Source organism: Shewanella inventionis (assembly GCF_014641855.1).
Lineage (GTDB): Bacteria > Pseudomonadota > Gammaproteobacteria > Enterobacterales > Shewanellaceae > Shewanella > Shewanella inventionis.
In genome coordinates this window covers 57672-105052 of sequence record NZ_BMII01000021.1, presented here as the reverse complement: position 1 = coordinate 105052, position 47381 = coordinate 57672, and the positions used below count along the sequence as shown (strand labels likewise).

Genomic DNA, 47381 nt, shown 5'->3' with positions numbered 1-47381 from the left:
TTGCTGCTCGATTAATGAAGACCAATACTGGTGTTTTTCTTGTGATGACATAGTGCCTCCTTAAATTGGTGAGGTACTATGACAACTATTTTTATGATTGAGTATGTGGGGTTTATTTACCGCTTACGCTGACTGAATGAATAATTGTTCTGATCCGACGTTATGCAGGTATCAAACTTTAATCGATTGAATAAAGGACTGGACATAATGTAGTTTAAGCTAAGCTCTTATTATTTTAAGGAACTGCTAATGTCATTTCTCAGCCGGTTATCCCAATGGTTACCATTCGGTGACGTGCCAGAAATGGATGCTAAAAGTGTTTTTCAGCATCTTGAAGATAATAATATTCAAATAGTCGATGTGCGCACTGCGTTGGAGTGGGATAAATCTCATATCAAAGGGGCGATTAACCTTCCAATTACTCATTATTTTGCAGATTCAGTTAAGCAACTGCAGCTAAATAAAGATCATCTCACCATTGTCATTTGTCTCTCTGCCCACCGAAGTATTCCAGCCGTTAGAAAACTAAAGCTGTCTGGATTTAAAGAGGTGTATCAACTCAAAGGTGGCATGTTGAGTTGGTGGAAAGCGAAACTGCCGACATTATCAACCTCAAATAAATAGAAAAAGGTTCATTATTATGACGTTACTCTTTTTGCATGGTTCTGGTTGTACGCATGTTGTTTGGCAGCTCCAGCAACAGTTTTTTGAACATAGCATTGCGGTTGATTACCCCGGTCATCCAGATGGGCAAGCATTGGCAAGTGCTGATGAATTAGTGCAATGGTTAGCAGACTACATTACCCAGCATCAGTTGTTCGACGTGGTGTTAGTTGGGCATTCTCTTGGCAGTGCAGTAGCATTACAGTTCGCTATCTCAGCAAAGGCAAAGATACGATTAAAGGCGTTAGTGCTCATTGGCGCGGGAGCTCGGCTCAAAGTAATGCCTCAACTGTTACAATCACTGTCTGAGCTTGTTGAGTTAAAACAGCCGTTCCCAGATTATTTACTGGCGGCAAATCAAAATATTGCCGAGCCATTACAAACACAAATTAACAATTCAATTATCAATAATGGTGTTAGCGTCATGCTGACTGATTTCACCATTTGCGATAAATTTGACGTTATCGAGCAACTGCCGAAAATTGATGTGCCGACGTTAATTATTGTGGGCGATGCAGATCAAATGACACCGATAAAATATGCCACATTTTTACAGCAGCAAATCCCCAATGCGCAAATCGCCATAATAGAGAAGGGCAGCCATATGGTGTTTGCTGAACAACCCGATAGTGTAAATCAATGCATCGAAACTTTTCTTAACACACTTGATTAAACATGGTCAGACATATGTTGTGTTTATTCATTTAGCTAGATTGTATGCGCTAAGCTTGTTTTCTGAACAGAGAAAGTGGTTGCGGGAACAGGGCTTGATAAAAAGCGACGACCTTCAGCGTTTGCTTATAATAAAGAGTAGTTTATAAAAAGCTGAGCACGACGCGCTGTCAATTGATTTGGTATTTATCTGATAATATTGGAGTATTTATATTTAATAGAGGGTATAAGCAATTGGATATTGGATATTTGAGGTTTCAAAATGGTTGCGGGAGCAGGACTTGATAAAAATCTACGACCTTCGACGATTGTTTATAAAAAGCTGAGCCCGGCGAGCTATCAACTGCTCCATCCCGCGACTGATTTTGATTTTGTTTATCTTTATTCTTGTTAAACAAGAATTGGTTGCGGGAGCAGGACTTGATAAAAAGCGACGACCTTCAGCGTTTGCTTATAAAAAAGAGTAGTTTATAAAAATCTGAGCACGACAAACTACCAATTACTTTGTGCACAGTAAGGTTACACTGAAATTTTAGTAAGTAATTTGGAATGAATATGAAGAGTTAAAAATATTGAATTGTCAAAATGGTTGCGGGAGCAGGACTTGAACCTACGACCTTCGGGTTATGAGCCCGACGAGCTACCAACTGCTCCATCCCGCGACTGATTTTGATTTTGTTTATCTTTATTCTTGTTAAACAAGAAAGTGGTTGCGGGAGCAGGACTTGATAAAAAGCGACGACCTTCGACTCTTGTTAATAAAAAGCTGAGCCCGGCGAGCTATCAATTGTTCTGTTCCGCGTCCGATAAACGCTGTTAATTGTTTTAATTCTATTAACAAAGAATTGGTTGCGGGAGCAGGACTTGAACCTACGACCTTCGGGTTATGAGCCCGACGAGCTACCAACTGCTCCATCCCGCGTCCGATAAACGCTGCTAATTGTTTTAATTCTATTAACTAAGAATTGGTTGCGGGAGCAGGACTTGAACCTACGACCTTCGGGTTATGAGCCCGACGAGCTACCAACTGCTCCATCCCGCGTCCGGTAAACGCTGCTTTAAGAGTTAAGCTTCATACCTGTTGGTGTGATTGCTGTCTGCCTCAAAGCGGGGCGAACTATAGCGATCCCTATTTATGTTTGCAAGCAAAATCGAATTAAACTTATTTGTTTGCCGATTAATTAATCGCTACTCGGTTTAAATTGCGAATATTGAACATTAAAGGTTCAAATTGGAGAATTTATAGGCCCAGTTCGATAAGTCGTTGGGGATATGTGTTTGAACAGGTATAATGCTGCACTGAATTTTGTGTAACGATGACTGACTAATACATGTTTAATTTTTTTGCTGCAGCCCCTAAGGGTTTTGAATATAGCCTAGCCTCTGAATTGAAAGATTTTGGCGCTACCGATGTTAAAGAAAGCGTTGCCGGTGTGTACTTTTCTGCACCGCTTGAACTGGCATATCGGATCACCCTCTGGACCCGCTTAGCGAGCCGTATCGTCTTAGTGATTTATAAAGGAGCTTGTGAATCTGCCGAGCAACTTTATAACGCAGCATATTGCATCGATTGGCCGTCGCACTTTTCACATAAAAAAACCTTTAGTATCGACTTTCACGGTACCGGTGGGTTTATCAACAATACTCAGTTTGGTGCGCTAAAAATTAAAGATGCGGTGGTCGATCGTTTTCGTGATGACGGTTCAAGCCGCCCTGATGTTGAACGGGTAAACCCTGACTTTAAAATTGATGCGCACTTTCGTAATGGTCAACTAACCATTTCGATGAATTTTTCTGGTGCATCTTTACATCAACGTGGTTATCGCTCAACTACTGGCGAAGCACCACTAAAAGAAAATTTAGCAGCAAACATGCTAGTGCGAAGTGGCTGGCAAGCTGATCAAACCACTATCCTAGATCCATTTTGTGGTAGCGGCACAGTGTTAATTGAAGCGGCATTAATGGCTGCCGACATTGCGCCTGGCTTAAAACGTGAAAAGTTTGGTTTCGAGAATTGGCAAAGCCACAATAAAGCCATGTGGCAGAATGTATTAGCAGAAGCTCAAGCTCGTGCAACCTTAGGTAAAACACGCTGCAAAATTAAGTTTTATGGATCAGATATTGAAGCGCACCTCGTCTCAATTGCTAAGCGCAATGCTGAAAATGCAGGTGTGGCAGATCTCATTGAGTTTAGCGTTTCTGATGCATTAGATGTTTCACCGCCTGTGAGCGAAGGCTTTTTAATTTCAAACCCGCCATACGGTGAGCGTTTAGGTAATGTCACTGAGCTTTTACAGCTTTATTACCAATTAGGTGACAAGTTTAAAAAAGAGTTTGGCGGTTGGAAAATTGCCATGCTGTGCAGCGACATTGAATTATTGTCGTCGCTAAAACTTAAAGCCGACAAGCAAATGAAAATGTTTAACGGCGCCCTTGAATGTGCATTTAACATTTATACCTTACATGCCAAAAGCACCCGTCGTGAAGCCGTCGTTTTACCTGATGGGGTTGATATTGCTGACATCGCGCCAGCATTTGTTAACCGTATCAAAAAGAACCTCAAGCAACTCGAAAAATGGGCTAAAAAAGAGCGTATCGACAGCTATCGTTTGTATGATGCCGACTTGCCAGAATATAACGTAGCCATTGATAAGTACGTTGATTATGTGGTTATTCAAGAATATTCAGCACCCGCTACCATCCCTGAAGCCGTTACAAAACGTCGGATCAGCGATGTGTTATTGGCATTGCCAGGTGCATTAGGTATTCACCCTGATCGCGTTACGCTTAAAACCCGTGAGCGTCAAAAAGGCACAAGTCAGTATCAAAAACTCGATGAACGCAAAGTAGAAGTCATCACCGAAGAATACGGTGCAAAGTTTAAGCTTAACTTAACCGGTTATTTAGACACCGGCTTGTTCTTAGATCACCGCGTAACGCGAAAACTCGTAGGCGATAAATCTAAAGGCAAACGTGTACTTAACTTATTTGCTTATACCGGCTCAGCGTCTGTACATGCAGCAATTGGTGGCGCAAAGTCAGTTACTACTATAGATATGTCAAACACTTACATAAATTGGGCAAAAGAGAACTTTGCTTTGAACGGTTTGTCTGGTGCTAAGTATGACTTTATTCAGGCTGATTGTTTACAGTGGATAAAAGACAACAGTCACCAACAGTTTGATTTGATTTTTATCGATCCACCAACGTTTTCAAACTCAAAACGTATGGAAGACAGTTGGGATGTACAGCGCGACCACGCCGAAATGTTGTCTGGTTTAATTAAGTTACTTGCCCCAAATGGTGAGCTTGTATTTTCTAACAACAAACGTAAGTTCAAAATGGACATCGACGCCCTTAATCAAGCAGGGATTGATGTGACTAACATCGACCATTTATGTTTGCCGTTAGATTATAAGCGCAACCCGCATATTCATAATGTTTGGTTGCTCACCCATGCCAAATAATGTTGAGCCTTACATCTTGTATCACACAGAGGGTTGCCATCTGTGTGATATTGCTTTGGCACTTGTTAAGCATACAGGTATTCATTTTCAACACGTTGACATTTGCGACGATGACGCCTTAGCTGAGCGTTATGGTATAAGTATTCCAGTGCTAATACAGGGGCAACGTGAATTATTTTGGCCTTTTGATAGCCAACAATTACAAGAGTTTATAGGAGTTTAGATTGAGTCTGGTTCGGATAAATAATGGCTCGTTAGCCTACGGTTACACTCCTTTATTGCAAAATGCAGATTTTACCATTGAGCCAGGCGAGCGCGTCTGTATTGTTGGACGCAACGGCGCGGGTAAATCAAGCTTAATGAAAGTGTTATCAGGTGATGTATTGCTTGATGATGGCGAATTCAACATTGCCAATGATGTGAATGTGAGCCGTTTACAGCAAGATCCACCTAAAGCAGAAACAGGCTCGGTATATGCTTATATTGCTGCAGCTTTAAAAGACATAGGTGAAGCATTAGAGAAGTATCATCAATTATCACATGACGTAGCAGAAGCTAACCCTGATGATATGGAGCGTATGCTCAATGAAATGCAGCGGATCCAAGAGGTGCTAGATCATAATAATGGTTGGCAGCTTGATTCACGTATTATTCAAAATTGTCAATTACTTGGACTGGATCCTGACAAACCATTAAGCGAGCTTTCTGGTGGGTGGCAGCGTAAAGTAGCCTTAGCCAGAGCATTGGTTGTAGACCCTGATTTGTTGTTACTCGACGAGCCGACTAACCATCTAGACATTGATACCATTGAATGGCTGGAGCAGTTTTTGCTTAGCTTTAAGGGCGCAATCGTATTTGTCAGCCATGACCGTGGTTTTATTCAACGTATGGCCACTCGCATTGTCGACCTAGACCGTGGTGTCGTTACCTCATGGCCTGGCAGTTATCAAGCATATTTAGACGGTAAGCAAGAGTGGCTTCGTGTTGAGGCTGAAAAAAACGCCCATTTTGATAAAAAACTAGCTGAAGAAGAAACCTGGATCCGTCAAGGTGTAAAAGCGCGTCGCACCCGTAACGAAGGTCGAGTAAGGGCGTTAAAAGCATTACGAGTCGAGCGTAGTGAACGGCTCAATCGCCAGGGCAATGCTAAAATGGCAGTGTCTGATACAGAGCGTTCAGGTAAGTTAGTCTTTGATGTAAAAGACGTAAACTACAACTTACCGGATAAAAATTTAGTCAAAAACTTTAGCACTACCGTGATGCGCGGCGATCGTATTGCACTTATCGGGCCTAATGGCTGTGGTAAATCAACACTAATTAAGTTATTGATAGAAAAACTGCAACCTCAATCTGGCGAAATTAAAGTCGGCACAAAGCTAGAAATCGCCTATTTTGACCAGTACCGAGAAGCGCTAGATCCTGAAAAAACAGTCGAAGAAAACGTTGGCGAAGGTAAAAGCACAGTCACCATTAATGGTCAAGATCGCCATATTTTAAGCTACTTACAAGATTTCTTATTTTCGCCTATGCGCGCTCGCACTCCGGTAAAAGCACTCTCTGGTGGAGAAAAGAACCGTTTATTGCTCGCAAGGTTGTTATTACGCCCTGCAAACCTCATTATTCTCGACGAACCAACAAACGATCTTGATATTGAGACATTAGAGTTGTTAGAGTCTCTGCTCACTGATTTTGAAGGTACGTTATTAATCGTGAGCCACGACAGAGCATTTATTGATAATACCGTCACCAGTAGCTGGTGGTTTGCGGGTAATGGCCATTGGTCTGAATACGTAGGCGGTTATCAAGATGCAATTTCTCAGGGAGCAAAATTTTATTCTGAGGAACCAGTTGCAACAACTGTTGTCCAAACGACACCCGTTGTAGAAACAAAGCCTGTAAAAGCACCAGAAAAGCCAGCTAAAAAGCTCTCTTATAAATTACAAAAAGAGTTAGAAGCGCTTCCAAGTCAAATGGAGTTGCTTGAACAAGAGATTGAAACACTACAACAAACCGTGAGCAGTGCTGATTTTTACAGCCAACCAGCGGATACAGTTAATAAGGCTCTGCAAACATTAGCAGAGAAAGAACAGAATTTAGAGCTGTGCTTCCAACGCTGGGAAGAACTAGAGTCACTGAAGTAAAGCATAATAAAACAGGAATGGTTACATGAAGTTAAAGTTTGATAAAGCCCTGTCACTCGTTGCGATTGGCGTATTAAGTGTTATCGGTTCGGCTCAAGCCGCGTCTGTGTATGAAATTGTTAATATTGAAGATTACGATTTAAACGGCACCTTAGATGGCACTCGAAATGGCTATGCCATGGCAGTTAACGACGAAGATGAACTTGTTGGTATTTCAAAAGGTAAAAACAAGTTAACAATTGATGACGTTGATGACTCTGTAATTGATATTGAAGATGGTATTACCGCAGCAGAATCCATCACATATTCTGTTTACTCTGAAATAGAAGCGAACAACTTTACTTTTATAGCAAGCGACAATGCATCAGTGGGTTCTTGGGTTCCAGAGTTTTTTAGCATGGCTGATACATTTGACCCTGCCAGCACTGAAACGGATTCAGACGACGAGTTAATCGTCAATGATGTCGATACCTTTTTTTATGGCCTTAACAATAATGGCGTAAAAGTAGGTGCTTATACAGGTGAAGAGTTAACACTCGATTACGAAGGCACGAGTACAACTCAAGAATATTTCTATTATCGCGAATTTGAAATGCGTGGTATTGCGGTTAAAAATGGCGTGGAATATCCGTTATTACCTTCATTTACCACGTACGAGCGTGAGCAAACTGCAGATGTCGATGCGGCTACCGTTGAAGTAGGCGGATGGTCAGTTGCTGCTAAAGTCAATGAAAACGACTTAGTTGTGGGTTACGGCAGTACTGCTCTGGCGTCATCTAGCGTAACCCGTATTGATAAATGCATAGAAGATGCTGAAGATACAGATGAAGATAACCCGATCCCAACCGATATTTGTGTGCAAGGATGGCAATACCCAGATGATAACGGTACTCGGTACATTCAATATCAAACTCGTGCTTTTGTATGGGATCTTAATAACTTAGATGAAGACGGTTTACCAGAGCGCACAGAACTGGAGTTAGGGCTAACCCCAGATGAAGATTCAACGCTTATTTATACAGCTCAAGGTTTAGGGATTAACTCAAACGGTGATGTTGCAGGCCGCTCACACGTTTACCGTAACGGTGATGACGACGATTTATACTTTGATGCTGCATACTGGATAAAAGACGCCAATGGTGATTACCAGTATAACTGGGTTACGATGGACGATGACGTTTACTATTCTATTGCTTATGACATCAACGATTCAGGTATTCTAGTTGGTAGTTACAGTAAATACATCAGTGGCTATTTGCGGAGCAAGTTCTTTACTTTTGACACCAATAACCCAGAAGAAGGCATTACTACTCCTAATGACTTTCAAACCTCACTATCTGATCTAAGCAGTAAACCAAAAGACATTAACAATAAAGGTCAGGTCGTGGGTTACATCGAATCTACATACGACAAAGAAAAGCCACGTCCTAAAGTGGGCTTTTTATATGACATGACCACCTCAGAGTTTGTAAACCTAAACGATCAATTGACATGTGAGTCAAAAGGTTACGAAAGAGATACCGATGGTAATTGGGTTCGTCATACTGTGAGTGTGCAAGACGGAACCGGTGAGATATTAACTTACAATACTGAGATCTCAGTCGTTGAAGCAAACAGCATTAACGAAGATGGCACCATTGTTGGCACAGGGTTTATTCTTAAACCAGAATACCAATACGATACAGATGGCGAGTTAATTATTGGTGAAAATGGATTACCTTTGTTTGAATTAGATGGCAATGGCGATCCGGTTACATCTTATCTACCGCGTATGGTGGTTTTGAAACCTACAGCTGGTGAAGCATGTGATACATCTGATGCGGTAGAAGACACTGACTATGAGCGTCTAGGTGCGGCAAGTTTTGGCTGGTTATTTGCTTTACCATTATTGTGGCTTCGTCGTAGAGTTAAAAAATAACTTAAGATTTGTACCAACAGCCTAGAACAAAAATCGAGGAATATTTCCTCGATTTTTTTTGATTTAATTCTCAATACCTTAATAAAAAATCCATAAAATGGTCATTTTTTTGATTGATCTTGGCTAAAAAAACGTCTATTTCTATATTTACGGCTTCAGATTTAACCCGTCAAACAGAAGCCTACAAATGAGAGGACGCATGCATGAAAAGACAGAAAAGAGATCGTTTAGACAGAGCTTTTTCAAAAGGATTTCAGGCCGGTATAGGAGGGCGCTCAAAGGAAGTTTGTCCTCACTCTAATCTTGATTCACGGTCTCAATGGCTTGGCGGATGGCGAGAGGGCGTTGATGGTCGCCTCAGTGGCTTATTCAACAAATAATAGCCAAAAAAATGCCCTCAAGTTAGAGGGCATTGTTAAAAAAGGTACAATGAAAACAATTAAAATGTAGAGGTATCGCTAAAAATACCCACTTTTAAATCGGTAGCCGAATAAATCTGACGGCCATCCACTTCCATAGTTGCATCGGCAATCCCCAGGACTAATTTGCGATGGATCTTGCGTTTAATGTTCAACTTGTAGGTTACTTTTTTAGCATCTGGTAGCACCTGGCCAGTAAATTTAACTTCACCTACACCAAGCGCTCGGCCTTTACCTTCAGCGCCTTCCCAGCCCAAATAAAAACCCACTAGCTGCCACATAGCATCTAAACCTAAGCAACCAGGCATTACCGGATCGGTTTTGAAGTGACAATCAAAAAACCATAAGTCTGGAGTGATATCAAGTTCGGCAACAATTTCACCTTTACCAAATTCACCACCATCTTCATTGATGGTAATAATACGGTCAATCATTAACATATTATCGACAGGTAAACGTGGTCTATTAGGACCTAAAAGATTACCGTTACCACAGGCGATAAGTTGTTCTTTAGTGAAACTGTTAGCTTTTTCCATTTATTTCTCTACCACTCTTTTAACTATTAATCGCAACAAGATAGCGAACACGTGTAAGCTAAACAACTCCGATCACTATATAATCCGTAACTTAGCTAACATTTTAGCAATAAAGCTAAGCTCCACTTCCTCATCATCTTGGCCAGCCAACTTATCTAAACGTTGTTGTACTAAACCATATAGGGTTTCTTCCGCAAAGTCATTGTCTTCATTTGCCACACCTGCCGGCATTTGCATTAAAATTTCAACCGCTTGGTCCATATGTTCAATCGCATGAATATGAAATAACCCCTTATTTACCGCATCAATAACTGCAGGTTGTAAATTGAGTTGCAACACATTAGCTTTAGGAATGATGACACCTTGCTCCCCCGTGAGTCCACGGCGATGGCATAAAGTATAAAAACCTTCAATTTTTTCATTCACGCCACCAATAGCTTGTACGTTACCAAACTGGTCTAACGCACCTGTTACGGCTAGGCTTTGCACAATAGGCTGCTCAGCAATGGCCGACATTAAGCAGCAATACTCTGCTAATGATGCACTGTCACCGTCGATTTCTTGGTATGACTGCTCAAAAACAATATTGGCATTAAGGTGAAGCGGGGCATCACGTCCGAAAATACGATATAAACAGGCCGACAAAATCATCATGCCTTTAGCATGAATATTACCACCAAGCTCAGATTTTCTTTCAATGTCGGCGACTTCGCCGTCACCATAATGTACTGAGGTTGTGATCCGTGCAGGTTCGCCATAGGTGTAATCACCAGTATCAATCACGGTAAGGCCATTAATTTGGCCAACCATAGCACCTTTAGTTGGCAGATTTATGAAATTGTCATCGAAACTTTGAGCCGAATAAATTTCAGAACTATTATGGCGAAACTTGAGTTTTTCGAGTGCTTTAGCAATCGCGGATGCATTTAATGATGATTTACCCGCATACGCTTTGGCTTGGGCTAACAGCTGCTTAATATCAAGCATGCTTAAACTTAACCGCTGTTGGTGCTCAACAAGGCGAGAGCTAAACCAAAATAATGGTAATAAGCTCGATGGTTCCAATTCAGCACCCGCATCTTTAGCTAATACGCTCAGCCATTGTACATAAGCCGATTCTGGGTATTGGGTTAAGTCCACTTCGTTACTCATTTCAGCAAGTAATGGAAAGTGCTGGTTAAAGCGGCGATCTTCTTGGCGAAGTTGGCTGTATGCCATTCCTGAACCAATCAAAATAATCTTACAATTGACAGGAATAGGCGCTAACTCATTGTTGATACGGTAGTATCCGTCATGAAGGATTTGCATCAACAAATCCCAAAGGTTTTCACGTTGCCAAATAGACTCCAAGCAAATGAACACCATATGATTTGATGCTAAAGCCCCAGGTTTATAAATGCTGCTCTTATCCGTCTTAACCATTCGGCCCAATAAATCGGCCCGACGAAGTGTTCCCTGCAAATAACATGACAGTGACTCTTGTTTAGCAACAATACCGACATGTTGCGGGGGCAACGACGCCTGCCACTTAAACTGTATCTCAGCATCATCTGACAACTTTTTTGCCGCCACTAAGTAGTTATTAGAAGGCGTGTCAGCCTGAGACACTAATGCGTTAATAAATAAGGGCCTGTCTACACCAGGGAAATCACCCAAATACAAATGTTGCGAATCGATTTTGGTCATTAATTTAAATGCATCAACGGCACGTTCTTGACCAAGCAATAAATGACTTGGAAAAAAAGCCGTAGGCGCAGTTTCAGGTAAATGATATTGAGGGGCAAGTTTGGCACTAGGCAATAGCGTTGGGTTCATAGAGTGATAATTGGGCCATGACAACAAAAAATATTCTTTCGATATTAGCATAAAGCATTACAAAAACCTCAGGACATTTACGCGGTTATAAAATTATGTAGTCTCTGTATTAGTCGAGATTTGGGTTTATCAAAGTCACGTGCTGATGATGCGCATGTACAAAATTGAAACAGGGCGATTAAATGCTATACATTTAGATAATTTTTTTAAATTTAAGGTTTACAAGTAAACGAGTTACTTATATTATTCACGCCGTTCGGAGGGATGGCAGAGTGGTCGAATGCACCGGTCTTGAAAACCGGCAACGGTTTACCCCGTTCTAGGGTTCAAATCCCTATCCCTCCGCCACATTAAATACGAGAAAAGCCGTTGATTATCAACGGCTTTTTTTGTTTTTGGCGTTTGAGGGGCTCTCCATAAGGATTGACTCAGACAATGTATCTTTATCGAGCACCCAACAACGTATACTTCACACGTATCTGTTTAGCCAAATATTTACGCGACAAGGGCTTTCCCTTTGACGTAAAAGTCTCCTTACTGACTCGTGACAGAGCAGAAGCGGTTATCCGCAACATTGAGGTTGCCGGAACACTCAAAAAAATCATCAAGTCTATTGACCATAAAACCCGTATTAACGACTTTATTCGCTACGTCGATGAGGTCATTAACAATCTTAGAGCTCAGTTTGATGCTGATGATTCTGATATTACGTTCAACATCACGCCGAAACCTCATTTCATCCCAATCAGAGACACTAAGTTGTCAGAGCATCGTGAAAGCACCACTGTGGCTCAAGTAATGCCTGTCTTAGCGTTAAATGAAGCATTAAGCGCATTTATTATTTCAAAACAGAAATCGGCCATTAGGCCACTATCTATCAAGCAGCTTGAACAACGTACTCGGCATTTTATTGATACCGTATCATCAAAATCTACACTCAAAGCTGAGAGCAAATGCGTGCATGATATAACCAGCGCAGATGCGATGACCTATCGAGATGCTTTACTAACTCAAGGCCGAAGCTACAAAAGCAATAAAGAGTACTTAGCTGCCATATTTCAGTTCTTTAAGTGGTGCCAATTAATGAATTACTGCACCAGTAATCCATTTGAAAGTGTCACAGTTGGTCAAAAGCCAAAAGCTAAACCGAATCAATCTAGAGATCGCTGGACGCATATTGAACTTAAACGACTACTTCGCAGCTCATCATTCGAGGCTTCAACAACCGATTTCAAATGGGTCACTCGATTAATGCTTTATGGTGGTTTAAGGCCTTCAGAAGCTTGCCAGCTCAAGCCAGCCGATATCAAGCTAATTGATGGCATACACTGCATTAGCGTTGATGACAGTGGTGATGCACAACGATTAAAGAACATCAATGCCAAACGTCATGTGCCCATTCACAAATACTTGCTTGAGCAAGGCTTTATTGCGTTTGTTGAGCAAAGAAAATCAACTCATACCCAGCTGTTTCATTATAAACCTGTCGGCATCATTGAAGATTGGTCAAAAACCTACTGCAAACAGCTCGCCAAGCTTCAAACTGACATCGGCATGCAAGCTAACCAGCGTCCCACGTCATATGGCTTCAGACACACGTTTATCGATGAAATGAAGCAACTGGATATCAGCGAGCACATCGTTGCTCAAATCGTCGGTCACGCTAATCCCAACATCACTTTCAGTCGTTACGGCAAAGATGTAAACGTTGATGCATTGCTTAAGGATATTGAGAGAATTGAATATCAAATTTGATGATCGGGTGTGGTTAATAAATAAACTTTAAACCTAAATTAACAATCTGTCTCGATTGACTGTAACAGTGTCAGTTGAGGCACAAACACTGCCAAAGCTGTAATTATTTCGCTACAGCAGAGAGCGAAATATAATGGTATTGAAAATGGCTCGCAGTCAGTGAGTGCGAAGCAAAAAACAGCCCAAAATTATGTGGGACCAGTACGTAACCCGGTATGCTCCTATCCCACTTTTGTTCCAAAAGGTCGGATAGGAGCTACGGGCAAGGGGAGTACCCCTTAACCCCAACAGCCACATGCAAGCATGTGAAAAATCAAAAGCGTTAAAGATAAAAGAAGCATCACCATTTTCTATATGGTCTGCACTGATTTATGTACAGTTATAATGGTGTTTCAACAATTTATGATAAAAATTGATTGAAAATCGTTCTTTAGTTGTATCGTATTTAAAAGTAGATAAATCATAATCATCTGATTTTATTGCCTTTAATTTTTATTACCGTCTAGGCATATCTTACTTTACGCGCAACCTCGGTTTGTTTTTGTCTGTTAGGCACAATTAATTGCTTTACTTCAATAAGATAGCAAATGTAGGATATTATTAATCAATAAGTTAAGGGACTGACTTTACTGCGCAAGCCCTTCAATAAGCTGTTAGCAGCCAAGTATAGGAATTCAATATTAGTACGATGTTAGAACCTTCAAGTAGCACCTACTTCCTAAGTAACGTGGAGTCCATCAGCGCTAGTTTCAATTCAATTGGTTTGTTAATCGCTGCCGCAATCCTTGTCGCGACTTTCAAATTCACGACTCTGCTACAGTCGCTCTCAACTTTAACTAAGTTAAAACCTAAATACATCGTAGTCATTGCATTTAGCGTATTTTTAGTTGCCTTTACCACATCACTTCTCAACGGCTTGAGAGTTCATAACGTCCAAAATTCTATTTTGACCAACCAGACTCAGATCATATCAGGATGTATAACCGACCATGAAATATTGCAAGGTAACAGTAGGGAAGAAATGTTCGTTATTTCAGATGTAAAATTCAAATATAACGATTACGCTACTGAACAATACTTTTTTGCTAATCGGGATCACAACACCTTTATCAAAAACGGACAGTGTGTGACTATTGTTTTCCTGCCTAAACAGGAAAACGGAATTTTAAAGATCGACAAGGTTTGAGTTGCATTGGCTGCTAACAAACAACTGTTGGCGCTCACTGCGTTCGCTGGGACACAAACACGTAGGCTCCCGTCGCTTCGCTCCTTATTTTAGCCTACGTATTTGTGCCCCAAAGTTGGGCGTTATGCGGTGAAAGAATGCAAAAATATACCGTAGATTCAAGCTATAGGCAGTTTTACATTGCCGATGCAGGGTTAGATCCGGATGCTCCAGAAGATTGGAGTGACCTGCATGTTGAGCAACGATTTAATGCTTTGCGAAATATCGTGGCTCTATGTCCTGAGGGTGACATTACAGCACGTATCATCTGCGTTCCCCCATCGCAAAGCTTTAGGCAAGAATCACAGCAGGACTTTGAGGTAACAACTCAAATAACTATCGAGACTGGGCAGCTTGCTGTTTATGGTTGGCCTCGAGAGCTACTGGAAGAGTATTTAGTCAATAATTAAGACACCCAAGATTGTTGACTAAATATTGAGCGCTGAACTACGCTTTATTTACCCTTTCACAAACGGTACTTGAAGATGGCCAGACCAAGACAGACGATCGTTAGCCTGGAAGATACGCCTTACTATCACTGCTGCTCTCGTGAAACCAATAATTAAGACACCAAACCAATAATTAAGACACCCAAGATTGTTGACTAAATATTGAGCGCTGAACTAGGCTTTATTTACCCTTTCACAAACGGTAATTAAAGATGGCCAGACCAAGACAGACAATTGTTAGCCTAGAAGATACACCTTATTACCACTGCTGTTCTCGTGTGGTGCGTAAGGCATTTCTATGTGGAATAGATAACTCAACAGGTGAGAATTTTGAGCATCGGCGTGAGTGGGTTGATTCACGCATTCTTGAATTAGCGACCATCTTTGCTATTGATATCTGTGCTTATGCCGTGATGAGTAATCACTTACATGTGGTGTTAAAGGTTGATGCTGACAAAGCAAAACAGTGGTCAGATAAAGAAGTGCTCATTCAATGGCACAAGGGCTTTAAAGGTACGTTACTCACGCACAAATACCTTAAAGAGGAAGACCTTAACCAGTTTGAACTTCAAACGGTTAATGAATGCATTACCGAATACCGTAAACGCTTAATTGATATCAGTTGGTTTATGCGTTCACTCAGTGAACCCATCGCCAGAATGGCCAACAAAGAAGATAAATACTAATAACATGGCCACCCACCCCAACTGGCTAAATATTGAGCACTCAACTATGCTTTATTTACCCTTTCCAAACGGTAATTAAAGATGGCCAAACCAAGACAAACAATCGTTAGTTTAGAAGATACGCCTTACTACCACTGCTGTTCTCGTGTGGTGCGTAAGGCATTTCTATGTGGAATAGATAACTCAACAGGTGAGAATTTTGAGCATCGGCGTGAGTGGGTCAATTCACGTATTCTTGAGTTAGCGACCATTTTTGCTATTGATATTTGTGCTTATGCCGTGATGAGTAATCACTTACATGTGGTTATAAAAGTTGATGCTGATAAAGCAAAACAGTGGTCAGATAAAGAAGTGCTCACTCAATGGCACAAGGGCTTTAAAGGTACGTTACTCACGCACAAATACCTTAAAGAGGAAGACCTTAACCAGTTTGAACTTCAAACGGTTAATGAATGCATTACCGAATACCGTAAACGCTTAATTGATATCAGTTGGTTTATGCGTTCACTCAGTGAACCCATCGCCAGAATGGCCAACAAAGAAGACAAGTGCACAGGCAGATTCTGGGAAGGCAGGTTTAAATCCCAGGCATTACTTGATGAAGCCGCAGTACTCGCCTGTATGGCCTATGTGGATTTAAACCCAGTCAGAGCCAAGATGGCCGCCACTCCAGAAACCTCAGATTACACCAGTATTCAGCGCCGAATAAATTCAGCAATAAAAGGCGAGCAACCACCAGAGCTATTACCGTTTGTGGGAAATGAAAGACTCAATATGCCTAACGGACTCATGTTCAGCGTTAAAGATTACATTGTACTAGTTGAAGATACCGGTCGAATTATTCGAGAAGATAAGCGTGGCGCAATTAGCTCAAGCAGTCAGGACATACTGAATAGGCTAAACATCCCCGCAGAGAATTGGCTTAAAATCACTACAGAGTTTGGTGCATTATTTAAAGGTGCAGTCGGAGCGTTACCTGCCTTAACTGAATACTGTGAGCATTTAGACCGAAAACGACGACAAGGCGCGGCAAATTGTCAGCGCTGGCTGTGCGCTTAAGTCATCATCCCCAATCAAATTTCAATTCTTCTAATACTTGATAGCTATCAAGTTTTTCTGTTGTGCTGAATTTCTTAGATGACCATAAATCACTTATTTAACGATAATATTTTAGCTATATCGATAAAAATTGATGAGTTGAGTACATCAATCATAACCCTCGCCAAAGCCATGAAAACGAGTTATGTTATTTGTTCTAGAAATGGGTGGCATTTTTGTTCGTGAAAACGAGTTATGTTATTTGTTCTAGAAATGGGTGGCATTTTTGTTCGATGTTGAGCATCATGATTACCAGTTATATCTGGCAATTAATGATATCGATCATACAAAAACAAAGGCAATGTCACCTCAGACCAATGGCATTTGTGAGCGATTTCATAAGACAATTTTAAATGAGTTCTATCAAGTCACTTTCCGCAAAAAGTTATATGACAATTTAGAGGTGCTGCAAAAAGATCTAGACGAATGGATGAATTACTACAACAATGATCGAACTCATCAAGGCAAAATGTGTTGCGGAAGAACTCCGCTTGAAACATTGCTTGATGGGAAACGAATTTGGGCTGAGAAAAATTTAGCTCAAATCTAAACTGACAGGCACCATTAAAAATGGGTAACTGTCAGATCAAGTCTGAGCTAGTACAGCTTAAGTCATCATCCCCAATCAATTTTCAATTTTTCTAACACTTGATAGCTATCAAGGTTTTCTGCTGTGTTGAATTTATTAGATGACCATAAATCACTTATTTAACGATAATATTTTAGCTATATCGATAAAAATTGATGAGTTGATCACTTCAATCGTAACCCTCGCCAAAGCCATGAAAAAGAGTTAAGTTACTTTTGTAAATTATGGGTGGCTTCGTTTTTTCCGATTCAGCGATGAAAGGCGAGCAACCAACAGAACTATTACCGTTTGTGGGTAATGAGCGACTTAATATGCCTAACGGGCTCATGTTCAGCGTGAAAGACTACATTGTACTGGTTGAAGATACCGGTCGGATTATTCGAGAAGATAAGCGTGGCGCAATTAGCTCAAGCAGTCAGGACATACTGAATAGGCTAAACATCCCCGCAGAGAATTGGCTTAAAATCACTACAGAGTTTGGTGCATTATTTAAAGGTGCAGTCGGAGCGTTACCTGCCTTAACTGAATACTGTGAGCATTTAGACCGAAAACGACGACAAGGCGCGGCAAATTGTCAGCGCTGGCTGTGCGCTTAAGTCATTTTTGTTCGATGGTCGTTGTACAAAAAATGGGTGGCATTTTTGTTGTAGTGGTTATTGTTCGACTGATGATGGTACATTGCAAGGTTGTGCTACCGTACAATATTAATCCATGGTCGTTGTATCCACGTCATTAAGGGTTCTGATGTGAACGTTATTGAATTATTAAAGTTATATTTAGCTCTTAGCTATGCGAAAAAATTAAGATCTTGGGGGCGAGGGACTATCTTTTTTGTACGAATGGATTTAATCGTATCTTTATCCGCTATTTTGTCTCCAATAGCTATATTATTTTCGATTCTAGCTTTGTCCGATATCGCTTACGTCGTTATATTTATCCCACTATTGGGATGGTGTGCAGATTTATTTTTGACTCGAAAATTTTCAATATATGATGATATAGAGAAAGTAAAATTATCTAAAGGAAAAATAATTAACCTTTCTATGTTTATTGCTTCGGTGATTGGTATCATTATAAGTTGTCAACTAGTTATATTTTTCACTCCCTAAATTAAGTTGTGGTTTGTTATAAATTGAAAGCTTATTCCCTAATTCAGATAATAACCGCGACTATGACGCCGAATGTTCAAGAAATGGGTGGCATTCTTTTGGATTGGTGGGGCAGGTTATTTCCCGCCATACAAAAACTTTTCAGGAAAAGATGTTTCGGGTTCTAACCTTTCAACATCTTGGAAATAATAGGTAATAATTATGAAAAGCTTATTCAAAATCACAATGCCTTTTCTTGTTTTGTGTAGCCCTTTTTTAGTGGCTCAAGAGCAAGAAATCGATAATAGAATGCTAGAGTCATGCGTACTTGGAAATCTACCTCAAGAAATTCAGTTTAACATGGTAGGTAACCCAATTTTTTTGAGTGGGAAGGTGTTTCCCAAAGAGAAAGCTGTTGAATTGCAGAATCAATTAGATGGTAGGTTGATTGGCTTAATTGAAAAGTCGGTATCAAGAACTAACTCTGAGTTTAATGTTGAAGCCCTTGTACTTGATGATTTGAATAGTGAGTATGTAAGCGGACTCGTTTCAAATATGGCATTGTATGCACCTGACATTTTTGGAGTGGTCTTTTGTGGGCAAAGTGAGCTTGTAGCAAATTTTATATTGGCGCAATTGTTTCAATACCTAGCTAAGGCATCAATTGGCTCTGATGAAAGGGAAGTCGATTGGCTCAAATCAAACAAAGAGGAGTTGAATGATTTGGGTGTGATTATAACTATTGTTGCCATTTATCTAGCTGGTAAGGATGAAAATAAGCTGCATAAGTTTATCGAATCTTTGGGTTAACTCTACATGTGATGATGGAGTTGACAACTCTATCATCACAGCTTCGCACCGACTTCAGCATTACTAGCAATCTTCATAAAAAATAATTATAACACCCATAATGATTTCATAATAACTACGACTATGACGCCGCAGGTAATATCCTTGTTAAAGGCGATTACGGCAGTCAATATCGATACGGTAGTGTAGGCAAAGGTGCTGGCGGTAATGCAGGCCCTAAAGCGATTAGGCAGTTTATCCGTGGTGGAAATTATATGGCCATATGTGGATGCTCCCGGTGAGTCAAGATAATACTCTGCTCACCGAAGGCTTTTTGGCCTTAGTTTTCTGTACTACATTCTCACTCTTATCGTTGCTTTTGATGCGACTTATTTACTGCTAGAAGCGGCTGTACTGCCCTGATGTTTATAAAGAGGCGGGCTTTACAGCCAAGCTGTGCCCCAAATGAAATTAGTTCATAATTATTGACTTTTTTTAACTTCAGGAATAAAGTCAATCTTAGTTAGCAATTGCAGAACTTGAAGATATAAAACTCTGCAACCAAATGAATTTAAACGACTATTTTAACTATTTAATTCGAGAGTTTGGGTTCAAATCCCTATCCCTCCGCCACATTCAATAAAAAGGCCCGCTATGTTTAGCGGGCCTTTTTATTTGGGCGAAAGATAGGACTTTGAACCCACGGGTTCCTCTTTATTACAAGCAAGCTATCCCTCCTCAAGATTTAAGACCAAATGCCAAATGCCAATTGACAAATTTAAGGCCTTTTATTTTGGCGAAAGATAGGACTTTGAACCCACGGGTTCTCTTTATTACAAACATGCTATCCCTTTGCAAGATTTCAAATCAAATGCCAAATCGACAAATCTAAGGCCTTTTATTTTAGCGAAAGATAGGACTTTGAACCCACGGGTTCTCTTTATTACAAACATGCTATCCCTTTGCAAGATTTCAAATCAAATGCCAAATCGACAAATCTAAGGCCTTTTATTTTAGCGAAAGATAGGACTTTGAACCCAATGGTTCCTCCTTTATTACAAGCAAACTATCCCTCCTCAATATTCAACTAGAAAGCCTCATCAGAAATTGATAAGGCCTTTTATTGGGCGAAAGATAGGATTTTGAACCCACGGGTTCCTCTTTAATACAAGAAAGCTATCTCTTCAGCATATTTATCTATAAGTCCTGATCATAAATGTCGAGGTTTTTTGTATTTGTCACATTCGAACCAAGGGATACTTTTGCTTTGCTTGGCCCGATTCTGTTTTGATCTTATTTACCAAAAGCCAAGTACCTTCCACCAAAGCCCACCAACTACGCCCCAAACAGTTAAATTAACCACGCTCATTATTAAGCCCATTAGCCACCAGTTTTCCATTGAGACATAGCCCGATCCAAAAATAATGGGTGAGGTGCCAGTAGCATAGTGGGTGAGTGACATCATTAAGGAAGATGCGCCCGCAAGTAGAAGGCCTAGGTATAATGGTGGTGCACCTAATGCGATACCAGCAGCGAAAAATGCTGCAAACATGGCGGTAATATGTGCAGTAGTGCTGGCAAAAAAATAGTGTGCATAGAAGTAAATCACCACTAAGATAATGACCGACACCATCCAACCAACGCCAAATTGAGCAATGTTGCTTTCAACCACGCCAGAAAACCAAGCGACTAAACCGAGTTTATTTAAAAAGGTTGCCATCATCACCAATGCGGAAAACCACACGACAGTGTCCCATGCAGCTTTTTCTTTTAGCACATCTTCCCAGCTTAATACGCCGCTAATTAATAAAATTGATAATCCTAAGAAGGCAACAGCAGTGGTATCAACGGCAAAGTCTCGGCCAAATACCATGGCGGGCACGCCTGCCCATAAAATCAACAATAAGCCAAATACACCTATCATGATTTTTTCTGAAAATGACATTGGCCCCATGTCGGCTAATTTATCTTTTGCATAAGTGCTGGCATCTGGAGTGCGTTTAATTTCGGGAGGGTAAACTGCATAGATAATCAGTGGCATCAGTGCAATACATAACAGACCTGGTAATAAGGCTGCTAGTGCCCATGTTCCCCAGGTAATACTAATATCTGCACCAGTGGCATCTGCAATTAATTTAACGATTAATGGGTTAGGTGCCGTCGCCGTAATAAACATCGCCGAGGTGATAGGATTTGTGTGGTAGTTCACTAACGCAAGATAGTGACCTATTTTTCGCGATGTACCCTCTTCTGGTGATGAGCCAAAGCTGTTGGCTATGGATTTCATTATCGGGTGAATAATCCCGCCCCCTCTTGCTGTATTGCTTGGGGTGACAGGGGCGATAACGAGCTCTGATAACGCTAATGCGTAGCCAATACCTATGGTTTTTCGGCCAAATAAAGCAATAAAGTAATAACCAATACGATTACCTAGACCTGTTTTGGCTAATCCGCGCGAGATAATAATAGCAATACCTATTAGCCAAATGAGCGAATTTGAAAACCCGCTTAATGCATCTTTAATCGCATCTGATGGCTTGTCATTGGTTACTCCTGTTAACGCAACAAGCGTAATGGCAAGCACAGCAATAGCCCCAATCGGCATTGCTTTGCCAATAATGGCAACAACAGTACCGACAAATAAAGCCAGTAGATGCCAGGCATGGGCTGACACCCCTTGCGGAGGCTCGACGATAAACCAAAGAAGTAAAATTATTGCAATAGAAATAATGCCGGGAATAACACGAATATCAGTACTTTTCATGGCGGCTTCCTTAGGTGTCAGGGTGCACCTTAAGCGACGAGAAATGTGTTTGTTATCAGCTCTTTTTTGCAACAAACGTGAGCTGTTTCTTGATACTAAGACTTTGTGATAATTAAAATTGTGAAGTTATTCTCATTGTTGACATTGCGATATTTTTGCCGAAAAAAGCGATGAGAATAGTGTTTAACGTTTTTAACATTGATGTATACAAACCTGCTGCTTATTCATGGTTTCTGCGTAATTTCTGCACATTTGCTTGTTAAGCTTTGCCTTATGTTTACAGCAATGAGAAATACCATGAATTCTTCACCTTTAAGCTCGACAGCATTGGCCATTACGTTAGCTCTAACTTTAGGGTTAACAGGATGTGGTGGTTCTGAAGACAGTAATGAGTCAATAGATGCGACCAGTACAAGCGATACCGCTACTGATACAAGTACTGATACCGATGATGGTTCTGAAGACTCAGGCAGCGGGATTTTACATCCTGCATATTATGAATTTGATCAAGATAACGTTAATGTTGTGCTAAGCGGTAGCAAAGTCGTGATTGAGACTAATGGATTACCTAACCATACTTCGCCATATTGGTCGTCAGGCCATGAGTTACATGTTGAGCCTACTGTCACATCATATGCACAAATGGCGCCGGGCAACATTGATGATTTTGTTGGAACCTACACATTAACTGTCGACAATAGCCCAACTAAAGCAACATCTACATCGGCAACTGGACTTGGGGCAATTGGTATTGCAGTCAGTGGCTCCGTGATTTATAACGATGAAGAAGGGCCAGGGGTGCCATTAGATGATGCTGCTACAAGTCTTGATTTTAATGGCGCGCACACAGGGCCTCAAAGCTATCATTATCATTTAGAACCCATTTCTTTTTCAGATGATGACTCAAACTTAGTTGGCGTGATTGCGGATGGTTTTTTCTTGTATGGCAGAATGTGTAATTCAACGGGGACTTATCCAACAGATTTAGATGCTTCTGGTGGTCATACGTCGATTACCCAATTTGCACAAGAAGCTGAATACCATTATCACATCCAAAATGAGCTCTACTTAGGGTCATACTATATTTTATTCCCAGGTGATTACCAAGGAAGCGCCAGTGCTATCCGTTAGGCTTGCATTGGTTTGTGTTATGTTGGTGTTTACCGCGGTCTTTATTTCGTTTTTTGAATCTGAAAATAAAGCTGTAGCTAGTGAAAACATCAGCATTTCACATTCAACCGGTTTAAGAATGTATCAAAACAAGCCTTTTACTGGTGATGCAGTAACTTATTATCCCAACGGTCAACGGGCTAAATTAGAACATTTTGAGCACGGACTGCGTGACGGCTTTTTAACTCAATGGTTTGAAAACGGCACCTTAGCGTTTGACTCTCGGTATGTTGCAGGAGTGCTTGAGGGTAAAACGCAAAGCTGGTGGAGTAATGGCAATATGCGTTCGGAGTCGGTGTATCGTCAGGGCAAGGTTAATGGCACCTCGTTACAATGGTATGCAACGGGGGAGCTGTTTAAAAAAATGAATTATGTTGATGGCCAAGAAGTAGGATTACAACAAGCCTGGCGACGAAATGGCAAGTTATTTAGTAACTATCAGTATATTAACGGCCGAGTGTTTGGCCTTAAACGTTCAAATATGTGTGTGGAATTAGAAGATGAAGAAGTGGTTGAGTCTAATTAGTTTATCTGTGGCTTTGCTTAGCGGTTTTGTGCAAGCCGAGCCTAGTGGCGAACCCACTATGGGGGCATTACCTTATTACGGTAGCGCTGAATTTACGCCACATTGGTTTAAACCGGGCAGCCCTGAATTGGTCGGTTTTCATCAAATTCCGGCGTTTCAATTTATTGATCAGCAGGGTGAAATGGTCACTCAAGACACGGTAAAAGATAAAATTTATGTGGCGAGTTTTTTCTTTACACGTTGCCCAGGTATATGCCCTCGCATGAAATCGCAGCTGTCTAAAGTGCAAAGTGAATTTATGGACGATGCCGATGTAATGATTGTGTCTCATTCTATTCAACCTGGAAATGATACGGTTGAGGTTCTCCAGCAATACGCCAAAAAAAATAACATCAATGCAGCTAAATGGCGCTTAGTCACTGGGGAGCGCGACCACATTTATTCGCTGGCTAGAAACGCCTATTTTGCCAATGAAGATTTAGGGGAATATGTGAGTAACGAAGATTTTTTACACACAGAAAACTTAGTGTTAGTGGATAAAAACAGGCATATTAGAGGGATCTATAATGGGTTAAATAACACCTCTGTTGCCAACCTTATTATTGACATAAAGCAATTAATGGCTGAATAAAACTGCAGTATTAAAGCCGTTTTTGTATAACATCAATTATAAAAACGGCTTGCATTTTTGTGTTATCCAATTGAAAAATATACAATTTATCCTTTAATCTTTATCCTTTTCTGAGTTGTGGGCAATCTGTTTACCCAAACGCTTAATCTTCATAATATGTACTCAAGCATGTCAAATTATGCATTTTTCAAGGCCTGCGCGATGGTAAATGACGGTCTAAATAGTATCGATAGTCATCACTAGGGTGTATGCTCTATTGCTGCTGTGGACGGAAATGGTTTGCACTGTCTATGTTAAGGTGTGCCACTTTTTCGGGTGTTGTTTACTACCTCATTGCCATCACTGTTAATCGCTGGTGTATTTTATTGAATAGGTTTATTTATGTGGATGCAAAAAACAATTTCACTTGCTTCTAAAAAACGTGGTTTTCATTTAATTACTGACGAAGTGATATTGCAATTACCAGAGTTAAAAGAGATTAATGTTGGGTTATTGCATGTATTTATTCAACATACCTCAGCTTCATTAACCCTTAACGAAAATGCAGATCCAACTGTGCGAGGTGACATGGATCGTCATTTCAATGTGCTTGCCCCAGAAGGTGCACCTTATTATAAGCACACTTATGAAGGCCCAGATGACATGCCAGCGCACATAAAGTCGACCTTGATTGGTGTAAGCCAAACCATACCTATTACGGCTGGGCGCTTGAATTTAGGCACCTGGCAAGGATTGTATTTATGTGAACATCGCGATCATGCATCTTCGCGAACAATCATTGTTACAATACAGGGCGAGTAGTATAAATATGTTAATTGTTTATCCATACTCAATGGGGCTTGGATAACATATTTGCTTGTTTTGTATGCAGCCCTCACGTTGGTGGCTGACTTTGCTTGTGTAAGTAAATGTAAAGATGCTAAATTCAGTTAGCTTACTGAAACGCTTAAAGTATGCAGTTTTATTGGGCTTACTTTGCCTGTTGCTAGCATACAAATGTTTTGTATATAAAACGGCCCTAAAGAATTTAAAAAATAACGCATAATAATAGGTGGGTTAACGTGATATCTGTATATTTAGTTGACGATCATGAACTGGTAAGAACAGGGATCCGTCGTATTCTGGAAGACGAACGAGGCATTAAAGTTGTTGGCGAAGCGCCCGACGGTGAAACCGCCGTTCAGTGGTCTCGACAGAATGAAGCTGATGTAATTTTAATGGACATGAATATGCCGGGTATGGGGGGCTTAGAAGCAACCCGTAAAATATTACGTTATCAACCCGAAGCTAAAATCATTGTATTAACAGTACAGACAGAAGATCCGTTTCCGACTAAGGTTATGCAAGCCGGTGCTTCGGGCTATTTAACCAAAGGTTCAACCTCGCCAGAAGTGCTACGTGCAATAACTCAAGTCGCACGTGGTCAGCGCTATTTGTCGCCTGAGATTGCCCAACAAATGGCACTGAGTCAGTTTAATCACTCAGACGAAAACCCATTTAGCAGTTTGTCAGAGCGCGAATTGCAGATAATGTTAATGATTACCAACGGCGAAAAAGTTAACGATATTTCTGAAAAACTCAATTTAAGTCCAAAAACCGTTAATAGTTATCGCTATCGCTTATTTGCTAAATTAGGGATTGGTGGCGATGTTGAGTTGACCCGTTTGGCTATTCGTTACAAAATGCTCGACACAGGTTCATTTTAGTTGGGTATAACCCGCGTAACGCTTAAGCAGTTTTAATCATGTCTAGTGGTTTTAATGCCAAATCTTTTTTAAAAAACGTCACCAGCTCACCGGGTGTATATCGAATGTACGATATACACCAACAGGTCATTTATGTTGGTAAAGCTAAAGATCTCAAAAAGCGCCTAAGCTCGTATTTTCGCGCTAACATCCCCAGTGTTAAAACTCAGGCTTTAGTTAGCCATATTGATCATATCGATGTCACTGTCACTCACAGTGAAACCGATGCATTATTACTTGAAAACGACTACATCAAGCAGTACATGCCTAAGTATAATGTGCTACTGCGCGACGATAAGTCTTATCCGTATATTTTACTCAGTGGTCATAAACACCCAAGATTAGCGTATCACCGTGGCCCAAAACGTGAAAAAGGCCATTACTTTGGGCCGTATCCAAATGGCGGTGCGGTGCGCGAAAGCTTGCACTTAATGCAAAAGCTGTTTCCTATTCGCCAATGTGATGACCTATATTATAAATCGCGTTCTCGTCCCTGTTTACAGTACCAACTAGACCGTTGCAGTGCGCCTTGTGTCGGTATTGTTAGCGACGCAGAATACAGTGAACAGGTAAAGCTGGCAGGACTGTTTTTACGCGGCAAAGACAAGCAGGTTATTAGTCAGCTGGTGGCCAAAATGGAAGCGGCTGCAATTGATATGCACTATGAACAAGCTGCGCAGTACCGCGATCAAATTACCGCACTGAGGCGCGTGGCTGAGCAACAAGAAGTGTCTAACCATAAAGGTGATATGGATGTTATCGGGGTGGACTATGCCTCGGGGATTGCTTGTTTTCATTTGTTATTTATTCGTGATGGTAAAATCTTTGGCAGTCGCAGTTATTATCCTTCGGTGCCTGCTGAAACCGACATTGAAGAAGTACTGTCATCATTTTTAGGGCAATTTTACCTCAACGCCGATATTCAACGCACCATTCCTAAAGAGGTGATACTAAGCCACCACTTTGACGGTATTAAAGAGCTTGAAGCATCAATAGAACATGCCCTTGATAAAAAGTTTGAACTTAAGACCCAAGTGCGTGGCGATAGAGCGAATTTTTTACGCTTAGCCATGACAAACGCCAGCAATGCAGTCGCTACACGGTTATCTCACAAAAATACGGTTGAACAGCGGTTTCAATTATTGGAAGAGGCGCTGGAGCTTAACGAACCAATTAAGCGTATGGAATGTTTCGACATTAGCCATACCATGGGTGAAAGTACGGTGGCATCTTGCGTGGTATTTAACCGCGAAGGGCCACATAAAGCCGATTATCGTCGCTACAATATTACCGGCATAACCGGTGGCGATGATTATGCCGCAATGGAGCAGGCCATTAGCCGCCGGTTTGATAAAATCGACAATAATGGCAAAGTACCTGACTTACTGTTTATTGATGGTGGTCTTGGCCAGCTTAGAGTGGCGCAAACCATAGTCGATGAAAAGTGCGTTAACATTGATAACCCACCTTTATTAATTTGTGTGACTAAAGGCGAGGGCCGTAAAGCCGGCTTAGAAACCTTTACCGTCGGCGGCAGTGAGCAAACCTTTGAGATCCCTAGCGACTCCCCTGCATTTCACCTCATTTTACATATTCGGGATGAATCGCATCGTTTTGCAATTACTGGTCATCGTAACAAACGCCAAAAAACGCGTAACACGTCGACACTCGAATCTATCGCTGGTGTTGGCCCTAAAAGACGTAAAGCCTTGTTGCAGCACCTTGGTGGACTCCAAGAAGTTAAAGGCGCAAGTGTAGCTGAATTAACTAAAGTACCTGGAATTAGCCTAGAAATGGCACAAACAATTCACGATGCATTGCGAGGGGGCTAAAATTAAGGCAAGATTGGCGCTGCTTCTGACAAATTGGTCTTTTTATGCCGTTTAATGTACCTATTGCACTGACATTATTTCGTATTGCTCTATTACCCGTATTTGTAGTGGTTTTTTATCTTCCCTACACATGGGCACCCTTTGTAGCCGCATTTATTTTTTGGCTTGCCGCGCTTACCGATTGGTTAGATGGTTATGCTGCACGTAAGTTGGGTCAATTAACTCGCTTTGGTGCGTTTTTAGATCCGGTTGCAGATAAGGTTATGGTGTCTACTGCGCTGGTGTTACTGGTGCAGCAAAATGACAATATGTATTTAACGTTAGCATCATTGTTTATGATTGGCCGTGAAATTGTGATTTCAGCCTTACGTGAATGGATGGCTGAAATAGGCAAACGGGGCGTTGTGGCAGTGTCTTGGATAGGCAAATACAAAACAGCTGCGCAAATGGCTGCCATTGTAGGATTGATTTGGAAGCCTACCGAGCTCCTCACCGACCTTGCTTTTGCATTATTTTATGTAGCTGCAGCGTTAACGTTTTGGTCGATGATGAGTTATATTTCAGCAGCTTGGAAAGATTTAACTGCTGAATAGCATAATAATAGCCCAATAAGTTTATTTAGTGCGCAAACAGTCAAAATTGCGTAAATCAATAATTGACACACGAGGTTTATTCGGTAGAATGCCTCCCCGTAGACAAGTGATGAGCCACAACAAACCTTAAGGTTTAACGTTAATTAGCACTGTTTACCAGTTTTAAAATGCGACATTAGGTCAGTTGGTTAGGTTGAAAGACGATACCTTTCTAGCAGTAGTAATAAAGCATTGCAAAAGTTATATAGGCGATATTAGTTCAGTTGGATAGGTTGAAAGACGATACCTTTCTAGCAGTAGTAATAAAGCATTGTAAAAGTTATATAGGCGACATTAGCTCAGTTGGTAGAGCGATACCTTGCCAAGGTATAGGTCATCGGTTCGAACCCGATATGTCGCTCCAATTTCTTATCTTATCCGATGGATTTGAAGTTGGTTAAAGATGGCGCGATGGCAGAATGGCTATGCTGCGGATTGCAAATCCGTCGATCTCGGTTCGACTCCGGGTCGCGCCTCCACGAATTGCATTTAATGGTTACTTTACGTAACGGTTAAAACAACACTTTGCCCGAGTGGTGGAATCGGTAGACACAAGGGATTTAAAATCCCTCGCTGAATAAGCGTGCCGGTTCAAGTCCGGCCTCGGGTACCATTATTTATAGTAAGAAATTACATACGTAAGTATGCTGTGAATCAGCCTCGATATTAGTCGGGGCTTTTTTGTGTCTGAAATTTGGGTTTATTGTTAAGAGAATGGTGAAAGGTGAAATCTCTCGCGCTCTGGTTGAGCAATTAGTCGATGCTTTAGGTGCAAGTGGTTTTTCAACAGACCCTAGTTACACTCCTTTTTAAGTAAATTGATCGGCTTGCTTTTATCGCCTCGGCAAGCCTTGATGCTTTTTGGGGTTTCTACCGATAGCACTTTTACTGATATAAAAAATCTCACCAAATTTTACCAGTAGCTTATAGTTATATTGATTAATTTGAGATATCGAATAATGACATCGTTTAAATATGACGGTGATGAGGAGTGTCAATGAGCGCGAAGTTAAAATTAGTCAGTTTTATTGGTGGGTTATTTGCTGTTGTGATTTTATTGATAACGACAGTGAGCTATTTAAATTTTAAGGCGTCATCGGTGAATGATTACAGTGATAAGTTAAGTAATGAAGCTCAACTGATTGCAGACGCCCTAGAGCAAAGAATGCTGCGTTACTTTGATACTTTATCTTTGGTCGCTGCAAATATGCCGATATCTGAAGGACAACTTAATATTGAGGAGATTAAGCGCCAATTAGCCCATATGGAAAAGGAGTTGGGCGTATTGGAAGCTTATATTGGACTCGAGAGCGGAGTCACCTATTTGCCAAATGGTATGATCCCCAATTTTAGTGCAGTTGAGTTGAAACGTGAGTGGTATGTTAGAGCCTTCGCCGGCGAGCAATACATAGTAACGACACCCTACATTAGTAGCACTGGCACACCGGTAATGGCGGTTGCTGTACCTGTTATTCGTGGCGGTAAAATCCTCGCTGTATTGTGTGTTAATATCGGCGTGCAATCGATCACTGATTTTATTGCTGGGTTGTCTGACAATGGTCAATTGTATGTGAGCCGTGAGGACGGGTTTATTTTAGCGTCTAAGTATGCGGAGCAAATAGGGAAAAATTTATTTGATGTGCAACCTGATTTTGCCTCTTTTAAAAACAGTATCTCAACTGGCATTAACTATAAGCAAGAGGGTGAAGATTACTTTGCGCTTAATGCTAAATTAACTACCTTAGGTTGGAGTGTTTGGTCTTGGGACCGTTGGCAAAAGATTAATGCTGCATCAACGGCAAATTTAATGTTGAGCGTGGGTATTGCGTTGCTGGCACTATTGGCATCTTTGGTGTTGACGTACATATTGGTGACCCGCTTAATGTACCGACCCATTGGTGGTGAACCGACAGATATTGAAGAAATTGTTAAACGCGTGGCAAAAGGGGATTTATCAGCGGCTGGGATTGGCACCGGGGATGAAACGGGAGTCTATGCCGCGACATTGGTGATGGTGAAGCAACTTACTTCAACTCTGCAGCGTATTAATGAGGCGAGTGCTGAGTTAATGACGTCTTCAGAAAAAATGTCTTTCGCTGCATCGAATGTGAGTCGCAGTTCAGAATCACAAATGCATCAATTAGAACAAACATCGACGGCAATGAACGAAATGACAGTGACTGTCGATGAAGTCGCACGTAATGCGTTGCAGGCATCGACGGCTGCAGATGAAGCGCAAAAGTCTTCAGAAGGAGGGATTCAGATCGTTAATGAAATGAATTCTGAAATCACCACTTTAGTTGGCGGATTAGATAAAGTCGTTACTGTCACGACCCGATTGGAGCAAGAAACGCAGCGAATTGGTGGCATTTTAGACGTCATTGATAGCATTTCAGAGCAAACCAACCTGTTAGCACTTAATGCTGCCATTGAAGCTGCAAGGGCAGGTGAGCATGGTCGCGGGTTTGCTGTGGTGGCGGATGAAGTAAGGAGTTTAGCTAATCGTACTAAAGAAAGTACTCGTGAAATTCAAGATATGATTGGTAAATTACAAGCTGAAGCAAAAGAGTCAGTAAGCTTAATGCAAGTGAATATGAAAAACGCTCAAAGTACTGCGGCGCGTTCAGCAAGTGCAAATGAAGCGTTAGTGGCCATATTACAATCGGTGTCGCTGATATTAGATATGAATAACCAAATCGCCACCGCTGCTGAAGAGCAAACCCATGTTGCGGCAGAAATCAATCAAAGTATTGTTGCGATAAATGATTTAGCCAAAGGCACGTTCGACAGTGCACAAAGTAACAATCATACTGCCACAGAACTTAAAGGCATTTCGTCACAACTGAAGGCGTCTGTCGAAGTGTTTACTTTTTAACATTAACAGCTTGATTTTTTGATGCCCATTGATGGTTGTTTTTAGCGATTAATGGGCATTTTTAGTGGGAAATGGCGTTACTTATGTTAATCAACCTCTGCTCTGGATAACAAACGCCTTTCAAGCAGTTCTTTGCCTTCCTCACTGCGTTGAATTAACTTGCAATAGGCTAGCTATTGGCGCGTTAATTCGCCTTGTTAGCAAAACAAATCACAAGCTTGACAGTGGATTTAAGTCAATCTATTGATTTATATCGTTATCAATACATCTCTTATCCAGAGTTGAGGTTAATAACGCCATGAGTTGTGGTAAATATTCATTATCTAATTGGGCGATTTCAACTTGCTCTGTTAACACGTTTTGCAGAATTTGCTCGCTGGTCAACGGGTTGGCTAATACAACTCTAAATACTGTCGTGGGTTGCCTGAAGTATTTAGCCGGTTTTATGCGTGTACGTGATACAAACGATTTTCCCTGCTCACGTTGATGCTTTTGAATAAATTGAGTTAAGCCATCGAGAAGCTCATTGACTTGAGATACCAATGACTCATTTTGGTTTGTCACTGCATCGTTTAAAAACTGTTGTACTGCACTTGGAACATAGCGATATGTAAGTAAACATAACTCAGGTTCTGTTACTAACTCAAACTCTGGGTGCTGTTTGATAATAGATGCAAAATAGCGAGCTTTTTCCAAACTGTTATTAATTAAAATCTCATAACCGTCGCGGCCAATAATTTGCAAGCAAGCATGTACCAGCATGGCCATGCCTGGGCGTGATCCCTCAAGCGTTTGGCTGCCCAAATCTTTAGATCCCACTCGTAAAATATATTCAGCATGATGCACAATGGCTTGTGCCAGTTCTGGGTTTTTAAATATCACCATGCCAGCGCCCATTGGCACATACATTTGTTTATGGGCGTCAATCGTCACAGAGTCTGCTAACTCTATGCCTTTCAGTAAATGGCGATATTTGTTAGATAATAAGCTAGCGCCTCCCCAAGCAGCATCAACGTGGAAGTGGCATTGTAACTCGGCAGCCAGCTCTGCTAGCTCTGTTAGTGGGTCGACACTACCGGTTTCTGTTGTGCCTGCTACGCCAACAATGGCCATCACTTTAATATTTTGCGCCGCTAGTTTTTTAGCGGCTTGGCGCATTGCATCAACATCGACTTTATTGTTTTTATCTGTTGCGATACTGATAATATTGTCGCGGCCAATGCCTAGTAAATCAGCGGTTTTGCCTAAAGAGTAATGTCCACGCTCGGACACTAAAATCGCTAAGTCGTCAAAGCCATAAAAACGCAGCGCTTTAGGCATACCTTCGCGGGTGATGCCTTTAAAATCACCTTGTGGTTTGAGCAAACGGTTGCGGGCTATCCATAATGCGGTGATGTTTGCCACTGTGCCGCCAGAGCAGAAAGCGCCAAGCGAATGATTAGCACTGTGCATCCATTGGTCATAAAAGCGGCCGGGCTCTTGATACACTAAGTGATGCATCATGCCTAGCACCTGACGCTCAAGTGGGGTGAAGGCTTTTGATGTTTCAATTTTAACTAAGTTTTGATTAAGCCCAACCATCATCTTAGATAGCGGTAATACAAAATAGGGGAGTGCTGAGGTCATATGACCAATAAAACTTGGTGCTGCAGTGTGCACTGAATGAGCCACCAGATTTTGCATGATTTCATCAGCATAATCAGACACAAATGTTGGGTCTATTGGAATTTGATAGGCATTAAAATCTGTTTCAATCTCAGATAGCGGTTTTTCTAAAGCAGCTATGCTGTTACCCAAAAATCCGGCTAAATCTTGAGATAACCTCTGTTCAATAATGCTTAACGTCGATGTAGCGTCTTCTGGCGCGGTAAAAATACGCAATAAACTGTCTTCAGAAGCCTGTGCTTGACGTGGAATTTTAGAGGTCATTTTCTTGCCGTTAAGATGAAAACTTCGTGTTATGGGCAATAGGTTATGTGAAAAAACTACTGCGATGCCCAATGAACGAAAAGAGGGTGCTAACTTTACTGTAAGCCATGCATTGCTTCAAGTATTTATCCTGTTTGCGATAAATTACAGCGATAAAAAAACGTCTAACACGAAGGTGTTAGACGTTTTATTATCGGCGATAAGGTTAAATCCGCTTAAGGGATAATGACCAAACAGCAGCAATGTTTTGCGCAGTGTGAGTCAGGTTTGTTTGCGCCTCGGCCAATACTTGCTCTAGTGGCTGTAATGACGGAATGATTGGAAATATCGCTGTCATCCCCTGTTGCACAATAGCGCCAGCATCATCACCTAAGCAGCCAGCAATACCAATAACAGGAACATTGTATCTTTTAGCAACATTAAGCACGCCCATTGGGGTTTTTCCAAACACTGTTTGCCCATCAAGGCGGCCTTCGCCAGTAATGACTAAATCGGCATCTTGGCAATGTTTTGCAAGCTGAACGGTTTCAGTCACAATGTCGACGCCAGGTTTTAAGGTTGCAGCGAGTAATGCCATCACCCCAAAGCCCATTCCGCCAGCAGCGCCTGCTCCTGCTTGATGTTCACAGCCGAGTTTAATGTGCGGTGAATCTTGTCTGTTAATCACGTTGGCAAAGTGAGCCAAAGCCTGGTCGAGTTGTTCTACCATGTCAGAACTCGCCCCTTTTTGAGGACCAAAAATGGCGCTCGCGCCTCGAGGACCACATAAGGGATTATCGACATCGCAAGCCACGTCAATTGTACATTCATTGATACTAGGATGAAGTAACTCAAGGTCAACATTATGCAATGTTGCTAATGCCGCACCGCCCATAGCAATATCATGGCCATTAACATCAGTAAGCTTAGCGCCAAGCGCTTGTATCATACCGGCACCAGCATCATTAGTTGCACTGCCGCCAAGGCCAAGAATAATATGCTTGATACCATTGTTAAGCGCATCTGCAATTAATTCGCCCACGCCAAAACTGGTGGTCAGCAGAGGGTTTCGCTGAGTTGTCGGTACTAAATGAAGGCCTGATGCTGCAGCCATTTCTATTACTGCCGTACGTCGACTGTTGGTATCTGGTTGTCCTAGAATGCCGTAAAATGCTTCAACTGGTTCACCTAACGGCCCTGTGACCCGGCATGTTACGATTTTTCCACCGGTGGCATCGACCATTGCTTGTACCGTACCTTCACCTCCATCGGCCATGGGCACTTTACAGTACTCGGCTTTGGGAAACACATGTTTAAATCCCTGCTCAATGGCGTTAGCAACCTCTAGTGCACTAAGGCTTTCTTTAAACGAGTCTGGTGCAATAACGATTTTCATATAGAACCTTGATGAATATTTTTATTCATCATAAATCATTTGGTCTAAATAGCTTTGTTGTTTTGCACTAAGTTGATGTTGTTTTTATGCTCGCTATTGTGCAGATGCACAGTTTTATTGGGGTGGAGTTATTCAGGCTGGTGGATAAGTTGTGCGAGGTACAAACTGAGTAAGCCATTGAAATTATGTAAATCTACATTAGTAATTGATTGTATTTTATCAAGGCGATAGCGCAATGTATTTCGATGAATAAACAAACTTTTGGCGCAAGCTTGTAGATCACCTAAATGGTCTAAGTATGCTGCGAATGTTTTTTGCAGTTGTTGGTTGGTATCTGCTTCGATCAATTTTTGATACGGACCAGCGAGGGCATTACCACGCCAATGATGACGTAAGCCTGACAGTAGCACTTGTAAGCTGTAATCTTGGTATAAATATTTACTCTTATTTGGATGGTATTTTTTTCCTATGTCGAGTGTTTCTATGGCGGTGCGGTAAGAATAAGTAATGCCTAACTCACCGCTAAAATAATGCCCTAATGAGATGTGTAAGTTCAGTTGCATATTAGCCGGTAAGCGTTTTAGTAATTTGTCGATGCGCTGGCTTTCAAGTTCAGGGTCAAATTGCTTACCGTCTAAAAAAGCGGGCTTTAAAATCACAAGTCGGGTTAATGATGTCATGGCGATTAGGTTATCGCGCATTGGGTTTTGCAGTAAGTACATCACTTGTTTGAGGGCTTGATTATCTTGCTGAAAAGACGGGTTATTGCTGTCTAATTCGATAATTGCAGCCACTCTTGGCATCGATAAATCAATACCTAACTGCAAAGCCCATTGCTTTAACGAGGGGAGTTCTGTTTCGCTGGCGTGGATCAGTTGCGAAATAAACTCTTCTTTTTGGCGATTTTGCCACTGGAGTTGCTCTTGTAAATTTGCTTGTTCGACGATCATTTCAGCGGTCATTTTGAGTAACTCGCCATAGTGACTTAAGCTTTCTGGTTCACCGGTTATACCAATCGCGCCAACGACTTGCCCTTGGTAGTGTAAGGGGAGGTTTAAACCGGGTTTTGCACCTTGCAAATTAGCGGCAATAGTGTGGTTTATTTCAACGTTACGGTTTTGGCTGATGGCTAATAATGCCCCTTCATGGATGGTGCCGATACGATGTTTTTCACCAGAACCGAGAATGACGGCCTGTGCGTTCATGACATTGATATTGTGACCAATAATTTGCATGGTGCGGTCGACAATTTTGCCTGCAATGTCGGTATCTATTTGAAGCATAATGCCCTCAGGGAACAGTTGTGTTTTTGCCAAAAAGCATAATCAATTGAGAGTTGGCGCTGGTTTGCTATGCGAGAACGCAAAAACTGAGTAATGATTTTATCATAACCAATCATGTTCAGGTATTGAATGGGGAGGGGGGAGTAAATAAGAAAATGTGGGCAACATCCGTTTGCCCAAATTTTAATCACAAGCTATTCACGTTGTTAATATAATGTTAAATCACGTTAGGTTGCAAGCGTTTTATGCAACCAATAAAAATACCAACATGTAAGATGTTGGTATTTATTTATTGTTACTTAAAAATCAATCTATTAGTTACAGGCGATAGTTCATACTTAGCATAATCATATGTGCGGTGTAATCATGGTCGATGTTACCAAAGCTGACTAGGTTCCAAATAGTATCTGGGTTTATGTCATTGGCGTCGTCATTATCAAGATATTTTTCAATCTTGTAGTCAACTCGCAGGCTCATGTTGTCTGTTGCTTGATATTGACCGTATACATTGATGTTATGCACTTTTGCAAAATAATCACCATATTCGCCAGTGATACCTTGCCTTACCTGTGTGGTGCTGTCTGAGTCTGAATATGCATAATCTAGCCCAAGTTTTAGTCGGCTATCTAGTAAGTTGTTGTAACTTAAGCCTGCACCGACATAATCAATGGTGTCTTCAATGTCTGCCTGCCAATTGGCGATGCTGAAATTTGAACTGCCAGCTTGCTCAGATTTAATGATTTGATGGTTATAGAATGCATTGAGTGACACATCTGCATTGATGGCGTAATGGACGTTGACATCATAATAGGTGTCAGTTGACTCTGTTAAGCCAATTGCTGTGTCTGTGTAATCGTCCAGTGAATAGCGCGCACCAAAGTCGACAGTTAAGTCACTTAATGGCGTATGGCTTAATCTAGCTTCAATTTGACTGCGGTCACGATCGGCAAGATAGTAACGACGTAACAGGGTGTTTTGTTCAGATGATGATATCTGTGATGCTTGATATTTTGAACCGTCACGTTGGCTAACACTTGCTTTTAACCACATATTCCACATTTCAAGGTTATTGACTCCTACTCGAGCCCATAGGGTATTTTCGTCTGTGGTTTCTCGATCTTGGTAGCTGCGTTCATCGCGTTCAAAATCATATCCAGCATCCAGTTTTATCCCTTGAGTAATACGATAGTCGCTAGATAATTTGGCTCGATGAGTCGTGAGATCATAGGGTGTGTTGTAAGCCGCTTCTCCAGTGACATCATTGATGCTTATTTGAGTCCATTGTTCAACTTGTGTTTTATTATCTCGGTCGTTGTAGTCATAACTAGCACTGACTCGCCAAGCACGATTAAGCCGAGTCATTGCTTTTAATGTCAAGCCGGTAATATCGACTTTGGCGTCGATACTTTCAGCCGGTAAGTCATAACCATAACCTATGCTGGTGAGTGATTGATCTTGGGTCATTTGACCCACCAGTAAACGACCGCTTAGGTTTGTTTTGGCTAGATTATATTGGCCTAATAAGGAAACCGTATGCGCTTCGTTGTCAGGGTCTAATGACATATAGCCGCTTGTTTGTGCACCAAAGGTTGGGTTGAATGCACTGTCAAAACCAAGTTGGTTGTTGTCATTTTTAAACACCGAGCCTGAGTAGTTGAGGCTAGTAAACCAGTTGTCGCCTTTAAGTTTAATGCCAGCATTTAAGATGTCTGTTGTGTAGTCAACAGGCTCAGCTAACATCATTGATTGATTATAAAAACTACCCGATGTGGTTTTTGTGCCCGTTTTTTCTTCACGTTGAAAGTTCACATAGGTGGAAAAAACTGACTGAGTTTGGTACTCAACACCCATGCCATAACGGTCACGGTTTAATGATAACTCAAATGGATTTAAGCTACTGTTGAGCATAGTCATGTCAGAGCTTGAACCTGCGGTTTCCCAATTATCTGGCAGCGTTAGGTAGTCGCTACCGATTTGTTGATACGGGCTTAGTGCATTGTTCGACTCATAATGAGCAAGTGTGCGGTAATTAACATTGATGTTATACACACCTTGCTGACCGACATCGATATCTAAGCGGCCATTGTCCATGCCCAAATTATGGGCATCAACATTGGCTTGATAGCCTTCTTCGCCGCGATAATGGATATCGGCGTCAACTTTGCCTGCAACTTCATTACTGCTGTTAAAAGCATTGGCAGAATAAATGTCATCTTCATTGTTGTAGGCAATACCCGCACCAACAGTGCCAGTTGTTCCTGTTTCAACTACGCAGCTTTTGCATTGCCATGCATCAAACTTAACGTTATCTGTTTTCGCATTAGACAAGCCGTATCCCTGTGCGAATAAACCAAAACTGCAACTGGATAATAACGCTAAGGTAATGATATTCAATTTGGTTTTCATGTTGTTATCTCCTTAGCGTTGTAATAGTTTGCCCGATGGGTGGTTTGACCCATGGACTTGGCTATGACAATTTAAGCAGCTTCGTCCGCCAGTAAATGCGTTACCATTAACTGTTGAACCCATGCCGGTGTTGCCTAAATAAGCACTGCTTGTATGACCGTCGCCTGAGTGGCATTGTTGGCATAATTGCGGAGCACGCGTTTTTAACATTGCATCATTTACCGACCCATGAGGATTATGGCAGTTTGCGCAATTTTCGGTCACGGGTGCATGCTCCCACAGCTTTGGGCCACGTTTCTCTGCATGGCAGGTATAACAGGTTTCGTTGACAGTAGGTTTGATCAGATCATCATCGCTTAAGCTACCATGTGGGTTATGACAGTCACTACAGGTCATTTGGTTCCATTTCATTGGATGACTGCTGCGTTTGTTCATGTCAGCTTTTTGCTTAGTGTGACAACTGGTGCACACATCCATTTCTGTTTGTTTTGACAAAACAGGATCATGTGCGGCATGAACGCTATGGCAAGATGCGCAGGCAACATCGGCATTGGCATGATGGCTGCTTTCCCAGGTCATACGTTTATCATCGTTATGACAGCTCATACAAACGCTGTTTTGTTTATCGGTTGCCAGGCTTGAGTCTGGGCCAAAGGTAATCATGGGTTCTTTACCACCACGATTATGGGTACCTAGTGGACCATGACATGCTTCACATTGAAGACCTGCCATAGGGCTTTTTGATGAGTCGATTGAACCATGAACACCTTTAAAGAGATCCATGACTTTTTCTGATTTCTTATGGCACATTAAACAAGAATCTGCGCCTTTAGGGGAGTATTTACCTTCTGCAAATTTTTTATCAAGTGTGGCTTCTACTTCTGCGGGCGTCATGGTGGCGTCCCATTTTGCTGCGTGCACTTGATTTGATAAAAATACGGCTGATGCTGTGAGGCAAAGTAAGCTGAGCAATAACGTATTGATTTGGTTTGTGGTCTTCATAAGTAGACTTCCTAATTTGTCCATTTTGATGATCAACAGTTTGATAAAGTAAGTCATAGCATGGGAGATAAGTGAGGCTTATCTCCCATTGAACAAATTAAAATTTAACTTCGGTATGATTTTCAATGCTTGGTGCATGGCAGTAGAAACAGGTTTCTAATTGTGCTGCATCGTTGGCTTCTTGGTAACTACCGTTAACAATGGCGCCTTGGCTAGTTGCATGTTGAGCGATGTCGTCAAAGCCATGACAAGACGCACAGGTTGCGGTAATGGGTGTGGTATATAGACCAGCTGATGTAGCAAGTGCTCCTTTGACTTTAAAGGCATCAAGATTAAATTCGTCGTGACATTGAGTACAGTCTTTAATAATGCCTTGTTCGCTATGCACGCTGTGCAGTTTCATTTCAAGTGCACCCTGATTGCCACCTGAAGCATAAGTACCGTCTGGAGTATGGCAAGTCACACAGGCGTCTACACCAACAGTTATTTCACCATTGAGTTCACGACCTAGTTGCTCTGTCATGATAAAGCCAGCGTGATAACCTTTATGAAGTTCAAATGTTTCACCGTGACAGCTTTCACATGATCCAAAGTTAACCGAATCGATATGACGGTAACTTGGGGTTGCACCTGAACGTGTGGCGTGTGCAAGCTCTGCTTTCATGCTGGTGGTTTCGACACCATCAACACAATCAATTGCTTGGCTGCCATTACTGCACATTTCTAAACCAATAAAGGTAAATGCTGTGTCTGTGTCACCGCTGCCAAAAGGTAAAGAGGCGATGGTGTAAACCAATTTGCCATCAACAAGGGTGACATCGGTTTGCAATTTACCCACTTTGACCAAATCTTTGCTAATTTTTGCTAAACCACTTCCTGGGCTAGCGTTATATCCCATAATAGGGAAGTTAGGCCCTACGTTGGTGATGGTTTCGATGCGTTGAATTTTACTTACGAGAGTTGCCGCATCAATTGATGTTCCATTAGCATCAGTTAGTGTCACCGTTAAGGTTGCAGACATGTCTTCATCTGTGGTCTTGTTGGCCACAAGCGCTGCATCCATACCATATTGGTTGATTAAGGTTTGCTTTTCACTGAATGCTGAAATATGTAATGTTTCTGTCCAGCTGGCATTGTGACAGGCAATACAATTGGAATTGTCGACTTGCTGTGGGTGTCCATCACCTGCCACAAAGTCAATATCAGTATGACAGCTACTACAGGTTTCCATAGTAGGAATTTGCGTCCAGTTGTTCCATTCAGTGAGTTGTTCAGATTCTATATGGCAGTTAGTACAGTTGTCTTGCACTATGGCATGAGCGGCTTCGGCGCTTTTATCTAAATTTCGGCCATACATTTTGGCGCTATTATGAACGTTATGGATAAGATGGCTGAAGTCGACCTGGACTTTATCTTTTTCGATTGCCATTTCATTGGTATGACAGCTGATACAGGTCGTTAAGTCGGTATAACTGTGATAAATGCTTTCGCCTTCTGCATGACAACTATTACAGGTGGCATCACTAACCACATTTTTAGTGTATTTAGCGGTATAGCCTTCGCCGTCAAAATCTTCGGTGATTTCAGCTCTTGGTACTGCGGTTACACCGTCAAGTAATGTCGATGCACTTGAAATGACATTGTAACGTTGAGTTAGTTCTGGGTTAAAATTTTCAACGTCGATGGTAAAAGTATATTTACCGTTGCCTACATCGGTAAAAGTATCTTGAGAACCTATATATTGCCATTGTGCAGCATTACCTGCACCAGTGGCGCCAGCTGGAATGAGCTGAACCACTTTTTTAATTTCTAATTCGGTTAGACCAACAATGGGTAAATCGTTTTGATTAGTCGCAAATACTGTGACCGTTGGTTTGTTGTCCTGATAAGTGACATCTGTGATATCAAGATTGAGTGTTTGGATTGTTTCTGCTGGTTCGCCACCTGGGTTACCCGCGTCACCATCTTCGCCGTCACTTCCGCTGCCGCAACCAACCAGTGTCATTGATGCTGACATAGCAAGTAATAATGCAATTTTTGTGTGTTTTATATTCATCATATTGTCCCTGCAAAGGTCATACATCAAACTCACTGGCAGTATGTTCTGCAATATTTAAATCAGTTAAGTTGATGTTTAAAAAGTATTCCCAACATTAAGATTACTTTACTATCAGCTAGACGTCTGTAAGGCGAACGCAATAGTGTGATGGTGATCAGCCTATTAATAAAGAGGTATGTAAAATACAGACTTAACTCATGTTTAATGTTTGTAAAATAAGAAGGCCCCAATGTGATTGGAGCCTTTTTAATAAACATAGATGATTAAGTGATTAACATTAAGAGCCGTGACTTTCGCTTACACGTTCTGGGGTGTGGCAGGTTGAGCACATTTCTGCAGCGCGTGTGCGTACATCTTCTTCACTCATACCATCAACAATACCGCCATTAGACTCTATGTGAGACACTGTCGATTCGGTTATTGTTTTTTGGTGACAAGTTAAACAGGCCCCGCTGTCTGATGACACCCAAATATCAGCACCAGTATCAGTATCACCAAAGCGCCATACACGATCCTCTGCACGGCCTAAGGTGAAACCATCTGAGGTGTGGCATGTCGCGCAATCTGTTTTTAATACTGTACCTGATTCAACACCAGCAACACTTAAATCGTGGCCTTCAGCGCTGTGCGCTTTAAATGCAAAGCTAGTCGATTTTTTACCGCCTGGGTAGGTATCATCAGTTCTGGTTGTTTTATCAGGTGTATGACAGGTTTGGCAGTTAACACCATTATCATAGTGATACACTTCTTGGTTGTGACAGCCTTGGCAAGTTGTTGTATCAATAATGTTTCTGCGCTCTGCTGCTGTTTGAGTGCTATCTACAGCATCAGCCCCCATAACAAACTGATAAGCATTGCTTTTGATTTCAACGGTGCGAACATCGTCAGTATCACAAGAGGTGAGTTGTACTTCAGGGCGACCATATCCGCCGTTGTTGTAACATGCAGTAACGGCCGACCAAAGCTCAAACGTTTTTCCCACATAATCAGCTGGTAAGGTCACGTTGCTCCACACTAATGTCCAGCTGTTATCTTCATTAGCAACACCTTCACTGAGTCTTAAGCGTCTTTGGCTGTAACTTGCATCGTTATAGGCTGGGTAATCGATGTTACTGTCCCATGCCATGACAATGCGGCTACTGGTGTCGATAAATTCTGCTGCAATAACATTGGATGACGCATCGGTAAATTGAACCTTGGTTGTGAATGCACCATCAGTCGTTACGCTTGTATCGCTAAAGACCACATTTATCGTTTTAGTTTCATTGTAAGCCGTCATTACATCGCCATGAGCTTCTTTTGCGCTGCGTGCATAGCCATCTTCAATATGGCATGAAGTACATTGTGCACTTAAACCAACATGATGCTCAGATGCGGATTCTGTATGACATGCAATACAGGCTGTATCGCTTTTATTAGCAGTAAATAATGCGGCATCTTTTGGTGCATTTTCGCCTTCAACATGGCATGCACTGCAATCGGCGGCAGGCTTTTGTGGGTACATAACATTGCCGTAATTATGTAAACTTCCGCCATAACCTATTACTTTGTATGGCGCTGCTTCTTCACTTGTTGCGGTATGCGTTACGCGGTCTTGGCCTTTATGGATAGCGTGGATCATGTAAGTAAAATCGACACTGTTGCCAGTTTCAGGGTCGCCTGATGTGGCGGTATGGCAAGATGCGCAATTTTCTAAATCAATACGGCGGCCACCGTGTAACTCAAGACTGTCAGGTTGGTGACAGGTGTAACACGTCTCAATTGATACTACGTCACGCGAGGCGATATCTTCTGTTAACCCTGTTGACGGTTGGAAATCATAGTGGGCATTGGTTGTGACTAATGGTTGTTTTAATTCAAGCGTAATGCGTTGAGTATTATCTTGGTTGTAGGTAATGGTTAATGGTTCAGTAACCTGACTCACATTGGTTTGAAAGGTATAGCTGTAGGTGCCATCTTCATTATCAACTAAGCAAGTTTCACAAGCTGATGCTACTTCTACTTCAGCCTGATATTGCTCTGATGGGGCGATATTAGTTTCACCGTCAGGGATTGAGCTTGTGTTCGGTTGTTTTAATACATTGATATAAGATTGCCACTGATAACCACGATCGATTTCATCATCGTTAACCGTTTCAACAACTGGGGTTAATTGAGCAATACCAAAACGTAAGTCATGATCTTTTGTTAACCCAAGCACAGCAACACCATTGGCATTTTTTAGACTGAAGGTCACATTGACGGTACCGTTGACAATACTCGCATCTGTAAATGAAGCTTGTAATGTAGACGCATTGTCGATATTGACACCAATGATGCCATCAGTGCCGTTTTCACCATCGGCGCCATCACTGCCTCCACAGCCAGTAAGAACCAGTGCAAGAAGACCTGCACCCAATACCGCTTTTGTTGCGGGACGAACGGTTATTGTTTTCATCATGAATTCCCTGCTTTTTTTAGTTATCACGCATTTCACCATGGGTTAACAGTGTGCGGATTTTATCCATTTATTATGTTAGCTAACCTTTGCAAGTTACTCATTGAATTATGTGTAGAGTTGTGACTAAGATCTGACTATTCATTTAGGAGTAATCAATTTTGTACTTTGAATAACCCTAAATGTTGATATTGCGCTGGATTGAGGCAGATTAATCCGTTTTGCATAACTATTGCGCAACTAAACCACGGAATGCAAAGTTATCTGGATAAAGGCTTGATCAAGATTATAGCTTAGGGGATAATCGCCACGTTCTGAAAACAAGTTTTGTTTGTCAGAAATCTATGGTGACCCTAGGGTCCCCCCGCAACGATAACTTGTGAACTCGGCCAGGCCCGGAAGGGAGCAACCGCAGCAAGCGACTCGTGTGCCGGGGTGTCGGCTCTAGGGGAACCTCCAATATAGTTCCCTCTGCGTAATGTTAATTTCTTTTAAGTCTTATTATATTTGTTGCGCTGCGGCTATTTCTGCCTCTTCTTTTAAGCGTTTTTGTAAATTGGCTTTTAGAAATTGGCGTGATTTTTCAAGCGCATCGTAAATTTCTGTTTTCATTGTGTGCAGCTCTTGGTAGTTTTCAAAAAAATAAGTATCAACCAAGTGACGGATATAGCGCACCGGTAACTGATTAAGTGTGACGCAGCATAAATCAGCTAAGTATTCTTCAGGTAGCTCTTCCATTAAGCCTTCATCTCTTAATATTTCCATTAATAGAACTTCATAATAGTTACGAATATCTAAGTGCATTATATGCTCCTTTGAGATCAGTTTCGTTATCGACGTCTATGTCGAATAGGTTTCGTGTCAAATATTAATACGTTATGTTGATTTGGGCTGTAACCATAACTCGTTTGCGGCTATAAGCAATTGGCTATGCCGATGAGTTAATTCTGCTTCATTACGACTATAGCCTCCACCGATCACGGCCGCAAGTGGGATGTTATGGCTTTTGGCTATCGATATAACATGGGTATCTCGTGCCAAAATACCCTGGCTTGAAATAGTAAAGTACCCTAAGTCGTCATCTTGATGGATATCGACACCCGCATCATAAAGAATAAGATCAGGCTGATGAAGCCGTATAAGATAAGGCAAAATTTGCTCGACGTGCTCAATATATTCTTGGTCGCTACAACCTTTATTTAAATCGATGTCGTAATCTGAGTCTTGCTTTCTTGCTGGAAAATTTTGTGCACAATGAATAGAGCAGCTAATGATATTAGGGTACTGCTGAGCTAAGGTTGCAGTGCCATCACCTTGGTGGACATCACAGTCAAAGATTAACACTTTATCAGCATGCCCACTGTCGATAGCACTTTTAGCCGCAATAATTAAATCATTAAAAATACAAAAACCACTGCCAAAATCATAGTGTGCATGGTGATACCCCCCGGTTAAATGCACTGCAATTCCATGCGTTAATGCTAATTGTGCACAAAGCACAGTCCCATTAACAGCATGCAAGGTTCGATTAACTAATTGCTCACTCCAGGGAAACCCTATGCGTCGCTGTGCTTTGTGATCTAACAGGCCGCGAATAAATTGATCAACATACTTTGGGCAGTGCACTGCTTGGAGAGTGTCGATTTCAATGGCGCTAGGGATATAACGTGAGGATTCAAACAACAATTGTTGTTCAATGGCATGGTGATATAGCCGTTGGTATTTTGTTGTCGGAAATCGATGTGTTGCAGGTAACGCCAGCTGCGAATAGCTGGCGTGGTACACAAAAGGAATGGAAGTTAACATTTAAAGCTGTTTTATCGCCCAGCCCATAAATTCTTTACGTGTTTTTTCATCTGCCTGTAACCACCAATATTGCAGCATCTGTTCAGCTTGAGCTGGGTTTTTGCTGTTGGTTGCAGCTGGTGTTGCACTTGTTACGGCGGGAGTCACGCTCGTAGCGACTGCGATGTCTGATTTTGCAGGTGCTTGGGTCACGGCTGTTGGTGCATCTGAGGTGGCTGAAACAGCTAATTCGTCAAAATCTTGTTTCTGATTGGTTTTAAACAAATTAGTGATAAACGATTTTTCAGTATACTGAGTGTGTTCAACGCTATATGTAACTGGGCCATTATCTTGTCGAGTTAGCTTAATTTTTGGGTCTTTGGCAAAGACCTTTGGTTTTTTGACTACATCACCATCAGCAGGCTTTAGGCTGTATTTATAGTCGCCATCTACGGTTAGTGTGATAATAAATGGCGTTGATTTAACAAATGATTGGCTGTCGCTAAAAGAGTCATCAACGACATCATGATAGCGGATAGCGATTTTATGGGTGCCGTTGGTGAGTGCTAGATCCGATTGATGCGTAAACATATTGGTTTCAATCGCTTCGCCATCAAGCGCTAAGTATTCAAAAGACATTGGAATAGTTAAATTAGCTGCAAATAACGATGATGAAGTTAAAAATGCTAACAGCGCACTAGTGGTCAATACAGATTTCATTGTTGCTCCTTAACGAGGGTAACTTTGGCGAGGTCGTTCAAATAATTGAATGCGCTCCTCAATATAACTAATTGCTTGTTTACATTTCCCTAAGCGACGATGCATCAAAAGGATATCATTTTGCAATTTAATTTTGTCATCACTATGACAGAATTCAAGATTTGCTTCCATTTGTTGTATTTTTTGTTCAATTTTTTTAGCCCAGTTAAGGTGTTTATTCAGCTCTTCATATAATTGATGGCTGTTTTGCATCACGTTACTGGCTATCCAACCAAAGCCACTGTCTTGTACCGCCTGCTGCTGTTTTTTTGCATATCGCGCACGATTACTGGCTTTACGTTGTGCTTCGGCTTTTAAGTTAATGTCGGTGGTTAACAGGGCTCTTTTTAAGGCAATAAAACGGTCTTGAATACGCTCACAACTGAGCTGGATAACGTGTTGGCCTAAACGCAGAGATAATTGTTTTTCAAGCTTTTGAATATCTTGGCGCAGTTGAGCAATACATGGCGTGAGTAGCGCGCCCTGTTGAGCAAACAATTGGCTGTTAAAACGTTCAGTTTGTTGCAAGGTTTGTCGCTGGTTTGGTGCTAAATTTTGGTCATGCGATAGTACATCGCGCTCAAGTTGATTGAGTTGCTGTTTTAGCATTGAAACCAATTGTTGGGTATTCATCCCCAAGCACTCCAGGTTAAGTGGATCGCAATTGACAATACCATAGTAATAAAAATGGGTTTAATAAAAGGGATGCCAAAACGAATAGCACTTCTTGCACCAATATAAGAGCCAGCCATCATGCAAACGCCCATCCATAACCCTAACATCCATTGTACTTGTCCCATTGCAGCAAAAATAACTAATGCAGTGATATTGCTTACAGAGGTCATCACTCTGGCTAGGCCG

General features: G+C 41.5%; 36 protein-coding genes, 8 tRNA genes, 1 other RNA gene and 3 pseudogenes (1 of these 48 only partly in view). 29 read left to right on the top strand and 19 right to left on the bottom strand.

Annotated elements, in window-relative coordinates:
• Positions 1 to 249: 249 nt before the first annotated feature.
• Together IEW93_RS13475 and IEW93_RS13470 are read left to right on the top strand one after the other, a co-directional pair.
• Positions 250 to 624, top strand: coding sequence for a rhodanese-like domain-containing protein (locus tag IEW93_RS13475; protein WP_188739832.1), 375 nt, complete (start codon positions 250 to 252; stop codon positions 622 to 624).
• 16 nt (positions 625 to 640) lie between these two features.
• The gene (locus tag IEW93_RS13470) at positions 641 to 1336 is read left to right on the top strand and encodes an alpha/beta fold hydrolase (protein WP_188739831.1); all 696 of its coding nucleotides are present in this window, start codon (positions 641 to 643) and stop codon (positions 1334 to 1336) included.
• A 262-nt stretch (positions 1337 to 1598) separates the two neighbouring features.
• Here the strand turns inward: IEW93_RS13470 and IEW93_RS13465 are convergent.
• The 4 genes from IEW93_RS13465 to IEW93_RS13450 all read right to left on the bottom strand — a co-directional run bounded on the left by IEW93_RS13465 (position 1599) and on the right by IEW93_RS13450 (position 2377).
• Positions 1599 to 1693: transfer RNA gene (locus tag IEW93_RS13465), tRNA-OTHER, on the bottom strand.
• A gap of 228 nt (positions 1694 to 1921) precedes the next feature.
• Positions 1922 to 1997 (bottom strand) — tRNA-Met (locus tag IEW93_RS13460).
• A 184-nt stretch (positions 1998 to 2181) separates the two neighbouring features.
• A tRNA-Met gene (locus tag IEW93_RS13455) sits at positions 2182 to 2257 on the bottom strand.
• Positions 2258 to 2301: 44 nt separating this feature from the next.
• A tRNA-Met gene (locus IEW93_RS13450) sits at positions 2302 to 2377 on the bottom strand.
• Positions 2378 to 2666: 289 nt separating this feature from the next.
• Here IEW93_RS13450 and rlmKL point away from each other — a divergent pair.
• The 5 genes from rlmKL to rmf all read left to right on the top strand — a co-directional run bounded on the left by rlmKL (position 2667) and on the right by rmf (position 9241).
• Positions 2667 to 4802 (top strand): bifunctional 23S rRNA (guanine(2069)-N(7))-methyltransferase RlmK/23S rRNA (guanine(2445)-N(2))-methyltransferase RlmL, encoded by a 2136-nt coding sequence (gene rlmKL / locus IEW93_RS13445; RefSeq protein ID WP_188739830.1) that lies wholly within the window; start codon positions 2667 to 2669, stop codon positions 4800 to 4802.
• Complete coding sequence (locus tag IEW93_RS13440; protein WP_188739829.1) at positions 4792 to 5025, top strand: glutaredoxin family protein; 234 nt, start codon at positions 4792 to 4794, stop codon at positions 5023 to 5025. Before rlmKL ends, IEW93_RS13440 begins: the two co-directional genes overlap by 11 nt.
• 1 nt (position 5026) lies before the next feature.
• Positions 5027 to 6943, top strand: coding sequence for an ABC transporter ATP-binding protein (locus IEW93_RS13435; protein WP_188739828.1), 1917 nt, complete (start codon positions 5027 to 5029; stop codon positions 6941 to 6943).
• A 25-nt stretch (positions 6944 to 6968) separates the two neighbouring features.
• Complete coding sequence (locus tag IEW93_RS13430) at positions 6969 to 8861, top strand: DUF3466 family protein (protein WP_188739827.1); 1893 nt, start codon at positions 6969 to 6971, stop codon at positions 8859 to 8861.
• 203 nt (positions 8862 to 9064) lie between these two features.
• Positions 9065 to 9241, top strand: coding sequence for a ribosome modulation factor (rmf, locus tag IEW93_RS13425; protein WP_188739826.1), 177 nt, complete (start codon positions 9065 to 9067; stop codon positions 9239 to 9241).
• Positions 9242 to 9300: 59 nt separating this feature from the next.
• Here the strand turns inward: rmf and fabA are convergent, their stop codons facing one another.
• Both fabA and IEW93_RS13415 read right to left on the bottom strand, forming a co-directional pair.
• Positions 9301 to 9816, bottom strand: a complete 516-nt coding sequence (fabA, locus tag IEW93_RS13420; protein ID WP_188739825.1) for a bifunctional 3-hydroxydecanoyl-ACP dehydratase/trans-2-decenoyl-ACP isomerase — start codon at positions 9814 to 9816, stop codon at positions 9301 to 9303.
• A 75-nt stretch (positions 9817 to 9891) separates the two neighbouring features.
• Entirely contained in the window at positions 9892 to 11631 is a 1740-nt protein-coding gene (locus IEW93_RS13415; RefSeq protein WP_188739834.1) for an AAA family ATPase, read from the bottom strand.
• A gap of 258 nt (positions 11632 to 11889) precedes the next feature.
• Here IEW93_RS13415 and IEW93_RS13410 point away from each other — a divergent pair.
• From IEW93_RS13410 to IEW93_RS13370, 9 genes and pseudogenes are all read left to right on the top strand, one after another.
• Positions 11890 to 11979: transfer RNA gene (locus IEW93_RS13410), tRNA-Ser, on the top strand.
• A gap of 87 nt (positions 11980 to 12066) precedes the next feature.
• Entirely contained in the window at positions 12067 to 13386 is a 1320-nt protein-coding gene (locus IEW93_RS13405; protein WP_188739824.1) for a tyrosine-type recombinase/integrase, read from the top strand.
• 1323 nt (positions 13387 to 14709) lie between these two features.
• Positions 14710 to 15021 (top strand): hypothetical protein, encoded by a 312-nt coding sequence (locus IEW93_RS13400; RefSeq protein ID WP_188739823.1) that lies wholly within the window; start codon positions 14710 to 14712, stop codon positions 15019 to 15021.
• Positions 15022 to 15272: 251 nt separating this feature from the next.
• Positions 15273 to 15737: pseudogene (locus IEW93_RS13395) on the top strand (transposase); the annotation flags it as partial.
• Positions 15738 to 15827: 90 nt separating this feature from the next.
• Entirely contained in the window at positions 15828 to 16805 is a 978-nt protein-coding gene (locus tag IEW93_RS13390) for a transposase (protein WP_188739822.1), read from the top strand.
• Between the two features lie 274 nt (positions 16806 to 17079).
• Positions 17080 to 17394: pseudogene (locus tag IEW93_RS13385) on the top strand (integrase core domain-containing protein); the annotation flags it as partial.
• Positions 17395 to 17681: 287 nt separating this feature from the next.
• Positions 17682 to 18029, top strand: a pseudogene (locus tag IEW93_RS13380) (transposase); the annotation flags it as partial.
• A gap of 150 nt (positions 18030 to 18179) precedes the next feature.
• Complete coding sequence (locus IEW93_RS13375; RefSeq protein ID WP_188739821.1) at positions 18180 to 18542, top strand: hypothetical protein; 363 nt, start codon at positions 18180 to 18182, stop codon at positions 18540 to 18542.
• Positions 18543 to 18743: 201 nt separating this feature from the next.
• The gene (locus IEW93_RS13370) at positions 18744 to 19331 is read left to right on the top strand and encodes a hypothetical protein (protein ID WP_188739820.1); all 588 of its coding nucleotides are present in this window, start codon (positions 18744 to 18746) and stop codon (positions 19329 to 19331) included.
• Positions 19332 to 20607: 1276 nt separating this feature from the next.
• Here the strand turns inward: IEW93_RS13370 and IEW93_RS13365 are convergent.
• The gene (locus IEW93_RS13365) at positions 20608 to 22074 is read right to left on the bottom strand and encodes a DASS family sodium-coupled anion symporter (RefSeq protein WP_188739819.1); all 1467 of its coding nucleotides are present in this window, start codon (positions 22072 to 22074) and stop codon (positions 20608 to 20610) included.
• A gap of 297 nt (positions 22075 to 22371) precedes the next feature.
• On the opposite strand from IEW93_RS13365, the gene IEW93_RS13360 reads away from it, so the two are divergent.
• From IEW93_RS13360 to IEW93_RS13310, 12 genes are all read left to right on the top strand, one after another.
• Complete coding sequence (locus IEW93_RS13360) at positions 22372 to 23205, top strand: YHYH protein (RefSeq protein ID WP_188739818.1); 834 nt, start codon at positions 22372 to 22374, stop codon at positions 23203 to 23205.
• Positions 23206 to 23224: 19 nt separating this feature from the next.
• On the top strand, positions 23225 to 23770 hold the full coding sequence (locus IEW93_RS13355) for a toxin-antitoxin system YwqK family antitoxin (RefSeq protein WP_188739817.1): 546 nt from the start codon (positions 23225 to 23227) through the stop codon (positions 23768 to 23770).
• Entirely contained in the window at positions 23745 to 24401 is a 657-nt protein-coding gene (locus tag IEW93_RS13350; protein WP_188739816.1) for an SCO family protein, read from the top strand. Before IEW93_RS13355 ends, IEW93_RS13350 begins: the two co-directional genes overlap by 26 nt.
• A 381-nt stretch (positions 24402 to 24782) precedes the next feature.
• Complete coding sequence (locus IEW93_RS13345) at positions 24783 to 25202, top strand: secondary thiamine-phosphate synthase enzyme YjbQ (protein WP_188739815.1); 420 nt, start codon at positions 24783 to 24785, stop codon at positions 25200 to 25202.
• Positions 25203 to 25462: 260 nt separating this feature from the next.
• Positions 25463 to 26107, top strand: a complete 645-nt coding sequence (gene uvrY / locus IEW93_RS13340) for a UvrY/SirA/GacA family response regulator transcription factor (protein WP_188739814.1) — start codon at positions 25463 to 25465, stop codon at positions 26105 to 26107.
• 38 nt (positions 26108 to 26145) lie between these two features.
• On the top strand, positions 26146 to 27978 hold the full coding sequence (gene uvrC / locus IEW93_RS13335; RefSeq protein ID WP_188739813.1) for an excinuclease ABC subunit UvrC: 1833 nt from the start codon (positions 26146 to 26148) through the stop codon (positions 27976 to 27978).
• 44 nt (positions 27979 to 28022) lie between these two features.
• A complete protein-coding gene (gene pgsA, locus IEW93_RS13330) occupies positions 28023 to 28571 on the top strand; it encodes a CDP-diacylglycerol--glycerol-3-phosphate 3-phosphatidyltransferase (RefSeq protein ID WP_188739812.1) in 549 nt (182 codons plus the stop codon).
• 327 nt (positions 28572 to 28898) lie between these two features.
• A tRNA-Gly gene (locus IEW93_RS13325) sits at positions 28899 to 28974 on the top strand.
• A gap of 41 nt (positions 28975 to 29015) precedes the next feature.
• Positions 29016 to 29089: transfer RNA gene (locus IEW93_RS13320), tRNA-Cys, on the top strand.
• 48 nt (positions 29090 to 29137) lie between these two features.
• A tRNA-Leu gene (locus IEW93_RS13315) sits at positions 29138 to 29223 on the top strand.
• A gap of 68 nt (positions 29224 to 29291) precedes the next feature.
• Positions 29292 to 29423 carry a hypothetical protein gene (locus tag IEW93_RS22270; RefSeq protein WP_268237061.1) on the top strand — a complete coding sequence of 44 codons (132 nt, stop codon included), beginning with the start codon at positions 29292 to 29294 and terminating at the stop codon, positions 29421 to 29423.
• 184 nt (positions 29424 to 29607) lie between these two features.
• Positions 29608 to 31485, top strand: a complete 1878-nt coding sequence (locus tag IEW93_RS13310; protein WP_188739811.1) for a methyl-accepting chemotaxis protein — start codon at positions 29608 to 29610, stop codon at positions 31483 to 31485.
• Between the two features lie 240 nt (positions 31486 to 31725).
• Here the strand turns inward: IEW93_RS13310 and panP are convergent, their stop codons facing one another.
• From panP to IEW93_RS13275, 7 genes are all read right to left on the bottom strand, one after another.
• Positions 31726 to 33414, bottom strand: coding sequence for a pyridoxal-dependent aspartate 1-decarboxylase PanP (gene panP, locus IEW93_RS13305; protein ID WP_188739810.1), 1689 nt, complete (start codon positions 33412 to 33414; stop codon positions 31726 to 31728).
• Between the two features lie 205 nt (positions 33415 to 33619).
• Positions 33620 to 34789 (bottom strand): glycerate kinase, encoded by a 1170-nt coding sequence (locus IEW93_RS13300; RefSeq protein ID WP_188739809.1) that lies wholly within the window; start codon positions 34787 to 34789, stop codon positions 33620 to 33622.
• Positions 34790 to 34917: 128 nt separating this feature from the next.
• Entirely contained in the window at positions 34918 to 36072 is a 1155-nt protein-coding gene (locus tag IEW93_RS13295) for a sugar diacid recognition domain-containing protein (RefSeq protein WP_188739833.1), read from the bottom strand.
• 318 nt (positions 36073 to 36390) lie between these two features.
• Positions 36391 to 38478, bottom strand: a complete 2088-nt coding sequence (locus IEW93_RS13290) for an MtrB/PioB family decaheme-associated outer membrane protein (RefSeq protein WP_188739808.1) — start codon at positions 38476 to 38478, stop codon at positions 36391 to 36393.
• 12 nt (positions 38479 to 38490) lie between these two features.
• Positions 38491 to 39480, bottom strand: a complete 990-nt coding sequence (locus IEW93_RS13285; protein WP_188739807.1) for a DmsE family decaheme c-type cytochrome — start codon at positions 39478 to 39480, stop codon at positions 38491 to 38493.
• 97 nt (positions 39481 to 39577) lie between these two features.
• Positions 39578 to 41539: an OmcA/MtrC family decaheme c-type cytochrome gene (locus tag IEW93_RS13280; RefSeq protein WP_188739806.1), complete on the bottom strand. Its 1962-nt coding sequence runs from the start codon at positions 41537 to 41539 to the stop codon at positions 39578 to 39580.
• 277 nt (positions 41540 to 41816) lie between these two features.
• Entirely contained in the window at positions 41817 to 43979 is a 2163-nt protein-coding gene (locus IEW93_RS13275; protein WP_188739805.1) for an OmcA/MtrC family decaheme c-type cytochrome, read from the bottom strand.
• 350 nt (positions 43980 to 44329) lie between these two features.
• Here IEW93_RS13275 and ffs point away from each other — a divergent pair.
• Positions 44330 to 44427: signal recognition particle sRNA small type (gene ffs, locus IEW93_RS13270), an RNA gene on the top strand.
• 50 nt (positions 44428 to 44477) lie between these two features.
• On the opposite strand, the gene IEW93_RS13265 is transcribed toward ffs, so the two are convergent.
• From IEW93_RS13265 to IEW93_RS13245, 5 genes are all read right to left on the bottom strand, one after another.
• Positions 44478 to 44780 carry a late competence development ComFB family protein gene (locus IEW93_RS13265; protein ID WP_188739804.1) on the bottom strand — a complete coding sequence of 101 codons (303 nt, stop codon included), beginning with the start codon at positions 44778 to 44780 and terminating at the stop codon, positions 44478 to 44480.
• A 72-nt stretch (positions 44781 to 44852) separates the two neighbouring features.
• The gene (locus IEW93_RS13260; protein WP_188739803.1) at positions 44853 to 45782 is read right to left on the bottom strand and encodes a histone deacetylase family protein; all 930 of its coding nucleotides are present in this window, start codon (positions 45780 to 45782) and stop codon (positions 44853 to 44855) included.
• A complete protein-coding gene (locus IEW93_RS13255) occupies positions 45783 to 46481 on the bottom strand; it encodes a DUF2057 domain-containing protein (RefSeq protein ID WP_188739802.1) in 699 nt (232 codons plus the stop codon). It lies immediately after the preceding gene.
• A gap of 9 nt (positions 46482 to 46490) precedes the next feature.
• Complete coding sequence (locus IEW93_RS13250) at positions 46491 to 47153, bottom strand: primosomal replication protein (RefSeq protein ID WP_188739801.1); 663 nt, start codon at positions 47151 to 47153, stop codon at positions 46491 to 46493.
• On the bottom strand, positions 47150 to 47381 hold the 3' end of the coding sequence (locus IEW93_RS13245) for a TSUP family transporter (protein ID WP_188739800.1). The gene runs 542 nt beyond the window's last position; the window shows 232 of its 774 coding nt (coding positions 543-774); the start codon falls outside the window, past its right edge — the gene reads right to left on this strand; its stop codon occupies positions 47150 to 47152. Before IEW93_RS13245 ends, IEW93_RS13250 begins: the two co-directional genes overlap by 4 nt.

Coding starts and splice junctions, on each gene's coding strand:
- IEW93_RS13475 (WP_188739832.1), top strand. CDS start 250: ATGTCATTTCTCAGCCGGTTATCCCAATGGTTACCATTCGGTGACGTG.
- IEW93_RS13470 (WP_188739831.1), top strand. CDS start 641: ATGACGTTACTCTTTTTGCATGGTTCTGGTTGTACGCATGTTGTTTGG.
- rlmKL (WP_188739830.1), top strand. CDS start 2,667: ATGTTTAATTTTTTTGCTGCAGCCCCTAAGGGTTTTGAATATAGCCTA.
- IEW93_RS13440 (WP_188739829.1), top strand. CDS start 4,792: ATGCCAAATAATGTTGAGCCTTACATCTTGTATCACACAGAGGGTTGC.
- IEW93_RS13430 (WP_188739827.1), top strand. CDS start 6,969: ATGAAGTTAAAGTTTGATAAAGCCCTGTCACTCGTTGCGATTGGCGTA.
- rmf (WP_188739826.1), top strand. CDS start 9,065: ATGAAAAGACAGAAAAGAGATCGTTTAGACAGAGCTTTTTCAAAAGGA.
- fabA (WP_188739825.1), bottom strand. CDS start 9,816: ATGGAAAAAGCTAACAGTTTCACTAAAGAACAACTTATCGCCTGTGGT.
- IEW93_RS13415 (WP_188739834.1), bottom strand. CDS start 11,631: ATGAACCCAACGCTATTGCCTAGTGCCAAACTTGCCCCTCAATATCAT.
- IEW93_RS13405 (WP_188739824.1), top strand. CDS start 12,067: ATGTATCTTTATCGAGCACCCAACAACGTATACTTCACACGTATCTGT.
- IEW93_RS13400 (WP_188739823.1), top strand. CDS start 14,710: ATGCAAAAATATACCGTAGATTCAAGCTATAGGCAGTTTTACATTGCC.
- IEW93_RS13390 (WP_188739822.1), top strand. CDS start 15,828: ATGGCCAAACCAAGACAAACAATCGTTAGTTTAGAAGATACGCCTTAC.
- IEW93_RS13370 (WP_188739820.1), top strand. CDS start 18,744: ATGAAAAGCTTATTCAAAATCACAATGCCTTTTCTTGTTTTGTGTAGC.
- IEW93_RS13365 (WP_188739819.1), bottom strand. CDS start 22,074: ATGAAAAGTACTGATATTCGTGTTATTCCCGGCATTATTTCTATTGCA.
- IEW93_RS13360 (WP_188739818.1), top strand. CDS start 22,372: ATGAATTCTTCACCTTTAAGCTCGACAGCATTGGCCATTACGTTAGCT.
- IEW93_RS13355 (WP_188739817.1), top strand. CDS start 23,225: ATGTTGGTGTTTACCGCGGTCTTTATTTCGTTTTTTGAATCTGAAAAT.
- IEW93_RS13350 (WP_188739816.1), top strand. CDS start 23,745: ATGAAGAAGTGGTTGAGTCTAATTAGTTTATCTGTGGCTTTGCTTAGC.
- IEW93_RS13345 (WP_188739815.1), top strand. CDS start 24,783: ATGTGGATGCAAAAAACAATTTCACTTGCTTCTAAAAAACGTGGTTTT.
- uvrC (WP_188739813.1), top strand. CDS start 26,146: ATGTCTAGTGGTTTTAATGCCAAATCTTTTTTAAAAAACGTCACCAGC.
- pgsA (WP_188739812.1), top strand. CDS start 28,023: ATGCCGTTTAATGTACCTATTGCACTGACATTATTTCGTATTGCTCTA.
- IEW93_RS13310 (WP_188739811.1), top strand. CDS start 29,608: ATGAGCGCGAAGTTAAAATTAGTCAGTTTTATTGGTGGGTTATTTGCT.
- panP (WP_188739810.1), bottom strand. CDS start 33,414: ATGACCTCTAAAATTCCACGTCAAGCACAGGCTTCTGAAGACAGTTTA.
- IEW93_RS13300 (WP_188739809.1), bottom strand. CDS start 34,789: ATGAAAATCGTTATTGCACCAGACTCGTTTAAAGAAAGCCTTAGTGCA.
- IEW93_RS13295 (WP_188739833.1), bottom strand. CDS start 36,072: ATGCTTCAAATAGATACCGACATTGCAGGCAAAATTGTCGACCGCACC.
- IEW93_RS13290 (WP_188739808.1), bottom strand. CDS start 38,478: ATGAAAACCAAATTGAATATCATTACCTTAGCGTTATTATCCAGTTGC.
- IEW93_RS13285 (WP_188739807.1), bottom strand. CDS start 39,480: ATGAAGACCACAAACCAAATCAATACGTTATTGCTCAGCTTACTTTGC.
- IEW93_RS13280 (WP_188739806.1), bottom strand. CDS start 41,539: ATGATGAATATAAAACACACAAAAATTGCATTATTACTTGCTATGTCA.
- IEW93_RS13275 (WP_188739805.1), bottom strand. CDS start 43,979: ATGATGAAAACAATAACCGTTCGTCCCGCAACAAAAGCGGTATTGGGT.
- IEW93_RS13265 (WP_188739804.1), bottom strand. CDS start 44,780: ATGCACTTAGATATTCGTAACTATTATGAAGTTCTATTAATGGAAATA.
- IEW93_RS13260 (WP_188739803.1), bottom strand. CDS start 45,782: ATGTTAACTTCCATTCCTTTTGTGTACCACGCCAGCTATTCGCAGCTG.
- IEW93_RS13255 (WP_188739802.1), bottom strand. CDS start 46,481: ATGAAATCTGTATTGACCACTAGTGCGCTGTTAGCATTTTTAACTTCA.
- IEW93_RS13250 (WP_188739801.1), bottom strand. CDS start 47,153: ATGAATACCCAACAATTGGTTTCAATGCTAAAACAGCAACTCAATCAA.